The 57,671-nt window shown below is 45.7% G+C and carries 43 protein-coding genes, 1 tRNA gene and 1 pseudogene (2 of these 45 running past the window's edge); 20 read left to right on the plus strand and 25 right to left on the minus strand.

What is annotated here, in order from left to right; all coding sequences use genetic code 11:
• The 3 genes from K4039_RS01610 to K4039_RS01620 all read right to left on the minus strand — a co-directional run.
• A protein-coding gene (locus K4039_RS01610; RefSeq protein WP_265233368.1) for an ATP-binding protein crosses the window boundary here: on the minus strand, positions 1-688 show its beginning. The gene continues 1,538 nt to the left of window position 1, outside the view; only the first 688 of its 2,226 coding nucleotides appear in the window; its start codon is at positions 686-688; its stop codon lies off the left edge, out of view.
• A gap of 42 nt (positions 689-730) precedes the next feature.
• Positions 731-1,054 carry a CBS domain-containing protein gene (locus K4039_RS01615; protein ID WP_265233369.1) on the minus strand — a complete coding sequence of 108 codons (324 nt, stop codon included), beginning with the start codon at positions 1,052-1,054 and terminating at the stop codon, positions 731-733.
• Positions 1,055-1,549: 495 nt separating this feature from the next.
• Positions 1,550-1,717, minus strand: coding sequence for a hypothetical protein (locus tag K4039_RS01620; RefSeq protein WP_265233370.1), 168 nt, complete (start codon positions 1,715-1,717; stop codon positions 1,550-1,552).
• A 1,126-nt stretch (positions 1,718-2,843) separates the two neighbouring features.
• Here K4039_RS01620 and sds point away from each other — a divergent pair.
• The gene (sds, locus tag K4039_RS01625; RefSeq protein WP_265233371.1) at positions 2,844-3,815 is read left to right on the plus strand and encodes a solanesyl diphosphate synthase; all 972 of its coding nucleotides are present in this window, start codon (positions 2,844-2,846) and stop codon (positions 3,813-3,815) included.
• A gap of 201 nt (positions 3,816-4,016) precedes the next feature.
• Here sds and K4039_RS01630 read toward each other — a convergent pair whose 3' ends face one another.
• The gene (locus K4039_RS01630) at positions 4,017-4,481 is read right to left on the minus strand and encodes a hypothetical protein (protein ID WP_265233372.1); all 465 of its coding nucleotides are present in this window, start codon (positions 4,479-4,481) and stop codon (positions 4,017-4,019) included.
• A 151-nt stretch (positions 4,482-4,632) separates the two neighbouring features.
• Between K4039_RS01630 and hetZ the strand changes: the two genes are divergently transcribed.
• The 4 genes from hetZ (at position 4,633) to K4039_RS01650 (ending at position 11,817) form a co-directional block, all read left to right on the plus strand.
• Positions 4,633-5,814: a heterocyst differentiation protein HetZ gene (hetZ, locus tag K4039_RS01635; RefSeq protein ID WP_265233373.1), complete on the plus strand. Its 1,182-nt coding sequence runs from the start codon at positions 4,633-4,635 to the stop codon at positions 5,812-5,814.
• Positions 5,807-6,862: a hypothetical protein gene (locus K4039_RS01640; RefSeq protein WP_265233374.1), complete on the plus strand. Its 1,056-nt coding sequence runs from the start codon at positions 5,807-5,809 to the stop codon at positions 6,860-6,862. Before hetZ ends, K4039_RS01640 begins: the two co-directional genes overlap by 8 nt.
• Positions 6,863-7,211: 349 nt before the next feature.
• Positions 7,212-9,584, plus strand: coding sequence for a DUF3488 and DUF4129 domain-containing transglutaminase family protein (locus K4039_RS01645; protein ID WP_265233375.1), 2,373 nt, complete (start codon positions 7,212-7,214; stop codon positions 9,582-9,584).
• Between the two features lie 865 nt (positions 9,585-10,449).
• Positions 10,450-11,817: a GUN4 domain-containing protein gene (locus K4039_RS01650; RefSeq protein ID WP_265233376.1), complete on the plus strand. Its 1,368-nt coding sequence runs from the start codon at positions 10,450-10,452 to the stop codon at positions 11,815-11,817.
• Between the two features lie 345 nt (positions 11,818-12,162).
• Here K4039_RS01650 and K4039_RS01655 read toward each other — a convergent pair.
• The 6 genes from K4039_RS01655 to K4039_RS01680 all read right to left on the minus strand — a co-directional run bounded on the left by K4039_RS01655 (position 12,163) and on the right by K4039_RS01680 (position 19,559).
• Positions 12,163-12,244 (minus strand) — tRNA-Leu (locus tag K4039_RS01655).
• 130 nt (positions 12,245-12,374) lie between these two features.
• Positions 12,375-13,124 (minus strand): peptidoglycan-binding protein, encoded by a 750-nt coding sequence (locus K4039_RS01660; protein WP_265233377.1) that lies wholly within the window; start codon positions 13,122-13,124, stop codon positions 12,375-12,377.
• A 389-nt stretch (positions 13,125-13,513) separates the two neighbouring features.
• Entirely contained in the window at positions 13,514-15,934 is a 2,421-nt protein-coding gene (locus tag K4039_RS01665) for a sucrose synthase (protein WP_265233378.1), read from the minus strand.
• Positions 15,935-16,067: 133 nt separating this feature from the next.
• Complete coding sequence (locus K4039_RS01670) at positions 16,068-17,591, minus strand: carboxypeptidase M32 (RefSeq protein WP_265233424.1); 1,524 nt, start codon at positions 17,589-17,591, stop codon at positions 16,068-16,070.
• Between the two features lie 79 nt (positions 17,592-17,670).
• Positions 17,671-18,873 carry a tetratricopeptide repeat protein gene (locus tag K4039_RS01675; RefSeq protein WP_265233379.1) on the minus strand — a complete coding sequence of 401 codons (1,203 nt, stop codon included), beginning with the start codon at positions 18,871-18,873 and terminating at the stop codon, positions 17,671-17,673.
• A gap of 335 nt (positions 18,874-19,208) precedes the next feature.
• A complete protein-coding gene (locus K4039_RS01680; RefSeq protein WP_265233380.1) occupies positions 19,209-19,559 on the minus strand; it encodes a type II toxin-antitoxin system Phd/YefM family antitoxin in 351 nt (116 codons plus the stop codon).
• Between the two features lie 292 nt (positions 19,560-19,851).
• Between K4039_RS01680 and K4039_RS01685 the strand changes: the two genes are divergently transcribed.
• Positions 19,852-20,193 (plus strand): hypothetical protein, encoded by a 342-nt coding sequence (locus K4039_RS01685; RefSeq protein ID WP_265233381.1) that lies wholly within the window; start codon positions 19,852-19,854, stop codon positions 20,191-20,193.
• Positions 20,190-20,522: a type II toxin-antitoxin system RelE/ParE family toxin gene (locus K4039_RS01690; RefSeq protein ID WP_265233382.1), complete on the plus strand. Its 333-nt coding sequence runs from the start codon at positions 20,190-20,192 to the stop codon at positions 20,520-20,522. The genes K4039_RS01685 and K4039_RS01690 overlap by 4 nt, the downstream gene beginning before the upstream one ends.
• A gap of 97 nt (positions 20,523-20,619) precedes the next feature.
• Here K4039_RS01690 and K4039_RS01695 read toward each other — a convergent pair whose 3' ends face one another.
• The 7 genes from K4039_RS01695 to K4039_RS01725 all read right to left on the minus strand — a co-directional run bounded on the left by K4039_RS01695 (position 20,620) and on the right by K4039_RS01725 (position 31,399).
• Positions 20,620-21,723: a tetratricopeptide repeat protein gene (locus K4039_RS01695; RefSeq protein ID WP_265233383.1), complete on the minus strand. Its 1,104-nt coding sequence runs from the start codon at positions 21,721-21,723 to the stop codon at positions 20,620-20,622.
• A 185-nt stretch (positions 21,724-21,908) separates the two neighbouring features.
• Positions 21,909-22,511 carry a Uma2 family endonuclease gene (locus tag K4039_RS01700; protein WP_265233384.1) on the minus strand — a complete coding sequence of 201 codons (603 nt, stop codon included), beginning with the start codon at positions 22,509-22,511 and terminating at the stop codon, positions 21,909-21,911.
• Positions 22,512-22,655: 144 nt separating this feature from the next.
• A complete protein-coding gene (locus K4039_RS01705; protein WP_265233385.1) occupies positions 22,656-23,174 on the minus strand; it encodes a Ycf51 family protein in 519 nt (172 codons plus the stop codon).
• A gap of 102 nt (positions 23,175-23,276) precedes the next feature.
• On the minus strand, positions 23,277-24,335 hold the full coding sequence (locus tag K4039_RS01710) for an adenylate/guanylate cyclase domain-containing protein (RefSeq protein ID WP_265233386.1): 1,059 nt from the start codon (positions 24,333-24,335) through the stop codon (positions 23,277-23,279).
• A complete protein-coding gene (locus K4039_RS01715) occupies positions 24,332-24,706 on the minus strand; it encodes a response regulator (RefSeq protein ID WP_265233387.1) in 375 nt (124 codons plus the stop codon). The genes K4039_RS01710 and K4039_RS01715 overlap by 4 nt, the downstream gene beginning before the upstream one ends.
• Positions 24,699-28,349: a response regulator gene (locus K4039_RS01720; protein ID WP_265233388.1), complete on the minus strand. Its 3,651-nt coding sequence runs from the start codon at positions 28,347-28,349 to the stop codon at positions 24,699-24,701. Before K4039_RS01720 ends, K4039_RS01715 begins: the two co-directional genes overlap by 8 nt.
• 536 nt (positions 28,350-28,885) lie before the next feature.
• Positions 28,886-31,399: an MASE1 domain-containing protein gene (locus K4039_RS01725; protein WP_265233389.1), complete on the minus strand. Its 2,514-nt coding sequence runs from the start codon at positions 31,397-31,399 to the stop codon at positions 28,886-28,888.
• Positions 31,400-31,758: 359 nt separating this feature from the next.
• On the opposite strand from K4039_RS01725, the gene K4039_RS01730 reads away from it, so the two are divergent.
• Positions 31,759-31,944 (plus strand): hypothetical protein, encoded by a 186-nt coding sequence (locus K4039_RS01730; protein WP_265233390.1) that lies wholly within the window; start codon positions 31,759-31,761, stop codon positions 31,942-31,944.
• A 370-nt stretch (positions 31,945-32,314) separates the two neighbouring features.
• Here the strand turns inward: K4039_RS01730 and K4039_RS01735 are convergent, their stop codons facing one another.
• Positions 32,315-33,598 carry an ABC transporter substrate-binding protein gene (locus K4039_RS01735; protein WP_265233391.1) on the minus strand — a complete coding sequence of 428 codons (1,284 nt, stop codon included), beginning with the start codon at positions 33,596-33,598 and terminating at the stop codon, positions 32,315-32,317.
• Positions 33,599-34,017: 419 nt separating this feature from the next.
• On the opposite strand from K4039_RS01735, the gene K4039_RS01740 reads away from it, so the two are divergent.
• The 5 genes from K4039_RS01740 to fmt all read left to right on the plus strand — a co-directional run bounded on the left by K4039_RS01740 (position 34,018) and on the right by fmt (position 40,094).
• Complete coding sequence (locus tag K4039_RS01740) at positions 34,018-34,650, plus strand: hypothetical protein (RefSeq protein WP_265233392.1); 633 nt, start codon at positions 34,018-34,020, stop codon at positions 34,648-34,650.
• 246 nt (positions 34,651-34,896) lie between these two features.
• Positions 34,897-35,082 carry a hypothetical protein gene (locus tag K4039_RS01745; protein WP_265233393.1) on the plus strand — a complete coding sequence of 62 codons (186 nt, stop codon included), beginning with the start codon at positions 34,897-34,899 and terminating at the stop codon, positions 35,080-35,082.
• Positions 35,066-35,425, plus strand: a complete 360-nt coding sequence (locus K4039_RS01750) for a type II toxin-antitoxin system PemK/MazF family toxin (RefSeq protein ID WP_265233394.1) — start codon at positions 35,066-35,068, stop codon at positions 35,423-35,425. The genes K4039_RS01745 and K4039_RS01750 overlap by 17 nt, the downstream gene beginning before the upstream one ends.
• Positions 35,426-35,449: 24 nt before the next feature.
• On the plus strand, positions 35,450-38,638 hold the full coding sequence (locus K4039_RS29725) for a tetratricopeptide repeat protein (protein ID WP_321161494.1): 3,189 nt from the start codon (positions 35,450-35,452) through the stop codon (positions 38,636-38,638).
• Positions 38,639-39,083: 445 nt separating this feature from the next.
• Positions 39,084-40,094 (plus strand): methionyl-tRNA formyltransferase, encoded by a 1,011-nt coding sequence (gene fmt / locus K4039_RS01765; protein WP_265233395.1) that lies wholly within the window; start codon positions 39,084-39,086, stop codon positions 40,092-40,094.
• Positions 40,095-40,212: 118 nt separating this feature from the next.
• Here fmt and K4039_RS01770 read toward each other — a convergent pair whose 3' ends face one another.
• From K4039_RS01770 to K4039_RS01785, 4 genes are all read right to left on the minus strand, one after another.
• Entirely contained in the window at positions 40,213-41,466 is a 1,254-nt protein-coding gene (locus K4039_RS01770) for an exonuclease SbcCD subunit D (protein WP_265233396.1), read from the minus strand.
• A gap of 66 nt (positions 41,467-41,532) precedes the next feature.
• Positions 41,533-42,177, minus strand: coding sequence for an SMI1/KNR4 family protein (locus K4039_RS01775; RefSeq protein ID WP_265233397.1), 645 nt, complete (start codon positions 42,175-42,177; stop codon positions 41,533-41,535).
• Positions 42,178-42,377: 200 nt separating this feature from the next.
• Positions 42,378-42,953, minus strand: a complete 576-nt coding sequence (locus tag K4039_RS01780; RefSeq protein WP_265233398.1) for a Uma2 family endonuclease — start codon at positions 42,951-42,953, stop codon at positions 42,378-42,380.
• 86 nt (positions 42,954-43,039) lie between these two features.
• Positions 43,040-44,314 (minus strand): ATP-dependent DNA ligase, encoded by a 1,275-nt coding sequence (locus tag K4039_RS01785; RefSeq protein WP_265233399.1) that lies wholly within the window; start codon positions 44,312-44,314, stop codon positions 43,040-43,042.
• A gap of 329 nt (positions 44,315-44,643) precedes the next feature.
• Here K4039_RS01785 and K4039_RS01790 point away from each other — a divergent pair, with 329 nt between their 5' ends.
• From K4039_RS01790 to K4039_RS01820, 7 genes and pseudogenes are all read left to right on the plus strand, one after another.
• Positions 44,644-44,949 (plus strand): glutaredoxin family protein, encoded by a 306-nt coding sequence (locus K4039_RS01790; RefSeq protein WP_265233425.1) that lies wholly within the window; start codon positions 44,644-44,646, stop codon positions 44,947-44,949.
• A 415-nt stretch (positions 44,950-45,364) separates the two neighbouring features.
• Entirely contained in the window at positions 45,365-46,870 is a 1,506-nt protein-coding gene (locus K4039_RS01795; RefSeq protein WP_265233400.1) for a UDP-N-acetylmuramoyl-L-alanyl-D-glutamate--2,6-diaminopimelate ligase, read from the plus strand.
• Between the two features lie 291 nt (positions 46,871-47,161).
• Complete coding sequence (locus K4039_RS01800; protein ID WP_265233401.1) at positions 47,162-48,169, plus strand: hypothetical protein; 1,008 nt, start codon at positions 47,162-47,164, stop codon at positions 48,167-48,169.
• 221 nt (positions 48,170-48,390) lie between these two features.
• Positions 48,391-48,804: pseudogene (locus tag K4039_RS01805) on the plus strand (protein kinase); the annotation flags it as partial.
• Positions 48,805-48,938: 134 nt separating this feature from the next.
• On the plus strand, positions 48,939-49,160 hold the full coding sequence (locus tag K4039_RS01810) for an ATP-binding protein (RefSeq protein WP_265233426.1): 222 nt from the start codon (positions 48,939-48,941) through the stop codon (positions 49,158-49,160).
• 195 nt (positions 49,161-49,355) lie between these two features.
• Positions 49,356-52,103 carry a hybrid sensor histidine kinase/response regulator gene (locus tag K4039_RS01815; RefSeq protein ID WP_265233403.1) on the plus strand — a complete coding sequence of 916 codons (2,748 nt, stop codon included), beginning with the start codon at positions 49,356-49,358 and terminating at the stop codon, positions 52,101-52,103.
• 18 nt (positions 52,104-52,121) lie between these two features.
• Entirely contained in the window at positions 52,122-53,396 is a 1,275-nt protein-coding gene (locus K4039_RS01820) for a sensor histidine kinase (protein ID WP_265233404.1), read from the plus strand.
• Between the two features lie 382 nt (positions 53,397-53,778).
• Here the strand turns inward: K4039_RS01820 and K4039_RS01825 are convergent, their stop codons facing one another.
• The 3 genes from K4039_RS01825 to K4039_RS01830 form a co-directional block, all read right to left on the minus strand.
• Positions 53,779-54,441, minus strand: a complete 663-nt coding sequence (locus tag K4039_RS01825) for a sensor histidine kinase KdpD (RefSeq protein ID WP_265233405.1) — start codon at positions 54,439-54,441, stop codon at positions 53,779-53,781.
• Positions 54,442-54,492: 51 nt separating this feature from the next.
• Positions 54,493-54,771 (minus strand): DUF262 domain-containing protein, encoded by a 279-nt coding sequence (locus K4039_RS29870; RefSeq protein WP_375339775.1) that lies wholly within the window; start codon positions 54,769-54,771, stop codon positions 54,493-54,495.
• A 122-nt stretch (positions 54,772-54,893) separates the two neighbouring features.
• On the minus strand, positions 54,894-57,671 hold the 3' portion of the coding sequence (locus K4039_RS01830; RefSeq protein WP_265233427.1) for a magnesium chelatase subunit H. Its footprint extends 1,218 nt past the window's final position; 2,778 of the gene's 3,996 nt are visible here — the last part of the coding sequence; the start codon falls outside the window, past its right edge; its stop codon occupies positions 54,894-54,896.

The raw sequence follows: 57,671 nt of genomic DNA on the forward strand, positions 1-57,671 counted from the left end.
TTTCCTTCTTTAACTGACTGTTCGTGTTAATTAATTCTAAAGTTCGCTGTTTAATTTGTTCTTCTAGATTTTCATTTAATAGCCGCAACTGTTCTTCTACTTCGGTTCTCCGCAGCGCTTCTTTTTGCAATTGTTCGTTCACTTTTTTTAACTCCAGGATATTTTCGGCAACTGTTTCCTGCAAAAGCTCGACATTCGCGTGCATTTCGACCGGATCTAAGGCGTGCAGCAGGGTACTTTGGGTGATAATTCCGGCTAAATATCCTCCCTCGTCCACCACCACCAAGCGCCGGATGTGGTGCTGCTGCATGAACTGGTGAGCCTCCCACAATGTGGCTTCTCCTTGCAAAGGTATCAGCGGAAAATTCATCGCGGCGGCGGCGCGAGTGCCAGCAAAATCGAGTCCGGCAGCTTGGAATTTAACAATGTCCCATTCTGTAATTATGCCCACAGGTTTCTGCTTTTTATTGTCGCACTCATTGCAAATGACTATGCAGCTTTTGCGCTGAGTTGTCATCTGTTTTGCGACTTCTAAAACTGAGGTGCTAGTTGAGGCAACTATTACTTCTGCGGTCATAATTTCTTGGGCGCGTCGCATTTGCAGCAAGTCGCCCGCTTCCAGGATTTGACGGATGCTTTCGCCGGTGATGACGCCCAGCAAGTTTCCGCGTGCGTCTGTGAGGGACAAGTGACGGATTTTTGCCGTTAGCGCAGCCCGCCCCTACGGGGGCTACGCCAACGAAGAGGATCGCAATATGTCCAATACCTTGAAGATATTCTCCGCTTGATCGAGGGAAATGGCGATCGGTCTTTGAGTCATTACCTCAGCAATTATCATCCCTGCTAGTGGTATTTCGTTAGCAGTTATTTTCACAACATCGCGCTCCGTAAAAATGCCGATCAGTTGCTGTTCAAACGCGATCAAAACGCAACTGGCGCTCGCCTGAGTCATCGCGGCGATCGCAACTTTCAATGTGTCTGGAGGCAGCACCGGCAGTTTGGGGTCGATCGCCTGTTTTAGCAAGCTTTGGGTATCAGAAACTGTGGTTGACATGGGTAAATCAAGGGGGAGAGATCCAGGCAGAGCCCGCAATTAATACCATTTTAGATTTGATATTTGACAGTGATGGCACGCTGACCGAAATCCAGGTTTGACATCAGTCTAAAGTTGCATTTTTTGTCGCGCATCGGTATGATTTCTAGTGCGATAGGGCTAAATGGCGATCGGAATTGGCGCGGTAAAAGTCGTTGGGTGCATCTCAGTTTTGCTTTAAGAGTGAGAGTTATACGAGTTCGCACGGGCTTCTATAAGCCCGTGCGGGGACGCTCCATAACATAAAAAATGCTTTTGACAAAAATGAGATGCACCCAATTGATTGGGATTATCTCATTTTGGCATTTATAGTGCGAACTCGTATAACTCGCGATCAATAAAAGACTCGCGAGCGCTTGCGAGCTCGCACTGTCAAAAAATGCTTTTTGCATTGATTGAGATGCTCCAAAATTGATTCGATATTGTTGTAAATTCCGATGTCAACTAAAGTGTCGGCTACTGTTTCATGATTTGCCACAGAATTGTTTGATAGCTGCCGAACAAAAGCTCTTTTAATCTGGGGTTTTTCTCGGTTGAAACAGCCGCGGCTGGTATTTTGGCAGCATCGTCAGTAAATTCGAGTAGCCTTTGGGGATATTTGTGGAAAAAATCGGCGATTTCCACCTTGAGTATCTTGAAGATTGCGGGCTGTCGGTCGATCGCACTCCGCGGTAAACTAGAGATCGATCGTCACTCGTACCGCTAAACATCACGATGCCCGCAATTGTAAACAATAACCCTGCCTTTGTGCGCAAGCAGTCAAGGCAGGGTTATTATTGAGTATTCGGAATTCTGAGCGAGTAGTCCATTGCGAGCGAGGCCGGATTCGGCTAACAAGCTGTTAACTACTCACCCAATCGAGTTATTTTAGAGCTACGTTCGGCCAACATCAACACTATATAAATAGTCATTACATAACCGGCGGCCAGAATGGGAATAATTAGAGGAATATCGCGATAAATCATAATTAGAACCAAAAGTCAAGGACGAGGAGGAGGAGGGGGACAAGTTCAAGACCTACTACATTAAGTCAGCACGCAAGACTATGCCTTGGTTCTGAAGGCTACTTTTCCATATCAGGCTTCCCGGAACACTTAGGCGTTCCCGGTTAGTCGATTTTAGATTTTAGATTTTAGATTGACTCGGCAGATGAATCTGGGAGCTTCAACTAATGTCTAAAATTTTGGGATCTCCACGACGATTGTCGCGCCTTCTACCTGTTTTTGGGCGGGGTCAATAATGATTTACTGCTTTACAAATGCTTGAACAGCGTAAAACCATCCACTTTAGCTGCTTTGAGCTACCGTGCACATCTCATGCGCTAGTCTTAATTCCTGAAAGTTTTTAGCCGCGAGGAACTAAAAATCTGTCCCAGAAATTTTCGCTGCGATCGACTAACAAGGCTGGCTCTACGAAATTCTTACAGGCATCTGAAAACTACCTGCCAGCTAGGTTCAAGTACAGCCTGTACTTAATGTATAGAATTGTTTAAATCCTTAATAACTATAATAGCACAGGGTTTCTGGGATTTAGATATTTTTGATCACTGTCCTTAACAATTCGATACAATAGGGACAATCCCTCTGACAGTCGGCTACCCGCCTCTGGCAGTTGGGCCAGTCCTAGCTGGTGGCAGACAACAAATAACTGCCGATCGCCTAGATTCTTCTTCCCTATTGCAGAGAATTACCTTAAAATAAAGATATGATATGTAAAATTTTGTTACTTTACGGCTTGAGTCGGCGTATCCATGATCTCTAGCACTCTCCTATTTTCCTCGGTTGAAGAAGACCTGCGACTGTTGACAGAAAACTTGAAACAGTTAGTGGGTGCCCGTCATCCCATCTTGTACGCGGCTGCGGAATACTTATTCGGCACAAAGGGAAAACGGGTGAGACCCGCAATAGTCTTGTTGATGGCCAAGGCGACAATGCCCGATCGGGAAATCACCGAAAAACACCGCCGCCTCGCGGAAATCACCGAAATGATCCACACAGCCAGTCTAGTCCACGACGACGTGGTGGACGAGTCCGATCTGCGGCGGGGAGTACCGACGGTACACAGTCGGTTTAACAACCGAGTGGCAGTATTGGCGGGAGATTTTCTGTTTGCTCAATCGAGTTGGCACTTGGCCAATCTGGACAACCTGCCAGTAGTCAAACTGCTTTCAGAAGTGATTATGGATTTAGCTGAGGGGGAAATTCAACAGGGATTAAATGGATTTGACACCAGTTTGTCGATCGAAGCGTACTTAGAAAAAAGTTATTACAAAACAGCGTCTTTAATTGCCAACAGTTCTAAAGCAGCGGGCTGTTTGAGCGAGGTTTCAGCGGAAATAGCAGACGATTTGTACAACTACGGTCGCAACATTGGTTTAGCCTTCCAAATAGTAGATGATATATTGGATTTCACTGCTTCAACGGAAACTTTGGGGAAACCCGCAGGATCGGATCTAATCAGCGGTAATCTGACAGCGCCAGCGCTATTTGCCCTAGAAGAAAAGCCTTATTTGGAAGTTCTCATAGAACGGGAGTTCGCCCAAGAAGGAGATTTAGAGCAGGCCCTGGCACTGATAGAAGATTCTCAAGGCATAGAGCGCTCGCGAGAACTAGCCACAAATCACGCCCAAAAAGCCGTCGAATACTTGGCGGCGCTGCCCCATTCAGAGTCCCGTCAAGCCTTGATTGATTTGGCAGATTATGTTTTGAGCAGGCTGTATTAGAGGTTAAAAAGTTGCATGGTAGGGGGAATTGGTAATGGGGAATTGGTAGTGGGGAATTTCCTATTGCCAATTCATAAGAAATTGAGTTATGGCGCTTCTTAAGTGAATTCGGGAGAGCGCGAGCAATGACATATTACCGATTACCAATTACCAATTACCAATTACCGTCCAGTGCCTCATGGCCCTTGAGAAAGGCTATATTTATGCAATATCTGGCGGTGGAGCCGATCGATACTGTTGCAAGTAAAGGTTAATTAAGTCCTGCACTTGCTGGCGAGGGATTTCCGTCCCGACTTCCTGATTGCCGGGATTTTCAAAAAAAACAATGCTGTCGAGACCTTCTAGAGCGATCATCTGAAATAAAATGTGAGTGACAGGCAAAGGCACCGGCCTCACGCGATCGCCCCCAGCCGCCGCAGCGGAGGAAGCATCTTGAAAAGTAGGAAAAGCATAAATCACCTTCTTCTCCCGTCCCGGTTGCTTGAGATTGCTCAAAACCACGATCGCCCAACTTTCGTCTACCGATTGCAGGATCGAGTATTCGAGGTGCTGTAGCTGTTGGGCAATTAAAACCAGCGCCGGGGCGATCGCCTCTAAGATTTGTGGCGTCGAACCGTCAGGCGGAGCTTTGTCGATCAGCGATCGAATCTGTAGATCTAAATCCATTAGTCAGTTAATTTGAGATTTGAGTTTAAGAATTTCACGGTAACAGGTGCAGGTGCAAGTATGTGATACCTAGCACTGCCCACTATAAAATGTAAAATCCCAAATTTAACGTACCAGAGTGTGCTAATTTCAATGTGAGCTGTAAACAATCATGCGGGAAATCTGCCAGAGCGTGGAAACCATATTTCAACTGCTGTTAGACGAACTCAAAAAGTCCACTCGCGCGTCTGAGCAGAATTGCCAAGATGTAGCAGGGCGACTCGCAGCAGAAGTCACCAGGATATGCACAGAAAGTCAGCGGATTCAAGACTCAGGAGACATAGAAGGTGCAGCCGAGAGCCTCGCCCGGCACCGCTTGCAACAATGTCTCCACTATGAAAATTTAGGCTCCGGGCCCGGGCGAGTAGAATTGCACAGTACCCTCAGCGCGATCGTCTATCGCTACATCACCCCTCCCCAGGTGCAGTCTAGCTATCAGGCGCGAGTAGAACTGATCAAAGATTTCTTGCAAGGATTTTATCTGGAAGCTTTAAAGGCATTCCGGCGGGAAACCCAACTGCCACCTACCTACAGTCCCCGCACTCGCTTAGAACTAGCAGAGTACATGGCTTTTGTAGAGCGTTTCGGCAAGCGGCGCATTCCTTTGCCTCGCAACCGGAGCCAGCAACTAATTATTTTGCGGGCCCAAACCTTTTCCCAGCAACAACCCAAAGAAACCTCCGTGGATATGGAACAAGCCGCCGACGGTGGGGCTTCAGATTCCGACCAAACTTGGAACGACACCTCGGTGCACTCGGTGCGGGAAGCAATGGCGGGACAGGGTTCCTCGGCAATTCGCCCCCAAGGCGACGAGTCAGAATCTTTGCGCCAAAATGTGATTGACGAATTAGTCGCTTACTTGAAAGAGCGCAACCAACAAGAATGCGCCGATTATTTCATATTGCGCTTGCAAGACTTGCCGACTAATGAAATAGAGTCGCTTCTAAACATAACTCCGCGCCAAAGGGACTATTTGCAGCAGCGCTTCAAGTACCATTTGCTCAGGTTTGCCATGTCGCACCGCTGGGAACTGGTTCACCAGTGGCTGGAAGCAGACTTAGATCGCAATCTGGGTTTACTGCCTTCTGAGTGGCAAATTTTTGGTGAGCAAATTGGCCCAGAGGGACAGCGTTTGCTAAAGTTGAAACAACAGGGTCTGTCAGAGTCAGCGATCGCGCAAACCCTCGGCAGCACGGTAGCCCAGGTACAGAAACGGTGGTTTAAATTACTCGAACTTGCCTGGGAATTGCGAAATCGTTCAGATTCCGGAGAAGGGGCATCTACTGATGAATAACGAAACGAACAGGGATGCAGAGGCTTTCGATCGCCATTTCTTAGACTGGATATTGCAGGCGCCAATCGCGAATACCTCTAGCGAAGATCATGACAACCTCAATCAGCCCCATCCCTCAGAAGAGTGGGGCGACGAAGAGAATTCTGGGGTGGAATACTGGGAATGGGACGAACCAGACCCGCTGGATTATCAAGTGGGGGCGCACAGCAATGCACCCGCACAACCGCTGACTATTGGAGATATACCGACCGTGCAAGACCGTTTTCAGACCTTGTTAAAACAAAGGCTTAGAGCCGAAATTGAATCCAACCCGCCACTGTTCCCCTGGGAAACAGAAATCAAAAGCTACGAACACGACTACCCAGACGATGTAGCCCCCCAATGGGTTCCCCCCCTACATATCTGGACTCCCCAACTACAAAATATTAGATGGGGTCGCCTGCCAATTCCGATCGCCCAAGGGGTTTTTGCTCAACTGCTAGAACCTTGTCAGGAACTGGTAATGTCGTCGCTGCGGGAAGGTGCGAAGTTAGTTCGCGCTGTAGATAGTTTGTTTCCGGGCCAGTCTCAGGAACTTAACGAATTAGCTGGTTTTGTACTCATGGGTGCGGCCAGAGGAATTACAGCTTCTGAAGTAGAAGATTTACCGAATTACTCCGAGGCAACTACCGATCAACAAATGCTCATGTCGCTGTTGGCCGCCCGACAAATCATTGAGTCTTTAACTTTGAATTGTCCTGTAAATCAGCCCCCGGTTTCGCGGGAGTGGCTGACTGCTTTGGGCTCGCTGACTCTGCAAGCTCAATACCTATCGAACCGCAATACAGAACCACCAAGGCCGTGTTTAAGAGTTGAGTGCGAATTTCCTGGGGGAGGAAGTTTGGAACTCAAGGGAGGAGATGCCGAAGCAACTGCACATCGTCCGAATTCCGGGCATTTAAGTGTAGAGTTGTTTGACCCGCAACCTGACAAGACTTATGCTCTAGAAGTGAGATTCCAAAACTTCGATAGCCGACCTCTGATGTTTGCTATTCGTCCAACTTTGTGAAGACAAAACAGCAAATAGAAAGTTCAGTTGACAGTTGACAGTTGACAGTTGACAGTTGACAGCTACCTCTATTTGGAAGGAAGAGGATTGGAGTAATGAATAGTCTGATTTTAATTTTTGCCTACAAGGAAGAGGCTTTAAACCAATTCTTTCTGGTAAAATTAGAGTAAACAATGTATGTTTTACTCTGCGGTTTGACCTCACACAAAAACAAATGCAATCCCCCGACTTCTGTCGTGGAAAGCCAAAAATTTTAGAAATTAGTTAAAGCCCTCCCAGATTCAAAGCTGCGAGAAAATCTAAAATCTAAAATCCAAAATCTAAAATAGACTGACTTGGATGGGTGCACATGACAACTGATAACCTGCGAAAGATACCTGTTTTAGGTAAGCTGTGGGAGCAGATTGAGGCAATGCCTCCGCCGGTGATTGAGGATTCTTTACTGCTGCGAATCCTGGTTCAGTTGTTGGTAATTGTGGGAATTGTAGCTACTGACGTTGCTGCTGAAGAAAGCCTGAACCTGTGGGCTGTGCCTGTCAGTATTGTGGGAGCAACTTGGAGTTGGTATCGCCGCCGCGATCGCAATATAGCTGCTAAATTCTGCATAGCTATTGCCATGCTGGTGGCGCTGTTCGCTTTTTTTACCCGTTTGGTAGGAGAATTAAACGATACGCGGTTAGTTTTGGCGCAACTGTTAATTAACATTCAAGTCCTGCACAGCTTCGATTTGCCCCGCCGCAAGGATTTGGGCTATTCGATCGTCATCGGGCTGATTCTGTTGAGTGTAGCAGCGACGATCAGCCAAACCCTGACTTTTGGGCCGCTGCTGTTGTTGTTTTTGGCTTTAGCGCTGCCGACTTTGGTGCTAGATTATCGATCGCGCTTGGGACTATCATCGACGAAGCTAGAAAGCATTCGCGATTCGACAGAAGGTAAAGGAAAAAATAACAACTGGTCGTTATTTGCTGCTACTTTATCCCCCAAGTATTTTGGTTGGCTGCTGCTGATAACTGTCGGGTTGGGACTGAGTATTTTTGCGTTTTTGCCGCGCCTTCCGGGCTATCAATTGCGGACTTTTCCGGTGAGTGCTCCCATTCAATATCAGGGGGAGTTTGACTCGCGCAGCATTCTGAATCCGGGGTATGTCAAGGGAGGAAATCAAAAAGGAACTGGCGGAGGAAGGGGGAGAAACCCAGACAAAGGGCCAGGAGATGTGGACTCTACTTTTTATTACGGTTTCAACCAGCGCATCAATCAAAATTTGCGGGGGGAAATGAAACCTCAAGTGGTGATGCGCGTGCGATCGCAGGCGGCGGGTTTTTGGCGGGTGTTAGGCTTTGACAAATACACTGGTCAGGGTTGGGAAATTTCTCGCAACGAACAAGCTTTTAAGGTGAATCGACCTCGCTGGTCTTATCAATTTTATCTGAATCCTTTTCCCAATGCACCTCGCACTCAAGAGGTGATTCAAAGTTATACTATTCTTGCTCAGTTGCCGAATTTGATTCCGGCTTTAAGCAAGCCGAAGGAACTTTATTTTCCGACGACGGAAGTGGCGATTGATGCGGAGGGAGGTTTGCGATCGCCTGTGGAATTGGCGGATGGTTTGACATATACGGTGATTTCTAACGTACCTTTTCGCGATCGCTCTTTGTTGGGGCAAACTGGTACTAATTACCCGAAAAATGTTCGCAAGTTCTATTTGGATTTGCCGCCGAAAATTGCCGCCAAGGTGCGAGAAAAAACTGAAGAAATTTTGTTGGCGAGAACAAGAGTGGCTAAGTCGGACAGGGCGATCGATTCTCCTTACGAAAAAGCTTTGTACTTAGCTCAATATTTGAAGCAAAACCCGAACTACAAACTTGTAAAAGCTTTGCCTTATTTAGAGGAAAGTGAAGATTTAGTCGAGGGTTTTCTGTTTGGCTATCAAAACACGCAAGACGGCAAAAAAGTTACAGGCGGATATCCCGACCATTTTTCGACGGTACTGACTATTATGCTCAGATCGATCGGGATTCCGGCGCGAATGGCTGGCGGTTTCGATACGGGGGAATTCAACCCGTTTACTGGTTTGTATGTTGTGAAAAATACTGACGCTTTTTTGATGACGGAGGTATATTTTCCTAATTACGGCTGGTTCGCTTTTAATCCGATTCCCGGTTATCCGCTGATTCCGGCTTCGGTGGAAGACAACCAGACTTTTAGCGCGATCGAATCGTTTTGGAAGTGGATCGCGGGTTGGCTACCGACGCCTCTCAGAAGCGGGCTCGATTCAGTTATCGGTTTTGTGATTGGCTGGATCAGTTTGATTCTGGGCTGGTTTATGGGACAGTTTGCTAAGGGTTGGGTGGGGTTGTTTACTGGGTTGATTAGTGCGATCGGCTTTGGCTTTATTGGCTGGTTAATTTGGGAAGGTTGGCGCAAATGGCGCTACCGGCGCTGGCTAGGGAAATTGCCGCCGGTGGAGGGAGTTTATCAGCAAATGCTGAAGGATTTGGCAAGTCGGGGATTTGCCAAGCAGAAAGCTCAAACGCCTTTGGAGTATGCTGAGGCAATGCGCGGCAATCATCCAACTGATGAAGCTGAGGTAATTGAGGAAGTTTCGCAGGCTTATGTGCGCTGGAAGTATGGCGGTGAAGCGGGAAATTTGGCTCAGTTGCGGAAATTGGTGGACAATTTGAGGCGATCGCACTTGCAGAAACTCAAAAAGCGCTGGTTTTAAGCGATAAGGGTAGGAAAAAAAGCGTCGATTGCCTACCCTGTTTACAAGTTCGACTAGCTCCTATTTAGGGCTTGCTGAATAGAACTAGAAGCTATGACTGCCAAGGGTTTCAAGATTTTTAAACACAAAAAAGTGCAAGGTTATGACGTTTTTTGGCTCAAAATCCTTGGATTTCGGTGGAAAATTGTGGAGTAAAGTTGGGAACCCATCTCCGAATCTCCCATTTTTCAAGCTGTTTGACCGAAAAGCGAGACGCAAGCCCCTGGCTTTAGACATGGGGAAAAGTCGGTAGCGGTTTCAACCGCCTTCAATACTTCTTTACATACATTAATAGAATACATGAATATTGATGTTATAATTTAGAACATTGAGTAGGAATAACCGTCTACGTGTTGAGACATTCTAGTATCGGAGAAATCCCGGCAACGGGCATATTCGGCTTTGATCCGAAACAGCTAAAGGGCAAATAATGGCAGAATGTTGAGCGTACCGTAACTGTTGGCTAGTGATGGCAGGACGAAAGCGAAAAACAAACGTATACGCAACACTTGAAGAAATTCAAGCTGAGTGAGTAGCGGCGACTTGATAGCCACGAGTGAAAATCCGATTGTGGACTCTTCAAGAATCCCCGTCCCTTTAGGGCTGGGGAGTATCAAACCTAGATTCGATTTGTGGACTTTTTCAGTAAGCCCTAGCTTAGCTGTTGATTTAGCATACTAACTATTGAAAAGCCAAAATCCATACCGTGTTTACTTCCACCACTGATTCAGCAAGCCCTAGTTATATCTACGCTTCAGTGAATATACTGATTACCTTTAATAGCTATCTTGTTATACTTCTAAAATCATTACTTACTTAATGAAAAATGGTTTCAACTCAAGACCTATTTTCCCAAACAACTTGCTACATTAATGGTCACCCAAAAAACGGAGAAGTTTTAGCTGTAGCCACTTATGTACATTGTCGCCGAATATGTTTTAAATTTGAAGGAGAAAACCTAGGAACATGGCTTCCAGAATCAGCATTCGTAGGAGAAGAAATAGCACCATCATCGTCGACAAATACAACATCATCGCCACAACCCAGCGAACAAATTCTTCAGATAAATACTGAAGTCAATGCTAATCCTCAACTACGACAACTGAAGCAAGAATCTAATTCAAATGCTTGGAATAGTCTAGTTAATTGGATTGGTGAATCTATTTGTGAAATTAATTTTACTGCATCTGAATCGTCTGTTAAAAGGCTAAAGCACAGCTACCGAGACAAATCTCCCTATGAAATTGCTCATGTTCTTATTGTTCAAAAATCGTTACAAGCGGCGGGAGTGGATTTAGTTAGAGGAATTCCGAGAGCAGAAGCTGTTATCAGGGGAATAGCTAAGTACGATTTACCAGAAATCAGCAAACTATCGGCAGAAATGGTTTATCAGATTGCCGATATTTATGGATTTAATTTACAAGAACCAGAACGAAAAATTGAAGCTTTAACAGCCTTTGGTGCAGCTTTTTTGGGAGAAAGAGCTATTGAGGCAGGTATAGACTGGCTAAAGTATGGCATGATTCCCAGTAAAATAATAAGTGCTTCTGCTAAAGCCCTCATGATTTATGCAGTAGGAAATGCAGCTTGTAAGTTCTATGAAGCCAAACTTAATCAACATATTAACCCATTAACTTCGCCAACAATTATAAATAAAATTAGGGAACAAAGTCAACACTATTTAGATAACGCTACTTCCGAAGAAGGAATCGTTGCTCTGATTTCTAGCGAAATCAATACGGCTTTGACCATAGACTATACTAGACTCAGTAGTTTACTAAAAGTGGGAGAATGGAAAAAAGCAGACCAAGAAACCTGTGACATCGTAGTAAAGATAGCTAACCGTGATTTTGAGCAAAATTTGAGAATCTTGCCCATTGAGGATTTACGCACTATCAATCAACTTTGGTCACAGAATAGTAATGGACATTTTGGTTTTAAGGCGCAAAAACAAATTTATTTGGATGTGTCAAAAAAAGTAGGCGATTTTGGAGAAAAGATGGGCTGGCGAGGAAAAGCAGGTTTATTTGGTGGCGTTTTTGGTTGGAAATCCTATGATGATTTAAACTTCAACTTAAAATATGCTCCTAAAGGGCATTTGCCAGCTTTTCCCTTAAATATATCTTGGTGGTACCACTCAGGTGAAGCAACGAGAGATTTTGCCCAATCAATTTTAGAGAGAAATGATTGGTAAAGAGTGATAAATAAAGCTGCATATTTCAGGGAATAAGCCTCTACCAATATCCAGCTTTATTGTCTGTGCTTCCTTCTCTACCCGTCATTATTTAAGCAATGCTTAACCTAGGATAATTTCCGTCAAGCTTCAAGATTTAGGGCAACAAAACGAAACCACGATCGATCGCCCTGACGGGGTGACAACAAGAGTCAAAAGTTCGATATAATCAAGGACATAGCCTTCCAACCCCTTTGAAAAAATGGCAGCTTGTCGCAACCTTCAATTCAGGGATGCCGTTAACAAGGCAGCAAAAATTTTGCTCAACCAGGGGTTGGGTTTTTCGTTTGGGAATACCATCTGCGATGCGGATAAGAGGACTTGAACCTCCACTCCTTTCGGAACCAGAACCTAAATCTGGCGCGTCTGCCAATTTCGCCATATCCGCATTTTGACATTCAACTATCCTAACACACAACATAGCGATATGTCAACATCGAGAAACCCGGTCATTTTTGGACACCGGGTTCAATGATGAGTTATTGCCACAGGAATTTTCCCAATTTCTGACTCGTCACTTAGTTTTGCCCGATCGCCTTCCAGGTGATTTCGTCCACCACGCCATCAGTCGTCAAACCCTTAGACTCCTGAAATTTCTTGACAGCCGTAGCAGTGCGAGCGCCAAAAATGCCGTCAATCGGGCCCGGCTCGTAACCCTGTATTTCCAAACGCACCTGTAGCGTCTTCACCTTGGAACCAGCAGCACCTTTAGTCAGAGCAGTTGCAGGATTGCCACGAACAGGAGCGCTGTTCTGAGTTGGAGCATTGCTCTGAATTGAATCGCTGTTCTGAATTGGAGCATCGCTCTGCAATTTTTCAGGAGCCCGCGCCGGATCTGCTGCTAAAGCTGTCCAAGTTTGTTTATCCACGATCCCGTCGGAGTTCAAGCTTTTAGACTTCTGAAAAGAACTGACAGCAGATGTGGTGCGAGAACCATAGGAACCGTCGATCGTCCCGATCGCAAAACCGTGAACTTGCAACCGCTGCTGTATGGCCGCAACTTCTGGGCCGTCTGCTCCTGCTGAGATAGTTTTTTCCTTTCTGACAGGCTTTTGCTCCCCTGCATAAAAAGGCTTGTTAAACATATCTCCTTGGGAATTCGCATCGGGCTGTACCGACGCACCTGGATCGGCGGGAGCTGTAAAGTCTCTGCGATACTGTTGTTCCTGCACAAAGGGTTTGGACTCGAAGGCTGCATTTGCCTTTTTAGTCAGCCCTGGAGCGAGCAGAGCGAGCAAGCTGAAAATCGTAACAGTAGTTACACGCATAAGTTTGATCCTGTTGCTAAAGTTTGACAAGGTTTCCCTGTTTTCATGTTTCTCAATCTCATTGTATTACCCGGATAGCTTTCTAAGAAATATCTTTCCAAGCCTTTAGAAGTTCGGCAATGGGACAGCAGCAGTCAGGAGTTGCTAGTTGGAAGTTACGAATTGGAAGTAGGGGCCGTTTCGGGCGATTCCTCAAAAACCGGGTTTTTGAGGAGATGTTTCGTTACCAAAGCCAATATTGTCGTAGAAACTGGATTTTTTAGCGTAAGTCCTATTGTACAAAACCTGCTCTCCTTCACAAATCTTTACTAGCGGGTCTTGTACAAAGTCGATCGCTCCGAGGCCAAGTTTTTTCTCTCAACCGGCCCCTACAAATCCAAAATCGTCACTTATCGGTTCGCGTGTTCTGCCAATAAAGCCTTCGCTCTCGGCTTGTAAATCAGATAAAACAGCGCTTCTATGTAGCGGAGCATATCTTCGCGGTTTTCCTGAGACGAGTAGTTCCAGAAACCGTAAGTCTTGGCCAGAGTCAGCAGCCTGCTAGTGTGAATTTTCCAGGTATAGGTGCTGTAAACTCGGTCAATTCCTCGCGTTGAAATTTCATACCAATAGTTGGGATTTTGTTCGCATTTAGAGAAGAAATCGAGAATCTTTTGGGCAGTTTCCTGGTGGTTAGTCGGGTTGATATAAAACCCATTTACCCCATCTTGAATGATTTCCAGCGGGCCGCCAAACTGTGTCCCAAAAGTGGGAATGCCGGTAATCATTGCTTCGAGAATTGTCAAACCGAAAGCTTCAAATAAGGCTGGCTGAACAAATATACCTTGGCCATCGGCGATTACCCGGTAGATTTCGCCGGACAGGCTTTTGGAAAGCCGCACTCCCAGCCAGCGAATTTTACCGTGCAGGTTGTATTGCTCGATAATTGTGTAGAGCTTTTTAATTTCTTCTGCTTCTTCGTAATCTTCGGTTTCTTCGACTCTCAGCTTGCCGGCTACCAGAATTAAATTGCATTTTTCTTGCAATTCTTGGCTTTTACCAAACAATTCTGCTAAGCCTGTCATGTTTTTAATGCGATCGAGCCTGGCCATCGAAAATAAAGGGCGCTTTTGCGGGTCGTCGAGCGTTCCGAAGACCTGTTCGGGGTCTTCTAGGGTAAACAGCAGTTCGTTGAGCCGATCGCGATCGCCCTGCACCCGGTCTTCTGTCCGCGTGTAAGGAAAATACACGCTTTCGTTGACTCCCGGCGGCACAACATTAAATTTAGGGCTGAACAATTCAATGCCGTTCACAACGTGGTACAAATCCGGCATAGTAAAACAATTGTACGATTCGTACTGCCCGACACTATCGGGTTTACCCACAATCTCTTGATAGGTGCTGCTGATAATAAAATTAGCCGCATTCATCGCAATTATATCAGCAGTAAATTGCATCGCGAAATGATATTTTTCTTCAGATTCTTGCCAATAAAGATTGCTGAACAAATATTTAGATTTTTCCAGCGCGTGGGCTATATTACACTGAGTAACCTTCAGTTTTCTCGACAGCAAAAATGCTACCAAATTGCCGTCTGAATAATTGCCAATAATTAAATCCGGTTTCCCCTGAAACTCAGCCAGCAGTTCGGTTTCGGCATCGATCGCGTAAGTTTCCAGATAAGGCCAAATCTCGAAACGCGAAATCCAATTTTGAGTTAGTTTGGGATTGAACTCCCGGAAGGGAACCCGCAAAATCCAAGCATTTTCGGTGCCGTGAACTTTTTCTAAACGTTCGTTGCAGCGCGTGCCGTCGCTGTTAGCAATTAGCCTGGTGAGAATAATTACTTTAGGTTTTGCGCCTAAACTATCGAGACCGGCAAGATGAATGTCTTCTTGCAGTTGTTTCTCTAAATTTTTGGCTTGATCTAGGACATAAACTACTTGTCCTCCCGTATCCGGCCGCCCCAAAACTCCTTCTTGGCCGAACCAGCCGTGAGGAGAAACTAGGACGATTTTGAAAATCATCGGGATGCGAGAAATAAATGCTTCTAGGGTTTGCGGATCGGGGGAATCGATTAATTCGTCGAGAATTCCTAGGGTTTCTCCGACGCGGGCTGCGGTATTTCCCCAACCTGCGTCCAAACCCATCATTTGCAGGACAAATCGAAATCTTTCGTAGGGTTCGTCTTCAGAAAGTTCGCTGACAAAGGTGAGGGCTTTTTTGACTTGTTCTGAAAGTTGTTCTTGGGTTTTTATGCGATCGTTAATTAGTAACTGTACGCCGTTGTAGCGGTGAATGCGCAAGAAATCAAATAGAGTTTCCTGCCACTGTTTGGAGTCTTGAAACAGTTTGCTGGACAGGTATCGGTTGAGGAATTGTACTCCTTTGCCGATATTTTTGGGGTCGCGAATGGAGGGGGAATAGTCGTAAAACGGGCCGAAATCTAGTTCGAGGATGTCGCCTTCTTGGGGGTGAAAGTGGTTGACGAAGCGATCGCGCACATCGAGCAATTCTTGCACTGTCATCGCTTCCAGTGTCAAGTCATCTCCCACTCGCACTATTTCCATTGTCGCAATTTTTGGCCGCAGCAGGACGCAAAGGCTGGCCTCTTCGAGAATAATTTCCTGAACGTAATAAATCAGTTTGCTCAAATGAGAAGATTGATGGAACTGTTCGGGCTTTTCGTATTTGGTACAGTAGGCGGCAAAAGCGCTAACTATGTCGTTTCGCAGTAAATATTTATTCCCCAAAGCCCGCAAATCGCTGGCAAACTGCCGCAAGTCGGTTTTTTCGTCGCTGGCAATAACAGCCTGAAAGAGTTCAGACATACATACTCCCTTATTTGAAATTTTTTATTTGACCTGAAAAATAGAGCGATACTATCTGAATATCGCCCTATCTTTTCGAGCGCCTACTTTTTTTAATCTCATTTTAAAGTCTGCAATCTGAAATTGCTATCCGTCAAATGACATAAAATTCTCCGTATTTGTGGCGAATGTAGCGGACAAAGGGATCGATACTTAAAGGTGAACCGGTAACGCGATCGATCAATTCGACAGGAGTGTATTTGCGGCCGTGCTGGTAGATGTTTTGTTTGAGCCAGTCGTGGAGTACGCTGAAATTGCCCTGTTCTATTTGTGCGGGAATTTCGGGATTGTTTTTGACTGCGGTTTCGTAGAATTGAGCGCTCATCAAGTTGCCGAGGGTGTAACCTTGGAACATTCCGCCGATCGTCCCGACGTACCAGTGAACGTCCTGCATCGCACCATCGCTGTCGGTGGCGGGGACAACGCCGAGGTCAGTTTTATAGCGTTCGTTCCAGGCTTCGGGTAGATCACGGACGGCTAGTTTGCCCTCTACCATTGCCAATTCTAGGTCAAAGCGGATGGCGACGTGGAGGTTGTAGGTTACTTCGTCAGCGTCGGTGCGGACGAGCGATCGCGCGACTTTGTTAATTGCCCGGTAAAATGCGTCTGGGGATACGTCGCCCAACTGCTGCGAAAATAGGCTTTGTAGTTGCGGGTAAAAACACTGCCAAAAACCGCGACTCCGCCCGACTAAATTTTCCCAAAGTCGCGACTGGCTTTCGTGCACACCGGAGGAAATGCCACCGGCGAGAAGTGTGCCTTCAAATTCCGATGAATTGCCGAGTTCGTAGAGGGCGTGTCCGGCTTCGTGGATGCTGCTGAAGAGGGCTTGATCTAGGTGATCTTCGTAGACACGGGTGGTGATGCGCACATCGTCTATGGAGAAGTTGGTCATAAATGGGTGCAGGGTGGTGTCCTGCCGTCCCCGTTGGAAGTCGTACCCCATGCGTTGTACTACTGTGCGGGTGAATCCTAGTTGCTGGGCTTCTGGGAAGTTTTGGTGCAAGCAGGAGTCGTCGGCGGGAGGTTGGGAGGTGATGGCTTCGACTATCGGCACTAATTCTTGACGCAGTTGGGCGAAAAGTGGGCGCAGTAGGGATACTTTCATGCCGTAGTCGCTGCGATCGATCAAAGGATCGGCGATATGTTCGTATCCGGGGAAAAAGTCGGCGTACTGTCTGCTTAATTCTAGGGTTTTTTCGAGATAGGGTTCGACGGTTGCGAAGTTGTTTTCTGCTTTGGCTGTGGCCCAAACTTCGTAGCAGTCGGCTTGGTGGCGGCAAAGTGCGGACATGAAGGCTGCGGGGACTCTGGCGGCGCGATCGTAGTCTCTGCGGGCGATGCGGATCAGGCTGGCTGCGGTGGAGTCGTAGGGAAGGGTTTGTTCGTAGAAGCGCAAGTCTTCTAGGAGTTCGCCTATTTTGGGGTCAGTAAATTTTTCGTGGGATATTTGTTTGAGAGTTGCCAATTGACGGCCTCTGGCAGTTGCACCTTTGGCGGGCATATAAGTCGCCTGATCCCAATGCAGCAGCGACGAGGCTGATTCGATGTCAGTAACTTCTCTGAGGTGGGCTGCAAGTTGAGCAAATTTTGCTTGAGTTTTGTCTAGGGTTTGCATGATTGGGGTTGGAGGTACTGTTTTGCCTAAAAAGGTTACAGTGCGGCATTGGTATCCATCAATCATTGCTACCCTGAAATCAAGCTAAAAACCGCACTTCTTCCCGTATTGTACGCAATTTTGAGTCATTTTGGCATAGTTTCCGGTATTTGTCCGGATTTAGTTCGATCGCCCTTGATAAGTTTTCGATAGCTTTCTGGATGCTGGTTGCTACAGCTTCGGGGCTGTTTGTGCGATCGCCCACGGCTTTTTCTAGGGCCCAGACGCAGGCTTTTTGATAGTAAAGATTTGGATCGTCTGGTGTGATGGCTATGATGCGATCGTAGGAAGCGATTGCTTCGGTAAATCGTTGGATTTTTTTGAGGGCGACAGCGCGGTTGTATAAGGCTTCGATGTTGTCTGGCTGCAACTCTAAGGTTTTGTCCCAAGAGGCGATGGCTTCTTCAAACTGTTGTAAGTTGGCCAAGGCCAGGCCGCGGTTGTACCAGGTTTCGCTGTCGTCTGGCTTGAGTTCGATCGCTTTGTCCCAGGATACGATCGCTGCTTCAAATTTTCCCATTTGGGCGATCGCCGTGCCGCGTTTGTTCCAGACTTCGGGGGAATTCGGGCGTAGTTGCAGGGTTTTGTCGTAGGAGGCGACGGCTTCGGGGTAGAGTTTTTCATCGGCTAGGACTAACCCGCGGTTGTACCAGGCTTGATACAAGTCTGGTTTTAGTTCGATCGCTTTGTCGTAGGATGCGATCGCCGCTGTATTTTGGCCGGAGTGTTTCAGGGCGAATGCTTTGTTGTACCAAGCTTCGGAGTAGTCTGCTTGGATGGCGATCGCTTTGTCGTAGGAGTCGATCGCTTCTGATAATTTTCCCAAGTTTACGAGGGTGTTGCCGCGGTTCGTCCAAGCTTCGTGATAGTTTGGCTTGAGTTCGATCGCCTGTTCGTAGGAGGCGATGGCGTCTGAGAGTCTGTTGAGCTTCCGCAAAACGTTGGCGCGATTATACCACGCTTCTGCATTTTTTGGTTTAATTTTTAAAGATTTGTTGTAAGCGGAGATCGCTTCGGGTAGCTGTCCCAATTTTCTGAGGGCTACGCCTTTGTTGTACCAAGCTTCGTGAAATTTCGGTTCAAGTTCGATCGCCTTTGACCAGGATGCGATCGCCGCTGATAGCCGTCCCATTTCTTCTAGGGCGTTACCGCGATCGTACAGCGTTTGAGCTTTTTGGGCGTTGACGGAGCTGATTTTTTCCACGGAATCGAGGGGCTTTTCTTTGCTAACTACATTTTGCAAGGGTTTTCACCTCATTAATTTTATTTAAAATTGTCGCTTTTGCTTTTATATTAAGGTTTCGCTGGAGTTTGAAGGCGAGCGATCGCCGATAATTGATTATTTATGGCAATTCTACAAGAACTCTGCCATCTTTTCAACTTTGCCTGTTATACACGCAAGTATTGAGTTTCAACGTATAGATTAATACTTATTTTTTCCGCTAATTGCGTAGAAGAGCAGAAAGGGCGATCGGCATGAGGTATGACAAACCTCACCCCAAACAGCTAAATTTTCACCTTCACAACGAGGGGGAAGGGCCTAAATGGTTTACCGTCAGCTACGGTATAAATGTATTTTTATGAGTCAAGAATCGAACCAAAATCAGGATCGATCGCTACTGTTTTAATCCATTCTGAGTCGTGGAATGGCTTGCCATCAGCTAAAGTGTAGATATCTTCGGCTGAGTCTCTAAGGGAATCAAAGGCTGGATTTGCGATCGCAACTTTTAGCCATTCATATTCTTCTAATTTTGCTTGCTTAATGAGGGCAGCTTCTAGTGCTTCCAGTCGCTTCAGGTCAGTATAACTAATGATAGCAGCGATCGCCTTTCCTTCTTGTTCTATAACGATTCGTTCTCCTGTATCCTCAATACTGGCGATGAGTTCTGGAAATCTGTCATCAATTACAGTTACATTTAGTTGAGTCATCTTTCTTTTGCCTCATTATTAATTATTCTATCAGATCGCGTCTGCTAGCTATCACTATTCAAGAATCAAGGCTTGAAACTGAGGGTGCGATCGCACGTTGTCAAAATCCGAGTCTGTTTTTGCCATTGCTCGGTATTTGTCAGGATTTAAGGCGATCGCCCGCTGCAAGTTGTGAATCCATAAATCGAGTCGAGCGTGGAGTGCATACTTATTATAAAATGCTTTTATGTCATGAGGAAATTATACCGTATTCGGTAGCAGCGGTTGTGTTGCTCAGCAGGTCAGAAACCTGATGGTGACAATTTATGCAATAAATTTTAGACTGATATCCATACCTATAGCCAGTTGCTACAATGATAGATATCCTAAATCTGTGGTGACGATGAACGTTATTCTTGCCATACCAGAAGATCTGCAAACCTATATTGAAGCTCAAATTCAGGCAGGGGCTTACACCAGTGCGGTAGAGTATTTCCTAGATTTGGTGCAGCAAGATCGCCAGCGAAAACAGGCACAAGCCAAGTTAGAAAATTTGTTGCAAGAGGGTTTAGACTCAGAGGGAGAACCTGTGAATGCTGCATACTGGCAGAAGTTGCGCGCATCGGTTTTCGGTGGCGATTCGCAACAGACATGAGTTATCAGTTAATTGTCAAAAATCGTGCTACTCAAGATATCAGGCAACAAGCAAATTATATTCTGGTAAATGGAAATGCTCGTACTGCCGAGCGATTTCTACAGTTAGCTGAAGCTACTTTTGCCCAATTAGCGACGATACCGGGAATGGGGAAGATCGTGCGATTAGTATATTCTCGCATGGGGGAAATTCGTCAGTGGCGAATTAAAGATTTTCAGGATTATCTAATCTTTTACCAAATTCAGGACGATCGGGTGGAAATTCTTCGGGTTTTGCATGGTGCTCGGGATTTGGAAGACATTTTATCTAACATCGATGAAGAAGTTTAACCTAGTGCAGCCTGATTGCTGATCGATCCAGTAACAGAAGTTCGATCGCCCCAATTCCGCGTTAGGTGCGATCCTCTTCGAGGGCTTAGCTAACGAACTATTCTTTAATTAACGCTTTAAATTTTGGGTGCCATCGCACTTTGTCAAAATCCGAGTCTGTTTTTGCCATTTCTCGGTATTTGTCAGGATTTAGATAGATCGCCCGCTGCAAGTTTTGAATAGATAAGTCAACCTCACCATGTAACGCATAGCAGCAAGCTTTATTATAAAATATGTCGGGGTCATCTGGTTTGATTTCTAAGGCTTTGTCGTAGGAGGCTATCGCCTCTTCCCATCTGCCTAATTTAGCCAGTGCATTGCCCCGATAGTTCCAGGATTCGTGATAATCTGGTTTGATTTCTAAGGCTTTGTTGTAGGAGGCTATCGCCTCTTCAAACAAGCCTAATTGAGCCAGTGCATTGCCCCGATAGTACCAGGCTTCGTGTTTATCTGGTTTGATTTCTAAAGATTTGTCGCAGGAGACGATCGCCTCTTCAAACAAGCCTAATTGAGCCAGTTTAGAACCCCGATTGTACCAGGCTGCGTGGTGGTCTGGTTTGATTTCTAAAGATTTGTCATAGGAAGCTATCGCCTCTTCAACCCTTCCTAATTTAGCCAGTGCATTACCCCGATTGTTCCAGGCTTCGTCTTTATCTGGTTTGATTTCTAAAGCTTTGTCGTAATTGGCTATTGCCTCTTCCCACAAGCCTAATTGAGCCAGTGCATTGCCCCGATTGTACCAGGCTGCGTGGTCATCTGGTTTGATTTCTAAGGCTTTGTCGTAGGATGCGATCGCCTCTTCAAATCTTCCTAAATTATACAGTGTATTGCCCCGACAATACCAGGCTTCGTGATAATCGGGTTTGATTTCTAAGGCTTTGTCGAAGAAGGTGATCGCCTCTTCAAATCTTCCTAAATTATACAGTGTATTGCCCCGATAATACCAGGCTTCGTGATAATCGGGTTTGATTTCTAAGGCTTTGTCGAAGAAGGTGATCGCCTCTGCATATTGTTGAGAATAGCCATAAAGTAAAGCTTGTTCAAAAAACAATTTAGCTTTTTGTTCTGGTGTTTGCCCATCTTCATCAATTAAAGCTTGAATTCTCAGCAATTCCCGTTTTTGTTGGGCATTTAAAGTTTGTTCATCTTCTATATTCATCATTTATTCCTCTTCATCAAACTCTCAATTTTCCAAGTATAACCGTAGGGTGCATCAGGGGAAAATCCTTGAGTAAGTGGTTAAAATCTTCGGCCATGACGCACCTAAGAATCACTATTTTGTCCGGTGCGTCGCTATGAGATTGTCGAAATTTAGTTAAGAATTTTTCATGGCGACACACCCTACCACTAAGCTAATAATACCAAATTCGCCGTCAAAACCAATTCTGGAAAAGTCGGCGAAACAATTTGTTCGTCACCTTGAAACAGAGTGCGCCGATATTTCCCTTCAGCATTTAGCGAAAAAACAAATACCGTCGGAACTTTCGGGTTTCCCAAATACTCTCTTTTCCCAATTGCCAAATAATCAATAATCCAGTATTCAGCAATACCCAAACGTTCGTATTCATCTAGCTTGTCAACATAATCATCTTCCCAATTAGTTGATACTACCTCCACAGCTAACTGAATCGGCGATTCGAGTGCGGTATAGGATTTGCGTTGGGCACGCCACAAAGTGCGATCGATAACACTGACATCAGGAACTCGTCCTTGCTCTGTACCTTCTTTTGTGGTAGTTTGGATCGTGATGCCTCGTTTTACGACATAGTTGAGTTTTTGCCGATCGCACTCTTGATAAAACTGTCTGTCTGCAAATTCAGCAACGTCATCGTGATTTCTGGTAGTTGCCATTTTGACAATCTCTCCGTTCACCAATTCATAGACACCATCTTCCGGGCAAATTTCAATAAATTCGTTAAAACTTACTTTTTGTTTGGTGGTTGCAATCATTTTTTTATTATTCCTCGACTCGACAGTGAGTCTGGTGCGTCGCTATGAGATTGTCTGTCAATATTTATGGCTTGTCAATGGCGACGCACCCTACAACTTTAATTAGGTAGAGAGGAATAAATTCCTCACTACGAACCTTTGTTTTTAGGCTTGGTATTTTTTCAGGGTTGCGACTTTTTCGGGGAAGATGTCGATCGCCATTTTCTCATCATACCTAGTCGCGAGCGAGCGGCGCACCTCGCCCAAAAACAGCGGCTGCGACAAGCCAGGTTCGGGATGTACGATCGTCCGAACTCGGATTGTCATGTAGTCTCTGCCACTTCCAGAGCGCCCTGGAGAGTACAAATCAGCAGCTACTTGCCGCATCGTTGCTTCTAACTCTGATTCAGTGATCGAAGGTGGCACGGTAACTACTGTTTGAGCGCCGCCAGTATCGTAAACTAAAGAATAGCGAACTGCGCCGGGAATTTCTGTGCGGGTAAACAATCCCAAACCGAGACCGAATATACTCGCAGCAATTACCGCCATAAAGCTGCTCACTCCTACCAATCGGAAGCGAAAACCCCATTTGAATATAAATGCTATGATTGTTAAAACAAACAAAGCCGCTGTCAGAATTCCCGCCCATTGAGCGTACATTAAAAGATTAGAATTTACGTTCATTTTTTGACTTTTAACTGTTGACTGTTGACTGTTGACTAATGACTAATGACCAATGACTAATGACTAATGACCAATGACCAATGACTGATGACCAATGACTAATTAGCCTTTTCTGGCGACAAGCAGATAAGTCATCATATCGCCTTTTCCCTTCACCGAAATCACGCCGCGCTCTTCAAAAATGTACTTGTCCTGCAGGCGCTCGTAGGTAGCAACTGTCACCTGAATGCCGCCCGGTACGCCTTGAGATTCCATCCGGGAAGCTGTATTTACTGTGTCGCCCCACAAATCATAAGTAAATTTTTTAGTACCGATGACACCGGCTTCTACCGGGCCTGTGTGAATGCCGATGCGGATGCTCAGCGGCTGTCCTCCCTTGGTGCGCATCTTAGCGATTGCTGCTAGAATGTCGATCGCCATTTCTGCAATCTTTTCGGCGTGGTCGTTAGTCTCTTTAGGCAAACCGCCAACCACCATATAAGCATCGCCGATCGTCTTAATTTTCTCAAGTCCGTAGCGATCGGCCAACTCGTCAAAAGCTGAAAAAATCTCGTTGAGCAATTCCACCAACTCGGCCGGCGACAAATGAGCCGAAAGCTTCGTAAAACCGACCAAATCGGCAAACATTACTGTGACTTCAGCGAAACTGTCGGCGATCGTAATTTCCCCTTGTTTGAGGCGTTGTGCGATCGGGCCTGGTAAAATATTCAGCAGCAAACGCTCTGACTTTTCCTTTTCCAGCGCCAACTCCCGCAAATACGTCTGTTCCTGATCCCGCAGCCGCTTCTTTTCCAGACAAGCGCTAATCCGAGCCTTCAGCAATACCGGATTGAAAGGTTTAGAAAGATAATCCTCCGCCCCCAACTCAATACAGCGGACAATACTATCGATATCGTCCACCGCCGAAATCATAATCACCGGGATGTGGCGCAAATTCTCGTCTGCTTTCAGATTTTCCAGCACCTGATAGCCGTTCATTAACGGCATCATAATATCCAGAAGCACCAAATCAAACGGCTCGCTGCGCATCAGTGCCAGAGCTTGCACACCATCTTCAGCAACAGTCACCGTGTGGCCTTGACGCTGAAGTCGGCGAGCCAGCAAATCGCGGTTCACCTCATTATCGTCAACAACCAGGACGCTGCCTTCGCCAGTTTTCATTGCATGGCCTCTTTCAGAAGCGTTTCGATCTTACTCAAAAGTCGGGGAAATTCCACCGGTTTGGTGTCATAATCGTCGCACCCGGCCGCTAAACACTTTTCACGATCGCCCGCCATTGCGTGAGCTGTCAGCGCAATCACCGGAATCGTTTTAGTTGAAGGATCTGCCTTAATTTTCTGCGTGGCTTGCCACCCGTCAAGCACTGGCAGACTCATATCCATCAGAATTAAATCCGGTACTTTGTCGAGGGCCATCGAAACCCCCTCAGCACCGTCAACTGCAATAAAAACCTCATGTCCCTTGCGGGCCAGACGCCTAGAAAGCATATCTCTATTCATTTCGTTGTCTTCGACCAACAGGATTTTAGCCATTGGTGTTCTCCTTGCCTTTCGAGTCATACCTGCGATCGAGCCTGTCATTCACTATAGAACGAACATCACGTAGTAAAGTATCGCAACTGTAGACTCCCTTGTGTAAAACCCGATCGACATAACCGTTGAGTTGCTGACTTTCTGCGGTAGTCAGGTCTTTAGCGGTAATTACGACGATCGGTATAGGATCTTCAGAATGCGACTTGCGAAGTTCAGCAATCAACTCAAAACCATCCATTTCTGGCAGCATCAAATCCAGCAAGATCAGGTGGGGGCGAGCAACCGCTAGCTGTTCAAGAGCAGTGCGTCCGCAGTCAGCTTCCGTCACAGCCCAGCCTTGTTTTTCTAGTATGCGCCGCAGTATTTTGCGGGTGGCATCATCATCTTCCACAACTAATATCTGACAGGACAAACTGTGAGCCACAACGCCGTCCTTGTCGCGTCGGTACTTATTCAACAAAGCAACCAGTCGTTTGCCGTCCACTGGTTTGGTGAGGTAGTCCGAAGCGCCCAATGCAAAGCCGAGGCTTTTGTTGCCCACAAAGGATAGCAGGATTACGGGAATTTCGGCAAGATCAGGATCTGCCTTCAGGGCGGAAAGCACCGCCCAGCCGTCCATTCCGGGCATGATCACGTCCAGGGTAATCGCGTCTGGCCGCAGTTGCTTAGCGAGCATGAGGGCTTCCTCGCCGCTACCGGCGACTTCTATGTGCAGTCCTTGGCGAGCCAGGGCACGCTTGATCAAATCCTGTGAAATAGGGTCGTCGTCAACTACCAGTACCGTGCCGACAGCAGGTGCATCTGCTACCCTAGTGCTGTCGCGGACTTGGTTGGCGATTTCCGGCTGTTTGATGGCGCTGGGCAAGAGTACAGTGAAAGTGGTGCCTTCGCCCAAGGTGCTGCTTGCCTCAATGTTACCACCCATCATCTGACAGAAGCGCTGGCTGATAGCTAGTCCCAAACCGGTGCCACCATATTGCTTAGTAGTTGAGGCATCAGCTTGGGTGAAAGGTTGAAAAACTCGCTGCAATTGCTCTTGTGTCATGCCGATGCCGCTGTCGGTGACGCGGAAACTTAAAAATTCGGAGTTAGAAATTAAAATTTGGGCAGATTCCTCTTGATTTTTCATTCTTAATTGTTCATTGGTAATTCTTTCAACTCCGATCGCAATTTTCCCGTTTTTGGTAAACTTGGCAGCGTTGCTGAGCAGGTTCAGTAGCACTTGCCGGACTTTGGTCATATCGGCGTGCATGGTGTCGAGGTTTTCTGGACAGTAAACTTCTACCGTGTTGCCGTTTTTTTCGACTAGCGACTTGGCCGTGGCGACAGCGCTTTCAATTAAGTTATAAATGTCGAAGTTTTCTAAGTAAAGATCCATTCGACCTGCTTCAATTTTAGATATATCTAGGATGTCATCGATCATCGACAGCAGGTGTTTGCCGGCGGTGCGGATTTTTTCGAGGTCTGAGACGAAGGTTGGATCGCCAGAGTCTTCGGCTTCTTCTTGAAGCATTTCGCTATAGCCGATAATGGCATTGAGGGGCGTGCGCAATTCGTGACTCATGTTGGCGAGAAATGTGCTTTTTGCCCGGTTGGCTGATTCTGCTACTTCTAGGGCCGATTGCATGGCGGATTCTGCAAGTTTGCGATGGGTGATGTCAATGACTGTGCCTTCATAGTACAAAACCCTGCCACTTTCGTCACAGATGCTGCGGGCGTTTTCGGAAATCCAGATCGTGCTGCCGTCTCGGCGGTATATTTGGGATTCAAATTTTGAAATTTGGTGGTGCGCGGCTAATTGGGCTACAAACTCCGCCCGTCGGTTGGGGTCAACGTAAAGTTGGCGGTTGAGGTTTGCGAGTTCGGCGAGCAGTTGAGCGACTGTTTCGTAGCCGTAAATTCCGGCTAGTGCAGGGTTGGCGCTGAGGTAACATCCGTCTGGGGCGGTCTGGAATATGCCTTCGACTGCGTTTTCAAAGATGCTGCGGTATTTGGTTTCGGCTTGTCTTAAAACTGTTGCTGCGCGGTGGCGTTCTAGGACATTGGCGAGCATTTCTCCTACCATTTTTAGAGGAGTGGATATTTCGGTCGATCGATCGACTGCGGGTTTGCAACTGTCTAATCCGAGAAATCCTACTAAATTTTTACCGCACATTAGCGGAATAATGATTAGCGATCGCGGATTTTCTTGCGGTTTTTTTAATTTAGTTTTTCGGGAATGTGCGATCGCTGTTTGGGATGAGGAATCAGTCAGGAATTCTGCTGAATTTTTGCCTGTCAACCGGGCAATTTCGGCTTGGACTCCGGGCGGAAGTTCGCTGATTTCTCTGATGTGCAGGCATTCGGCGCGATCGAGCTTTTCTGCAATCCAAGGAATTTGTGCGATGTCTATTTCTTTGTCGGTGCTATCTGTTATTAACGCAATGCCGTCGCAGCAACACTCGTAGGTTTTGTGGGCGCGAGTTTTGTCGAAAGATAACAGGTAGATGTAACTGCGATCAAAGCCGCTGAACTGGGTGATTGCTTCGAGAGTGCGATCGATGCCTTTGTCTATTTCCGATCCGAGCTGGCCGATCAAATCGGTTGACAAACTGACAATCAACCCATCGAATTCTACTCGATTCTGCAAAGATTGTGTTACTTTTTGGCGATCGGTAACGTCTCGAAAGCTCCAGACTCTGCCGACTATGTTCGCTCCGACTTTTGATGGCAATGAATTAAATTCGATAAATCTTCCGTCTTTGAATTCTAATATTTCGCTGATTTTAGTATCTGGATCTGCCGACACTTCGATCGCCTTTTGGATAAATGCTTGGGGGTCTTTTAATGGTTCTCTGGCGAAGGAGAATCCTGTGGCGATGTTGTTTTTGATTGAGCTTGTGGGCGATCGGCTCAACTTTCCTGCTGCTTCAGACCAACCCCACATTTCGACAAATCTCTGATTATAATGGCATACATTACCGTTGTTGTCAACCGCGAGAATTCCAGCATCGGTAGATTCTAGAACTGCTGGCAGCATCGAGAGTGATCCTTGGTGTTCTTTCATCTCAAAAAACACCAAAACTGATATTTCGCTCCCATCAATTGCGGGATTGAAAAAATAGGAAACTGGTAAGATTTTGCCATCGCGACAGAGAAACTCGTCGTCCCAATTGCTGCAAGGTTGACGGTGGGCGATCGCCTGTTGTAAAGATAGTGTAGGTGCGATCGCCCCATCTGCACTTTTGCTTCGTTTCTGTTTCCGATCCGTCAAAACTGGGGATTTCTTGCCTTGCTGTTGCTGACTGGCGATGCGCTCTAGCAGCGCCACGCCTGTAAGTTCCGACTCTCGCCACCCCAGCAAGCGCTCAGCCTCTGGATTCACCGAGATCACCAACCCGTTGCCGTCTAGGATACACAATCCCGCCCCTAAAGTGTTGACAGTGGATCGCAGGCGATCGAATTCTGAAGCTGTTGGAGAATCTTGAGGGGATTGGGGCGAGGATGTCAAATCCTGTAGCGCCAGCGGTTGCTGCTGACTTGGAGCGCCATCGTAGCTACAACTTACCTGCTCTAAGAATAGCTGCCACTGCTCGGCAGTGGGAGGGGGGGACTCGCCGGCTAAACCGAGCTGTTCGAGTTGGCGCTGGAGGTGGGGATGCATAATTTCTGGCGCTGGGAAGGCAACTTTTTACAGTATATCTTTTAAATTAATAGTATATATACGCAGGTAGATATTTAGTGAACAGGTAGGCGATCGAACTCTATCACAAATTTTATGGATCAGGCGATCTGGAGCATTTCTATCCAAAATATTTAAAAATGTGCTACTTCTATTTATAACAAAATCCCGGAACAAGAATCAATAAAAATGACAATCTTAGCAATTCATAACATCCTAGCCCTCTTGACGGTTGCTGTATTATCAAATAAATTTAGATTGTTAACAAGCCAATCATCGGAATATCGAATTCACTCAAAAAATGTATCATCAGAGCAAGTTAAATGACGCTAAAAAAAATCATTCTGCACCACAACTCGCTTTTGGGGATAGCTAGATTTAAGTGAAAAAACTGGGTTGATGGATCGAGAGTATTTCGGGTATGATAAAATGATTGGAGTTTTTTAGCTGGTAGCGAAAGAATTAGCAAATTGCGGAAGCTAATAAAATTGGCAGACACCGACTACTCACAAAAATTATTATTGATCAGATTTTTCTAGGAAGAACGAAGTTTCGACCAGCATAGCTGGCAGTCGAATTGTAAAAATAGAACCTTTCTCCAACTCGCTGAATGCGGTAATGTCTCCGCCCATCATTTCGCAGAATTTCTTAGTAATTGTCAGCCCTAAACCAGTGCCACCATACTTCTTAGTAGTTGAGGAATCGGCTTGGGTGAAAGGATCGAAGATTTTGGCTAACTGTTCGGAACTCATGCCAATGCCGTTATCTTTGACTGTAAAAACAATCCGATCTTGAGAGGAAGATAAGGAAGAGGAGCTATTTTCAGATGGGCTAATTCCTCTATAGGCTCCAATTTTTTTGCGTCTCTGGGCAGTCTCGGCGGGGGTTTCGGCACAGCGGGTAATGCTGAAAGTAATCGCGCCCGATGAGGTAAACTTCAAGGCATTGCTGAGGAGGTTGAGCAGGGACTGGCGGAGTTTAGTTAAGTCGTTCTGCATCGAGCCAATATCCTCAGGGCATTGTATTTCTAAGATATTGCTATTTTTGTCTGCCATCGGCGCGATCATGGCGACTACTTCTTCAACCAGATTTAAAATGGTGAAGGTTTCGATGTGCAAGTCGATGCGGCCTGCTTCAATTTTAGAGAAGTCGAGAATATCTTGAATTAGCGCTAGTAAGTGCTGGCCCGCCGTGCTAATTCTTTGGAGGTCGTCGATGAACTCTTCGGCACCAATATCTCGCGCGTCTTCTTGCAGGAGCTCGCTGTAGCCGATGATGGCGTTGAGGGGAGTTCTGAGTTCGTGACTCATATTGGCGAGAAAAATGCTTTTCGATCGATTTGCAGCTTCGGCGGCTTCTTTTCCCCGCCGGAATTCTTCGGAACGCAAGCGTTCGGTGATGTCGCTAGTCATGATTAAAACGCACTGACTGCTGCCGAGGTCGATGAGTTCTAGAGAGAGCAGCCAGTCGCGCAATTCGCCGGCTTTGGTGCGAATTTTGATTTCTTGGTTGCCGATCGAATTTTGTTCCTGCAACATCTGGGCAAGCCGCCGCCCGTCTTCTGAATTGACCCACATTCCTAATTCGTTGGCGGTGCGACCGATAAATTCGTGCTGCCGCCAGCCTAATGAGCGCAAAAAGCTTTCGTTGGCATCGAGGAAGCGTCCGTCTGTGAGGGTGCAGATGCTGATGCCGACTGGGGAGGCGTGAAAAGCCTTGGAAAATCTTTCTTCTGAAGAACGCAGGGCGACTTCGGCCCGCTTTCTGTCTGTGATGTCTTGGACGGTGCTGGTGATGTAGAGGGAGTTGACTGCTGCTTGTTCGCAGACTGTGCGGTTGCTGCCGTCGGGGAGTAGGAGCCTGTAATCGATGGTGTAAGGCTGTTGCTGAAATAAAGCGGCTTCGATCGAGCTTTTGACCAATTCTCTGTCTTCGGGGTGCACGTATTTCAAGAAGGCTTCGAGGCTGGGTTCAAAAGTTCCCGGTTGCTGTCCCAGGATGCGATAAATTTCCTCTGACCACCGCAAATGCTGGCTGTTGCGGTCTAAGTCCCAGTTTCCTAGCTGGGCGATGCGCTGGGCGTTGGCGAGGCTGGCTTCGCTGGCGCGCAGCGAGGCTTCTGCTTGGTTGCGTTCGGCGACGGTGGCGGCCAAGACTAAGCCTGTGACGGCGATGACGGCGATGAAGGCTTGCAGGGATAACAGTGCTTGGGGGATGCTGCTGGCGTGTTTGAAAAAGGGGCCGCTGCTTCTGGCTATGCCCCAGATGGCGAAGCCGCAGAGGATGAAGTTGGAGAGGGCCGTGTAGCGCTGGCCGAATCGAAAGGCAGCCCAAACTACTAGGGGAAATGGTAAGTATTCCAGGGGGTAGCGGGCGTAGGCGGCGCGGGTGCGGGAGCAGAAGACGAGCCAGCCGATTGCTAGCAACAGCAACAGCCAAATCGCTCGTTCAGCTATCTGTTTGGGATTAGTTGGGACTTTGGGCAATTTGCGCCAGGTCAGCAGCAGCGGGGCGACGAGCAAAATTCCCATCGCGTCTCCTACCCACCAAGTCCCCCAAATTGTGCCAAAATTGCTCCACTTAGATAAACCAGTCAGGCACACGATGATGCTGCCGATGGTGGAGTTGATCAGGGTAGATGCGAAGGCTGCTAGTCCGACTATTCCTAAAACGTCTTTGAGCCGATCGAGTCCGGCGCTAAAGTTAATTCGCTGTAGCAGATAAGTTCCCGTCCACGCTTGCAAGGTTCTGGCGCCCGCTGAGATCAATGCCGTGGCGATGTTGGTCGACGGTGCGCTCATGCTGAACAGGAAGCCTCCGATCGCAATTCCCGGCCACAGTTGCCGCCCGAACAGCAGCAGGGCGACTTGGGCAATTCCTGCTGCTGGCCACATGGGGTAGATTTCCGAACTCAGGGTGAGGGTGGAAATTGCGAATTGTGATGCCAAATAGTAGATTAGGGCGATCGCCCCTACTGCGAGGAAGTACCGCCAGGAATGTCCTTTGATGGCGTTAAGGAACTTTTTCTGCATTGTCGTTTGGGGAAAAGGTTAACGGTTGTTGGGGTCTCAGTAGGTGGCACGGGACGGGCACAGGGTAGGGAAAATCCTTCTATTAGGTGATCGTAGGTCATGGGTGGTAGGTAGGGGGAGAATCTGTTGAGATCTAGCCTTTCGAGCTCTCATATTAGGTACGCGAACGGCATAGGGCATAGGGCATAGGGCATAGGGCTATCCTCACTTTTTTTGAGAACCGATATAACTTTTTGTGGAGCGGTTGAGGGTTCGGTTTTTTTGCTGTGCGATCGCATCTGGGTATAAATTTCGGGAGCATCCCTTTTTTGCTAATATATCGGTGATGGCTCAGCATTCGGTGGGTTAATTTTTGGTTTTTGTTAAAGATTTATGACCGAGCCACTGCGGGTGTCTTTTCGTGTCGGGCGATCGCAACTCAATTCATCCTAACATTTTGCACCATTCTCAATAATATAGCAGAAGGAAGAAGGAAGAAGGAAGAAGGAAGAAGGAAGAAGAAAGAAGAAAGAAGGAAGAAGGAAGAAGGAAGAAGGAAGAAGTAATATAATAACTCATGTTTCCGAAATTAAGAACGTCTTCACTGTCTGGGCGGTTGCTATACCAAATAAACCGATAACAGCGAAGCTAAATCTCAGATTTTAGGTAAGTTAGTGGCAAGAAACCCGGTTTCTGACTAGAAGTGCAGGCGGGAATGATTTTCATGAGATTTTCAACCAATTAATCGAGTTTTCAAGTCTTTCCTCGAATACAGTGAAAGCGGAGAATTTACATCAAAAAAACATTCTCTATTTCCCTTTGATTGTTGCAATAGAGTGATTCTCGAATTTCGTGAATAATCGCCATTTCTCTTGCCAATGAACAATGACCAATGACCAATGACCAATGACCACTGACCACTGACAAATCTGTACCTCACTTTGCAATATCTAAAGTTAGTGTCAAACGCTCTTGAGCTTCTTTAAGAGCGTCTTGGGGATTGCGGCCGAGAAGAGTTGCTTCTATGGCGCGGCCAAGGTTTTCTGACACGCGAGAGTAACCTGAGATGATTGGGCGCGATCGGGCTGATTTCATTTGTGCTAAAAATACTCCCAAAACAGGGTTTTTTTCGACAAAACTTAGATAAGCTTTGCTCTCTCTTGATTTTAAGTTAATTGGCAAGTAACCGGTTCCCAACGCCCAGGCTGTTTGGAATTCTTCGCCAAGAACGTATTCTAAGAATTCAAGGGCTGCTTTCTCGTGTTCTGGCGAGGTTTTCATTAAAAATAAGTTTTCACCACCAACAACGGTTGCGGGGCGTTTGAGGGCGGGTATAGGCATCACTGCGTAGTCGATCGCGCTTTGCTGCAATTGTGTTAGAGTCCACGGCCCGGTGATTTGCATTGCAACTTTGCCGGCGATGAAGTTGTCGAGTTCGTAACCGCGTTCGGGTGCTGACAGTATTCCTGAACCTTCTGTTAATAAGTCCTTCCACAATTCCAAGGCCGCGAGAGAACCGGGATTGTCAATTTGGGGTACAGGAGTTTGAGGTGTTTGGCCCAAGAGTTCGCCGCCGGCGCTGAACATGAATGGCAGCCAAGTAAAAACTGTCCATTCTCCTTGGCCTAGGGGGAGCACTATACCGTGTTGATCTGTGCGTCCGTCTCCGTTGGTGTCCTTGGTGAGCGATCGGGCTGCTTGCTTTAATTGCGCCCAATTGTGCGGCACTTCTTTGATTCCTGCTGCGGCAAATAAGCTGGGACGGTAAAATATTCCTGTATTGTTGGTGGCTAGGGGAATTGACCAAGTGTGTCCGCCGAGTTCCATTGACTCGAACAGTGACGGATCGATTTCGGCTTTGATGGGGGATTTGTCGAGCCAGGTTTCTAGGGGTTTAAGTGCTTGCAGTTCTGCTAGTTTACCGGCCATTGTGGGAGTATTCCACAGCAAATCTGGCGGTGCATTTCCGACAATTGATGTGAGGATTTTTGGCAGTTGTTGGTCGGGTTGACCGATGTAAATTTGTTCTACTTGGATGTGGGGATGTGTTTGGTTGAATTTGTCCGTGAGAGTTTTAAATACGTCCCGATTTTGCGGGGGATTGATGCCGTGCCATAGTGTGAGTTTAATTCGATCGCTGTTTTTTGAAGTGTTTTGGCAGCCACTTAATATGAGTAAATTTAAGGCCAGAAAAAGGCAGCAAATTAGTTTAAATTGCATTTTAATTGTTTGGGATATTTTGGATATAATCATTTTTTAGTTGCCTTCAGGGAGGAAGATTTTTTTAACCGCAGATGAACGCGGATGGACGCGGATGGTTAGAGGTTGTTCAACTATTGACAGTTATACCATTTTTCTAAAGATTTGCTATAGATGAATTGCGAATCCCCCCCTTAATAAGGGGGGGTTGGGGGGGTAAAATCTAGCGCTACTTTATGAAATTGGTATTAACAGATGAGGGCGACTTCTAACTGGAAAGCAGAGGATGATCGTAATCAATAGTTTTCTTTTAATTTCTCCCTAACAGGAAGAGGCTTTAAACTAATTCTTTCTGGTGCAATCAAAGTTTGCGTCATTCCTGGATAATTATTTATTTTCCAACTACAATCGGTACATAGTTATTATTTTGGTGACTCGCCATGAATAATGCCCTGCCAGATCCCGGACACAATAACCCGCAATCTCAACTCAATGATTTTCTGCAATCTTTAGACACCGAAAAGCCGCAGACGGTGCAACATTCAGACCTAAACTTAACACCAAATCATTTACCGGACTATTCTAAGCAGCCTAATTTTATCCAGACTAACCAACCAGACATTGTACCAGATTTCTTTCAAGCTGCACAAGCAGACAGTAACCAAAACCATGACTCGCATCAAACATCAAGCCTAGATTCCCATCATCAACAAGTTTGGACAGTCAACTCTTCGTATATAACTGTTCCTGGGGGCGATCGTACCATGAACGGCCCCCACATTGACATCCGGGATAACGGTCACATTTATCTGCATCAGCTAAACGGTCACACCGTTGATGTCGGTGATGTTCGAGGCCATGCCATGTATAATTCATCTGGGTGGGAAGTGGGTTACTTCAAAGACAATGGAGAAGTCTATAAATATAATTATCACTCAGGGGATAATTTTATATGTAAAATAGAGAACGGTCACATTTATAATGTAGACCATCAAGAAATAGGACGCGCTGATACTAATTTGGAAGGTGCAGCCCACCTGTTATTTGTAGTAGGAGGAGGCGCCAAAACTTAATTGATGAATTCTGGGTACGCGGGGGCTGAGAAACCGGGTTTTTTCCCAAATATCTGGTTATCACCCCAGGATTTACCAAAAACCCGGTTTCTGTCGGGTAGACGAGAGGGTGAGAAACCGGGTTTTTTCCCAAATACTTAATTCTCAACCAAAAACTCCCGAAAAACCCGGTTTCTTGGAGACAAAGAGGAAATCAAAAGGATCGATATATAATGGTAACATACCTTTGTCGAGGCATAGTTAACTATGAGCGTTAGTTTAAGTATTGCAGAAATCAAAGAAATTATTGGACAGCTACCAGTTTCAGTATTACAAGACTTACTACAGCAAATCCAAGAACAAATAGAAACTGAGAAATTCATGCAGCTAGCCGAAAGTGGTTTCTCTGAGTGGTACGATCCAGAGGAGGATATTTATGAGTCAAAAACCTAATCCCGGAGAAGTCTGGTTAGTTTCTTTTCCTTTCAGTGATTTAAGTATCAGTAAACTTAGGCCAGCTTTAGTTGTAGCTAGACACCGCCAAGAATTAATTATTTTAGGAATTTTCTCGAAAATCCCCCCTGGTAATTTACTTCCAACTTGGGTATTGATTGCAGATACAGATTCAAATTTTCCGCAGACTGGTTTGTTGAAAACATCTCTAGTTAGGGCAGATAAAATTACTACTGTTAATGAGTCAGTTTTTGACAAAAAGTTGGGCGAGTTACCATCGGATTTGAGCAGATTAGTCAGTTTAGCCTTGAAAGTTTCTCTTAATATTGTTAACGAACTTTAACCATTAACCACTGGAGGAAATTTTATGACGAAAGCATTACCAGGCAAAAAAAGTGTTTTGGTTCAGATTAGAGATGATGCTAATGCGAAACTTTTTCCGACAAAAGATCAAGCAGATATCCAAGCTGAAACCGCTCTCTCTATTGCTAACATCAATGCAGATACTGCGATTTCTATTGCCAAGATTAATTCAGAAAACGCTAATAAACAAATAAAACTACAAGAAAATATTTCTATTCTCCAAGCCTTGCAACATCAAGCCACCCTTGATGTCACAAGGGAACAAGGTGAATCAAACCGAGATTTACAGCAATACCTCGCAGAAATGAATATTGCTTTTCAAGCTAATGAAGGCACACTTAACCGCGAGTTACAAGATAAATTAGCGCAATTAAATTGGGATTTTCAAGCCAATGAAGGCCAACTCAACCGCGAACACAGCGCCCAACTAGAAGTATTGCGCGCCGAATTGCAAAAATTCTGCATCGCCGAACAGCGTCAACTCCAACTAGACTTAAAACAGTTAGATTCACTCCTAGCACGAGAAATTGCTCAGGCAAATCGCGAAACAGCAATTGCCGCCATTGTCAAGCAACAAAACCTACAAAATTCCCCAATTCTCGTCACCGCTGAAAACATTATTGCCAACATCAACCCTGAAGATACACCCATTTTACGAGTTTTCTTATCACCACCAGTCTTGACTCACGATGCTGCTAAACCAAATCAAAACTTTCCGGTATCTGAGGAATTTTTAAGCAATTATCTGCGAAACTTCCTAGACAAGTATATCACCGAGGGCCGGCCAGTGCAATTTATGGGCGGTTATTGGCGGAGTAATGTTTTTCGGGAAGAAGCGGCGGCGGAAAACTTATTTGCAGGTTTGCGGGTAATTCCCACACTCATTTTAGACTCATCCGCCACGCCCGATGACTTTTATTTGCGCTTTGGCTTTTGGCATATTAATTTCAAAAAATATCGTTACCAAACCCCAATTCATCAATTACCTTGGGTTGAGGTATTGTATGATTTTGCTAAAGAACGGGCTGTGAATTGGCAAGGGAAACGACAAGCGTATATTGACTCTGGTAAGCCTGTGGCTGATTTCGATAGCCGTTATGGTGAGGAAACAGTTCAAGGCTATCAGCAAAATTTACGAATTTCGGAAATTGAACGCGGTGCGCTAGAGGAAGGAGAAGATTTAAGCGAAATTCATCGCCCTTATCATTTGCACAAAAATGATTACAATGATTTGGCAGAATTTATCGGAATACTCCATGCTGTATTCGCGGGGTTAATTGTTGATGAATATTGTCTGATGTTTCTGCCTCCCGATGAGCGAAAAACACCTTTATTACCGCAGTTTCTCCCAGAAATGTTGGAAAAAATGCCCGCTGAGGAACAGCAGATTATTATAGAAATTGCCGTGGGTTATTATCAGGGATTGTATGATAATTTGGCTGAAGAAGAGTCGGCATTAATTCCTGATTTGCGTTTAGATTTAGCTGTATCTCTGTTGAGTTTGGCTGACAAACAGTGGGCAGCAGCACAGTTATATTTGTCTGTCCAAGATTGGTTAAAATTGCATGGTTTGCCTATTCCAGAACAAAGTCAGTTATTAAGTGTTTTGGCGGCAGCTTTAACCATTGATGATTTTCCCTATGTAACCCAGCTAAATCAATGCTTGCAAGGTTTGGGAGCGGATTTACAACTAAGCGTCATTGAGTCTTATTGGCAACGGGGTTTACAACGGGCAAAAAATGGGGAATATTCCTTGGCAATTGCTGATTTTAATCAAGTTTTACAGTTAGACGATTCTCGCTTTGAGGCGAATTTTCAGCGCGGTTTGGCTTACGATCAAATTGGTGAGTATCAGCGAGCGATCGCAGATTTTGACCAGGTATTGCGACTTAATCCCAATGACGCTGATGTTTACCACCATCGCGGCTTAGTTTATCAGAAGTTAGGACAGTTAGAACAGGCAGTTAAAGATTTTAATCTGGCCTTGCAACTCAATCCGAGTTTACCGGATGTACTGCACATTCGCGATGTGGCTTTGGGTGTATTAGAGAATAGAAAACAGGAAGCAGAAGTAAAAATTCAACGCCGGGAAGCAGAAGAAAGGGAACGTCAACAGCGGGAAGCCGAAGCCGAACGTTTGCGCCGGGAGGAAAAAGCGAGTAAAGGTAAAGAATTTACTTTTGAAATCATCACGGTGGATAAGCAGGGGAAACCAAGTAGTAAGAAGTCGGGGAAGGCTTATCAAAAAGAGGAAGATTTAGGCAATGGGGTGAAACTGGAAATGGTGCAGATCCCAGCGGGTAGCTTTATGATGGGTTCACCGTTGGAAGAAGGTAATGATAATGAACGCCCGCAACATCAGGTCACTTTGGCCCAACCATTTTATATCGGGAAATATGCCATTACCCAAGAACAATGGCAAGCGGTGATGGGAAATAACCCTTCTGATTTTAAGGGTGCGAAGCGGCCTGTAGAAAAGGTATCGTGGAATGATGCGGTAAGTTTTTGTCAGAAGCTATCGGAGAAAACCGGGAAAAACTATCGTTTGCCGAGTGAGGCGGAATGGGAATATGCTTGTCGGGCAGGTACGACTACAGCTTTTCACTTTGGCCCAACAATTACCCCAGATTTAGTTAATTATGATGGCAATAATCCCTACGGTTCTGCACCCAAAGGACTTTATCGCCAAGAAACAACGCCAGTGGGGAGTTTTCCGCCGAATGCCTTTGGCTTATACGATATGCACGGGAATGTTTGGGAATGGTGTGCTGATCCTTGGCATGGCAATTATAACGGTGCACCATCTGACGGTAGTTCGTGGACAACTGGAGGAAGTTATAACCGAGTGCAGCGTGGAGGTTCGTGGGCCTACAATGCGGTCTTTTGCCGTGCTGCCAACCGCAACTACTACTCTGCGGGCTACTCGGACGGGCTCAGCGGTTTTCGTGTAGTGGAGGCTTTGGCTCTCCAGCCGGAAGCCGAAGCCGAACGTTTGCGCCGGGAAGCAGAAGAAAGGGAACGTCAACAGCGGGAAGCGGAAGCCGAACGTTTGCGCCGGGAAGCAGTAGCAATAGTACCTCAACGTAAAGCAGCCGTAGCGGAACCTTTGGACTGGAAGGAAGAAGATAGCGCAGGGCTGTCTTGCCTGTGTGTAATCTTCTTTGCTTTTTTGCTCTATTTCATTTTCCGGTAGTGCGTTAGCGCTTTAAAAAAAATTCAGAAATGATAGCAAATCCGATTAAATAGACATAATTTCGGTAGGGGCGGGTTCACCGAAATTATGTCTATCCATCGACAAACAATAAAAACCCGCCCCCACCCTACCGAGATGTTAAATAATTGATGGAATATAAGAGTTGTCTGAAGTTATTGGTTGGGTGGGGGCGGGTTTATAGATATTTGGGATGTCAATTAGAGATTGTTGGTGAACCCGCCCCTACAGGTTTTATTGAAGATTTTACCAATAATTTGACCATCTATGTATGGGGCGAATTAACCGAAATATTTGCCACCCATCGACAAACGATCAAAACCCGCCCCCACCTCACTATAAACTGCCGGCTTGTATAGATTTTTGCTAAACACGCCCCTATAATATGTTATGTTTTTTTATGGCAGTTATACTTAACTAAGAATCTATGAAAATTGTTTTTTTTGGCACTCCCGATTTTGCTGTTCCTACTTTGTCCAGTTTGCTGAGTCATCCAGAATTTGAGGTGGTGGGTGTGGTGACTCAGCCGGACAAGCGCCGGGGAAGGGGCAATAAATTGATGCCTTCACCTATTAAAGATGTGGCTTTAAATCACAGTCTCCCAGTTTGCCAGCCGCGCCGAATCAAGAAGGATGCGGAAACTATTGCTATGTTGCGGGAAGCGGAGGCTGATGTTTTTGTGGTGGTGGCTTACGGCCAAATTCTTTCTCAAGAAATTCTGGATATTCCTAGTTTGGCTTGCGTTAATGTTCACGGTTCAATTTTGCCCAAGTATCGCGGGGCGGCACCGATTCAGCGCTGTCTTTTTGAGGGGGAAAAGGAGACTGGGATTACTACTATGCTGATGGATGCTGGGATGGATACTGGGGCGATGTTGTTGAAGACTTTTGCTGGTATTTCGCTGTTGGATAATGCTGATTCTTTGGGGGATAGGTTGGCGGATGTTGGGGCGGATTTGTTGGTGGAAACTTTGATTGGATTGAGGGATGGGAAAATTAAATCTGTACCTCAAGATGATGCTGAGGCGACTTATGCGCCGATGATTAAAACGGCGGATTTTGTGCTAGATTGGTCGCAAAGTGCGATCGCCCTTCATAATCAAGTTAGGGGCTTTTTCCCGGATTGTACTACGACTTTTCGCGGTAATTCCCTGAAAGTGATTGCTACTGTACCTGTGGGGCCGGAATATTGGCTGCAAATGCCGCCGGAGTTGAGGGTTTTGGAACGCGATTGGCCTGTTTTGGCGCAGTTATCGGGCGCAAATGGTGAAGTTGTCAGGGTTGTGAAGGGCTTAGGGGCGATCGTCCAAACAGGCAATGGGTTATTATTATTGCGAGAGGTACAGTTGGCGGGGAAAAAAGTGCAGTCTGGGGTGGATTTTGCCAATGGGACTCGGTTGGCGCTGGGCGAAGTTTTTGGGATGGTTGAAGTTAAGTAAATGAGTGGTATGGAGAAACCGGGTTTCTGCGAATAATTTGGGTTTAGTACGAAAAATATAGGAAGAAACCCGGTTTCTGAAATTGTGTGTTAGGGATAATTTACCTACCGGATATTACCTAAAATCCGACCACAACTTCCTCCAAAACTTCCTCTTTACCACCCAACAAACCCTGCGCCGCTTCTAACATACTCTCAGAAAAATCTTTCAAATCTTCCCGACTTGCTAAATAAGTTTTCAAAGCGTCTAAAGGTTCTATACTATTATTAGCATTCAATTCTGGCAACCTCGGCCGCGCTAGCTGACTGACTAATTCCGGCTGGATTGTGTAGCTGTGGGCTTCGCCTAGAAGTGCGTGCAATTCTGCGTTATCTATTAAGTCTAATTGTTCCGATCGCAATTGGTAGATTAATCTCACCACAGCATCTTGGATTTGCTTCTTCCCAATCGCTTTAACTAAGTCAGCTTGCGGGTTTTCCGATTCAGACACGTTTACCTTGATCGTCAGAAACACTCGCACCGGTAACGCGCAAAATTCCCACTCAGCTTTCCCGCGTTCTAAATTAATTAACACAAAACCTTTGTCTTCTTTCTCTTCGCTAAAATCAACTCGTTCGATGCTTCCCGGATAAATTACGGGCGGATTGTTGGATAAATTCAGATTTTGGTGTTTGTGAACGTGACCGAGTGCTACGTAGTCGAAACAAGGGCGTGTTAGCATGGAAACCGGTATGTTAAAACCTTTACCAACTGCTAAAAAACGTTCCGCGCCGAGACTTGCTTTATCTGCCATTAAATGCGCTAATAGTACGGTGGGGATTTCGGGGTTGAGGCGGCGGATTTCGCCTTCCATTGCGATCGTCAGTTTTTCGGTTAATAATTGGTTAACATCGCCCACAGAAAGGCTTTCAGTCTCTGAACGTGTCATTAAGGTCGATCGCGTCAACCAAGGCAGTGTAACCACCTGTACGGGGCCATTACGGGTCTGTATGAGGTGAGTTTCCAGGCGATCGCCTACAATAAACTTAGGTATTCCCAAAGTCCGGTAAATCCCCAAACTCGCGCCGCCCTGTCCCTGAGAATGTTGGTCGTGATTTCCTACTAGCAAAACCGTCGGAATTTGCGCGTCTACTAAGCGACAGAATTGTCGCGCAAAAGCCTCTTTTACAAACGGTGGCGGCGTTGAATCCGGGAAAGCATCGCCACCGAATATAACTAAATCTACGGGTTCAGAAATTGCTCTGTCCATACATTTACTTAGCGTCGCTGCGAAGTCTTCCAGCCGCGTATTTAAGCCTGTTTCTGGATTGACTCGGCCGTGGGAAAAGCCGCTTCCCATGTGAATGTCTGAAAGGTGTAAGATTTTAATCATTGTTTTCTTTGTGAGTTGTAATTGAGGTTTTTCGTAAGGACTTTAGCCCTCAGTTTACCAAGTATTTTATGGGTTTTTAGGTTCTAATTCGACGCTGTGTCGATTGGGATTGATGCGTTTATCGATCGCAAAAATTGCCTTTTCTTCCTCCAACCCGATTTCGTGAAACTCTTTAAACAAACATTCTAACTCAATTTTTGCAATAACAGTTTCCAGCCACTTATCAAAGGAATCGCATTCAATGCTTCTCAAAGGTTCGTTTTTGCAATCAAAACTGATAATTTGTCCGGGAGTACCGTCAAAACAACCTTTTGTATCCACAACCCGCAGCCACAAATCATCTACTTTCATAAACGGAATCCATGCTTTGTTCCAATATTCTCCGGGCTGCCATTCTTGAAAATTAACTTGACTTTGGGTGTCCCAAAATTTTTTCTCCTTCACAATAGATGCCAAAGATAAAATACTTCTGCCGTGTTCAAAAGGCAACAGCCACTTATTTTCTGAACTCTCATAAGCCGAACCGTTATACCAGCGATAAAAATCATAAAATGTTTCGGGAAGCGATTGTTTGTAACGATTTTTAAATAAGTCAATTTCCGTTTCTATTGCACCGGAATTTAGCAAATTTTGCGCGTCGGGACAGTAGCGTTTTAAGCTTTGGGCGAAGGTACGAACCAGAGGATTTCGTGGCTGAAAAAGTTGTTTCATACATCATAATATCATACCGGGGACTTTTTGGTAAATTTGGGCGATCGGGCAGCGAAAATCTATGCTTTTTAAAGTGAGGACTTAATTTAGGTTCGTAGTGAGGACTTCAGTCCTTCTTGGGATTCTGAAGAAGGACTAAAGTCCTCACTACGAACCTGGTTTTAAATTTTTGTCAAGTACAGATGATGTGCTTTCATACTTTACGAGATCATGCCGGGGACTTTTTGATAAATTTGGGCGATCGGGCAGCGAAAATCTATACTTTTCAACTCTAACTCATCTCCTTGTCTGTAAATTTGAGAAGCCCAATTTCCCTCAGCATTGAGTCGAAAACATTCAATTTGGATTTCCGATTGATTGATGAGCACGTATTCCTGCAAACTCGATGCAGTTTGATAATCGGCAAATTTATCACCTCTATCAAAACTTGCCGTTGACGGCGACAAGACTTCAATAATCAAAGACGGATGACAAATAAAATCGTCGGTTGAATTTATCTCTCTTTCGTCGCAAGTTACCGCTATATCTGGGTAGTAATAGCAATTTGCCTCTTCCAATCGGACTTTTATGTCTAATGCTAAAACGATGCAGTCAGTACCATCAAGATGATTTCCTAGCCGCCTTACTAAGTTACTAGAAATAACGATATGGGGCTTTTTGGCACCAGTCATTGCATAAACGTGTCCGCGTCTGTATTCGTGTTTGATCGGACTTACTCGTTCCCCTTCTAGGTACTCTTCTGGTGAAATGTAGAAATTGTTTTTGCTGATAACCATTGATTTGTCCTCGGCTAATTTTGTGTGATAATATTTGTTTAAATTCGTAGATTTTGGTAGGGACACGGCAATGTGTCCCTACCAAATTAACATAATTCTAGAAATCGCGCGAGCCACAGTTTGCCGCTTTCCGTCAATCCCTGCGATCGCACTTTGATTTTGACTCCGCGAGGGTTAGCCTCGTAGAGTCGGGCAATTTCCTGCATTTCCGCGCCACTAAAGCCCGTTCCCACTGTTCCGATCGGCACTAATTTGCCCGCAATTTCTTGCGCGACTTCGATCGCACTAAACGGCCGCCCCGCAACTTTAGTCGGTGTCAACCCGACAATAAATAAGTCGTATTCCTGACAGTATTTGGTTCTTACTATCGGAAACTTCTTAACATCTTTTCCCCCGACATAACAGCAGTTGTGCAAAATCCAAACTTCGCCTTCTCTATTTTCAGATTCCTGCTGCTGGGTTAGCAAAAGTTTTTCCGCAGTGGTGCGAGATGTCGGTACAATTTCAAATTCTGAACATAAACTTACCAGCACTTCGCCAACTGTAACTCCGGCGGCAATTCGTTCGGATTCCGCCAACCCAGTCAAGTCTTTGCCGTGGGAAAACAAACATTTGAAAATGGCATAAACGGCGGTTGGCTGGGTAGTAGGAAAACCACTTTCAATATTAACAGTAGCAGCTTGCGCGCCCGTGCGGTGTTCGCTGCCGGTACAGCTTTTGTAATACAGTTCGCCGTCTAAAACAAAGGTGCCAATTTGAGCGGCTGTGTCTGTTAATGCGCGATCGATCGCAATTGATGCTTGTTGTCGCAGGTTAGTCGATCGCGATTGATAGTATACTTTATCTGGCGTAGCAACAACCACAACTCGGTTGCCGTCCCGCTTTGGCTGTCCCCAATAATCGGGATTTTCGATGTAATAAGAACGTTCCACCGGCGCGTCAACCGGCTGCATCGTCACAATCCTTCCCGGCTGCAAGTTCGCAGGCAATTCGGGAACAATCGGATTGTTTGCAGTCTCTATTTTGGCAGCAGCCTTTGATTTTGCCGCAGGAGCAGCATTGGTGGTAGACTTGCTTTGAGTGTTGTTAGTCGGCTTTTCTCCAGTTTCCAACTCAAACGCTTTTTTCCAAAATCCCACGGCCATTTCCGGGTATCCTTCCGACTCCGCGCACAGTGCAAAACCAATAACTTTTGCCGTACCGATGCTGCGCCCGTAATCAGCCAAATACTGCACCGCCCCCGCTTCACCCATCAAGTGCAATTCCCGCGTGACGATGCGATTGTTCCAACGTTCTCGAATATCGGCGCTAATTTTTTTAGCTGCTTTGCGTTTTGCTTCGGCGTATTCGGTGCAGTCCATAATGCCTCCTTTTGGTCGGGCTATTTGTACACTATACTTTAAGTTGATTCATTAGTCAATCAGGTTGCGATTTAATTAATAATTGCACCTAAATTAAATAAATTTGTTGGCAATTTATGAAATTTTGTTAATCTAATATTTGGGAAAGATTCTCGCGGCGCGATTTGTCTTGGGAACATCTCATTAATTAGTTCGCTGTAAATGCTAACATAATCGAGATCGCGCAGGGCAGCCAATAAAGCCGTGAGTTGTGTCTGACTCGCGTTGGATGCGCCAACTCGCGCTCGCACGTTCGATAATTTAAGATCGAGTTTAATCTTACTCTAATGATGCGATTGATTTTGTACAGCAAACCCGGATGCCATTTGTGCGAAGGATTGCAAGAAAAACTCGAACAGATTGAAAACCTCAAATTTCAACTCGAAGTCCGAGATATTACCCAACGCGATGACTGGTTTCAAGCTTATCAGTACGAAGTTCCAGTTTTGTTTAAAGTGCAGCCCCAGCCAATAAATTCTGCTGTTGAACCTGCATTCTCCCATGAAGAAATGTTACCCCGTCCTTCTCCCCGTTGCAGTGTCGCCCAATTGGAGCAAATGTTACAGAAATATTTGCAAATCGATCGATCAAAATAATAGGATTTAGGCAAAAACTCAGGTTTTAATCCTGGCATCGGGGTACGCGCCGCGCACCGCCAAGCAGTGCAAAGCCGCATCCAAACTGGGCTAAGGGAGCATCTGTATTTTGCATTATAGTGCGAGCGTCCCCGCTCGTGTATTGTACAAATCGCGAGCGGGGACGCTCGCACTATAATAAAAAAATGCTTTTTACAAAAATGAGATGCTCCCCTGGCTAAAATAATTGCGTAATACCAATTTAATGTGAAGTTGCACATATCTCGATCCCCCTAAATCCCCCTTAAGAAGGGGGACTTTGATCGGAATCTTGTCCCCCCCTTATTAAGGGGGCTAGGGGGGATCGGATTATATGCAGCCTCATAAAAAATTGGTATAAGTCATATTCAAGACATCCAAGTGAGGAGTTTTTCAGATGAAATTGAGAGAATTATTAGCAGCACTTCCCGGCATTTCCTTTGACACCCAACATCGCGCCCTCGATGCGGAAGTCAAGGGTTTATCGACTAATTCCCACGCTTGTGGGGCGGGAGATTTGTTTTTGGGAATGCCGGGAACTCGCGTAGATGGGGGAGATTTTTGGCAAAGTGCGATCGCCAGTGGTGCAATTGCCGCCATAATTTCCACCCAAGCAGCCGAGAAAACACCACCCAAAGACGGGAGTACCTGCGTCATTGCAGCAGCCGATATGTCTCAAGTTTGCGGTCAAATAGCAACCGCATTTTATGGCAATCCAGCTAGCAAATTAAAACTTGTCGGCGTTACCGGAACTAACGGCAAAACTACCACAACTCATTTAATCGAATTTTTGCTCAATCAAATGCAGTTGTCAACCGCGATTTTTGGCACGCTTTACACTCGCTGGCCCGGTTTCCAACAAACTGCACTTTACACCACACCTTTTGCGGTTGACCTGCAAAAACAACTAGCAGAAGCTGTAGCCGCCGGATGCAAACATGGCGTGATGGAAGTCAGTTCCCACGCTTTAGCACAGCAGCGGGTTTTAGGCTGTACTTTTGAAGTTGCTGTGTTTACAAACTTGACTCAAGACCATCTCGATTATCACCGGGATATGGAGGATTATTTTGAGGCGAAATCTCTGTTATTCGGTTCCGATTATCTCAAGAATCGCGCGGTGATTAATATTGATGATGCCTACGGACGGCGGATTGTTGAAAGCTTAAAATCGGAAAAAATTTGGAGTTACAGCACTACCGATAAAACTGCTGATTTGTATGCTTCAAATTTACAATATCAGCCAGACGGAGTTAAGGGAATGCTGCACACTCCCAAGGGCGAAATTGCTTTTGTTTTGCCTTTAGTCGGTCAATTCAATTTATCAAATATGTTGGCTGCTGTCGGTGCTGTTTTGGAATTGGGTTTAGATTTGTCGGCAATTGTGGAGAATTTATCTCAGTTTTCGGGAGTACCGGGACGGATGGAACGGGTGCAAATTAGCCCGGAACAAGATATTAGCGTTATTGTCGATTACGCGCATACTCCTGACAGTTTGGAGAACTTGTTGAAGGCTTCGCGGCCGTTTATTCCGGGTCAAATGATTTGCGTGTTTGGTTGCGGTGGCGATCGCGATCGCACGAAACGCCCGATCATGGGTAAAATCGTGGCAGAATTGGCAGACTTAACTGTTGTTACTTCCGACAATCCGCGTACCGAAAATCCCGATCGCATTTTGGAAGATGTTCTCGCAGGTATCCCCGCCACCGTAAAGCCGGTCGTCATGGGCGATCGCGCCTCAGCCATTCGCACTGCGATTATGGACGCTAAACCCGGAGATGGCGTGCTAATTGCCGGAAAAGGACACGAAGATTATCAGATTTTGGGCACCGAAAAAGTCCATTTTGACGATCGAGAACAAGCCCGAAATGCCCTGAAAGAAAGAATTAACAAGCTTAGCAGTTAGTTATTAGTTATTGGTTATTGGTTCCCAGGAGCGACCTGGGAACCAGTTAAACAACAAATAATAAATAAATAAAAAATCCGTAGTTTTACGAGTAGACAAACTGGTTTCTCTAGGGTTATAATAATGAATATAAAATCTTTCCTAAAAAAGCGATCGCTCTAATCGAAATCACAAAACATCAAATTTTAGCTCGCATTGACCCAGAGAGGTGCATCATTATCGATCGAAAAATTCGTATACATAACGAATAATCGATGATCGTCAAACCATTGCGGAGTAAAGACTAAATCCATGACTACTTATCCCTATTTCGTGCAACCAACATCATTCGATCCATTGTCACCTTCGGTAGACTTATCTGTTTCCTTCGCCCAAAAGTATTTGCAACAGATGAAAAGCAGTGACTCTGCACCTGTTGTTAACGATAACTTTGTCGAACGACGGCGTGCCCAAATCGCAGCAAAAAAAATGTTGGAATCGCTGCGTTCTGTAAGTGCAAAATCCTGGACTAAAACCGAAGATTTGCTGTCGCAAGTATTAGTTCAACACGGAATTGATACCGATTTAATCGATCCGTGGCAGATTTCTGGTGGGATTCATCAAGTCTACAAGTTGGCGATCGAAGCCTATGCTCAGCAACTACCGCCCCATAGTATTGTCACCAAAATCAGCCCAGTGCTCGGACAAGTCCGAAAACAAGTCACAGCAATTGACCCCCGCGTGATTGGCTTTGTAGCCATGCAATATCACTATACAGGAGTGCAGTTGATGGAGTTGCTTCCCGACGGTGAACAGGAAAAGTTTGCTAACTACGTCAAGATTCTCGACGATCATCTGTATATGCCACTGCAACGCGCCTACAGTGCGGCGGGGAAGCATCCAGCGGATTCGGTGGCGCTGCAATCTGTACGGTTGCTGATGCCGGTGATGACCAAGATTTCTGAACGGATAGTCGATCGCGTAAATCAATTATACCCAAGCTATCGCTGTCATTCTGGGCTGCTCAACACTCCAAATATCCGCACATCTAGCATCCGCGATGTCGAGATGTTTCAAGTTTATATGTGGGTTTGTCTGCTCGAAGGGAATCTGCACGCCCTAGAGACAGAATTGTTTCCCCTGTGCGTGATGATTTACCCTAAACTAAATGTGAATTGGGGACTTCTCAGCAAAATGACTCACTTACTGCGTAAGGAGATTGGGGCCTATCTGTCACCTGAGCAAGCTAAGTATTGTGAACCATTCTACGAGATTTTGCGTCGTATGTTTTCCGCAGAAGTTTTTCCTAATACTGATTAATATCGCTTCTGTGAATGTCTCATCAACGGCTGAAATTCCATCTCATAAGTATCTCTGGCAATCTGGCTGCAAAGCTCTGTCCAGAAATATCTTTCGGGTTTATGACTTATTAACAGTCTAGGGCCGACAAAAACGATCTATCCCCTAGATTAATCAAATCAAGGGGTAAATTCTATTGAAAATTAGGGTACAAAATACTTTAACAAAAAAGAGCGATCGCTATGATAGAACTAACTGGTTATCAAATTCTCGCTCAAATCTACTCAGGCACTCGCACCCTAGTTTATCGCGGAACTCGCCTCTGCGATCAAACACCCGTCATCATCAAAGTCTTGCGGAACGAGTATCCCAGCTTCAGCGAACTCTTGCATTTTCGCAATCAATATACCATTTCCAAAAACCTGAATTTCCCCGGAATCATCCAAACCTACAGCTTGGAAACCTACCGCAACGGCTATGCGCTGATTGTTGAAGACTTCGGGGGAATTTCTCTGAAGGAATGGACGGAGAAAGGGGAAACAGTGAAATCTCTGGTGGAGTTTTTCCAAATTGCGATCGACTTAAGCAATACATTAGATATACTTGACCGCCACCGCATCATTCACAAAGACATTAAACCCGCCAACATTTGTTTATGAATATTATCGCCAATGCGATCGATGCTTTGGATACAGCCGTTGGGCGAACCTATGCGGAACTGCAAGCCAATCCTGCGCGAATTATGATTTGTACTGAAATGTCGATCGACCTTTAAACCGTACGAATTAGTATCAAAGATAACGATAAAGGGATGCCAAGCTCAGTAAAATCGCGGATATTCGATCACCTGTTTACTACAAAAGAGGTTGGGAAGGGGACGGGATTGGGATTGGCGATCGCCCGTCAGATTGTAGTCGAAACCCACGCAGGAACTTTAGATGTAGAATCAACCCTAGGGCAGGGTACAGAATTCATCATTCGTATTCCTACTTTAGATAGGACGTACGGTTGAAACCGCGTCTACACAAGCGTAGGCGTTAGCCCCGCCCTGGGTAGTCCTCTCCTAGCGAGGGTGTAAAGAATCTGGAAATAGACGATCGCACTAATTGAGTTGTGACCTAAATTACAGCAGAGTTATCACAAACCGTATAAAAATATACTAGATAGACTATCTTATATGACTTAACTTTTTCAAAGGACTGCCGCTATGTCTTCCACCGAAAAAACAACCAGCGATCGCCATTTCATCCGTCGTTTACCACTACGAGCAGTGCTGGTTGTACCATTCGTCCTGCAAATCTTTGGCGCAGTGGGACTGACTGGCTATCTGTCGCTGCGAAATGGACAACGGGCGGTTAATGACGTAGCAACGCAGTTACGTAACGAAATTACGTTACGTGTTAATCAAAATTTACAAACTTATCTAAAAGCTCCACAGCAGGCAAACCAAATTAACCAAGATGCCATTAATGCTGGATGGCTCAAAACAACTTCCTTAAAAGACTGGCAGCGACACCTCTTCGCTCAAACTCAGGTATTTGATTCAATTGATTCCATTGGAATTCTCAACGAGGAACGAGAATTTATTACGGTATCTCAACACGAAGGCGATCGCCCCACTTTATTTATTTACGATCGATCGACTGATTTTGCATTTTCGACCTATAGCTTGGACGAGCAAGGCGATCGCATCACTTTGTTGAAGCGCACCGAAAATGTTGACTTCCGCCCTGAGCCTTGGTATCGGCAAGCTAAAAGCACAGATAAACCTTACTGGACGAATGTGATTAAACATAAAGATCAGCCAAAGCTGATCTTTCTGAATGTGCATCCTATATATAATCAAACTAAACAATTTCAAGGAATTCTGATCGCTAGACTAACCCTATCGACTGTCGGAGATTTTCTGCAAAAGCTCGATGTTGGTCAACAGGGGAGAATCTTCATCATTGAACGAACTGGTAAATTGCTTGCGACCTCAACTAATGAATCGCTGTTTCGCGATCGGCAAGGTAAACTAGAACGAGTTGCCGCAGCCGATAGCAATGACTTGCTTACAAAAGCTGCCACCCAGTATTTAATTCGTAAATTTGGTAATCTGAGTCAAATCAACTCCTCTCAAATCTTGGACTTCGATCTCAAAGGTGCTAGGCAGTTTGTGCAAGTTTCTCCATTTCAAGAAAAACCAGGGCTTGACTGGCTGACTGTGGTGGCAATCCCTGAATCAGAATTCATGGCACAAATCAATGCCAATACTCGTACTACCATCTTGCTGTGTATTGCCGCCTTACTATTAGCTATAGCTTTAGGAATTTACACTTCTCGCTGGATTTCGCTGCCCATTTTCCGTTTTAGTCAAGCATCAAAAGCAATTGCAGAAGGCAACTTAGAACAAACAGTTCAACTCTCGAATGTAAGAGAGTTAAGAATATTAGCTAAGTCATTTAATCGTATGTCTCAACAGTTGCGTGATTCATTTACAGCCCTTGAAAATACCAATCAAGAACTCGAATATCGAGTAGAAAAGCGCACAACTGAGTTACAAATGGCTAAGGAAGTTGCCGATAACGCCAACCAAGCCAAAAGCGAATTTCTCGCCAACATGAGCCACGAACTCCGCACGCCCCTCAACGGCATCCTCGGCTATGCTCAGATCCTGCAACGCAGCGAATCCCTCACCTCCAAAGAGAGTAACGGCGTTGACATCATCTACCAGTGCGGCTCCCACCTTCTCACCCTGATTAACGATATCCTTGACCTCTCTAAAATCGAAGCCCGCAAACTAGAACTCTATCCCGCCTCATTCTACTTCCCTTCCTTTCTTCAAAGCGTTGTAGAAATCAACTCTATTCGGGCAGAACAAAAAGGAATTAGCTTCGACTTCCTTCCAGATGCCAACTTACCTATCGGAGTCATTGCCGATGAAAAGCGTTTGCGTCAGGTATTGGTTAACTTGTTGGGCAACGCCATTAAATTCACCGAACAGGGTAAAGTGACCTTCAAAGTAGAAAAAATCGATCTAATAGATGAGGAGAAGAAGACACGTATTCGCTTTACTATCGCAGATACCGGCGTAGGCATGACCCCCAAACAAGTCGAAAAAATATTCCAGCCATTTGAACAGGTAGGTGATACCAAAAAGCAATCCGAAGGTACTGGATTAGGACTAGCAATTAGCCATAAAATTGTCTCCTTGATGGATAGTGAAATTCAAGTGCAGAGCATTTCAGGCGAAGGTAGCACCTTTTCCTTTGAGGTGAAATTGCCAGAAGTTAAGGATTGGGCGGAATCTTTGCTGGTGGTGAAACAAGGGGCGATTGTCGGCTATGCAGGGGAACGGCGCAAAATTTTATTGATCGATGACCGCTGGGAAAATCGTTCGGTGTTGCTCAATCTTTTAGAACCGATTGGTTTTAAAATTATTGAAGCTAGTAACGGACTCGAAGGACTGGAACAAGTTTTACAGACAGCGCCGGATTTGATTATTACCGATTTGGCAATGCCCGTAATGGATGGGTTTGAGTTTTTGCAGAAGTTGCGATCGCAACCAGAACTACAACATCACATCGTGCTGGTTTCTTCCGCCAGTGTCTTTGAGCTCGATCGCCACAATAGTATTAAGGCTGGTGGCAATGATTTTTTACCCAAACCCATCGAAGCTGAAACGTTGCTAGAACAAGTGCAAAAATATTTAAAGTTGGATTGGCTATACAAGGATCAGAAAGGCGATCGACTAAATGAGCCTGGTGTCGCTCAAGAAATTAAGCCACCATCTCACGCCATCTTGACCCAACTTTCGGAACTGGCAAAAGTCGGCGATCTAGATGGGGTAATAGAAGTCGCGCAGCAAATCCCAGATGGGGATAATGTCGCTTTTGTCCGAGAACTCATCCAGATGGTTGAGCTGTGCGAGCTCAAACAATTACGGGCATTTATTCAGCAATATCTCGCTTAATGACAAGGAATATAAACTATGGTTGACTCAACCGATCCCTTTATTTTGATTGTGGATGACAATGCAACTAACTTGTCTGTCCTCTCCAAAACCTTAAAATCCGCCAACTACAAAATTCGCATGGCAGTGGATGGCGAAGAAGCCCTAGCTATGGTGGCCTATGCTCATCCAGAACTAATTTTACTCGATGTGCAAATGCCCAAAATGGATGGTTTTGAAGCCTGCCGCCACCTCCAAGCAAACCCCGCCACTAAAGGTATCCCAGTAATTTTCATGACGGCTTTAACAGATACGGAGAATAAAGTCGAAGGCTTGTCCTTGGGGGCGGTAGACTACATCACCAAACCTTTTGAAGCCCAGGAAGTATTAGCAAGAGTGAAAGTTCACTGGCGCTTAAAGCAACTCGCCGACACCTTAGAACAACGAGTGGCAGAACGTACTCATGACTTGCAGAAGGCTCAATTGCAATTGGTGCAACAAGAAAAACTCTCCACTCTGGGACAATTAGTGGCGGGGGTTGCTCACGAAATAAACAATCCCATTGGGTGTGTGGTGGGTAATGTCCATTTTGTGCAAGATAGCATCAATGATTTATTTGGTTTAATTGATTTGTATCGCCGTCAATTTCCCCAACCAGGTGCAGAAATCACTGCGGAACTAGAGAAGATAGAGCTAGAATATTTGAGGGAAGATTTACCGAAGTTAATCAGAGCCATGAAGGATGGGGGCGATCGCATTGTATCTATTAGTAAAAGCCTCCGCACTTTCTCTCGCGCCGACAGCGACCAAAAGCAAAAATTTAACCTCCATGAAGGGATTGATAGCACTATTCTAATTCTGCGCCATCGCCTCAAGGCCAATAATCTGCGTCCAGCCATTGAAGTGATTACTAACTACGGTGATGTGCCAGCGATTAATTGTTTTTCCGGTCAATTAAATCAAGTGTTTATGAATATTATCGCTAACGCGATCGATGCTTTGGATGCAGGGTGCGTTGGACAAACCTTTGCGGAATTAGAAACCGAACCTAGGCGAATTATGATTTTTACTGAAAGGTCGATCGACCTTTCAACCGTAGTAATTCGGATCGAAGATAATGGCCAGGGTATGTCGGACTCAGTAAAATTGCGGATATTCGACTACCTGTTTACTACAAAAGAGGCTGGGAAAGGAACGGGATTGGGATTGGCGATCGCCCGTCAGATTGTGGAAGAAAAACATGGGGGTAAACTGAGTTGTATTTCGGCACTGGGAGAAGGAACTAAGTTTGTGATTGAGCTTTTCATTGAGTGAATATTATTGGTTATTGGTTATTGGTTATTGGTTATTTGTTATTTGTTAACCAATCACAACTAACAACTAACAACTAACCAATGATATCAAATCCGGTAGCATCGGAATTAATATAACCCACATTCAGGACACGGTGGCGCGTCCTACCTATCATTTCGGTGCAACTGGAATTGAGGAATGAAAAATAAATAAGGTGACTAATAGAGCAATAGTTTACCTTGGATTAAGGCTTCTGGGGTTTAATTGTGCAAGTTATTTATTTTTCATTCCTGATATCATTAGTGCGAGCTTCTTACTCGCGACATGGATCGCGAGTGAGAAGCTCGCACTAACCATCCAAATATATAATTCCGATGCCAACCGGAAATGATCTGACTAATGACTATTGCAGCGGCAAAAATATGGTCATTACGTCGCCTTTTTGCGGCCGCTGGCGTATTACTAATTTCCCGCCTGCTGCTCGAAATAAATTCTTAGTCACGCTCAAATTTAAACTCAAACTTCCAGTCTCCGGCTGCACCATCAACAAAGGCCCGATCGATCGATCGATCGATCGCAAAGGAGCATTCGCTGAAGCTGCAAAAGTCGAGGTGCCATTACCTTCAGGTAGGTGCTCCGATTCTAACTGCAACTTTAACTGATCGCCCGCCAAAGTCACTTCTACCTGAATGCGACTCCCCGATGGCAAAGTTCGAGTAAAATTCTCAATCAAATTAGTTAAAACCTGATCCAACATTGTCGGATCGCTGACTACCGCCGGCAATTTTTGGGGCACAATAATTTCTAAAGTGTGGTTGCGCTGAATTGCTTGTTTTTGCCAGCGGGGAATGCTATTTTGCAGCACTTCACCGAGGGACATTGCTGTTAGCTGCATCCCAGAATTTTTAACTTGCGACATTTCCAATTCCACGGCGCGGAAAATTAAACCGAAGCGATCGATCTGAGCGGTACACTCAGCATCAATCATTTCCAAACGCTTCACCACCACCGGTTCGAGTTTGGGACGTTTCAGCAGCAGCCGAGTCAGGGTGCGAATGGTGGCCAAAGGAGTGCGGACTTCGTGGGCGATCGCCTACACGGGTATAAGCTAACTATGTTATTCTACCACAGATATAGTCTGTGTACTTACGCCGCACTGTACTAGTATTGTGCCATTGCGTGTTCCATCATTGATGACTACCAGAGATCCTATAAAATGTTCTGGTTCTAGTTCTGGATTATATTCCTCATAAATTGCGATTGCATCGTCTAATAACACTTGCCATTCAGTTTTCCCCCAACTATATTGGCGTTGAAAGTGGGGCATAACATAATGAATCCCGCCACCTAAACCGAAAACTTTGTAAATGTTGCAACTATCTACTTTCAGTACCATTCAATTCAAATATATCTAAGATTTGTTTTTTTACTTACCTAGCAGCAGGTATCGCCACTAAGTGGAATATTCCAATTATAGTATAGTCGAGAGGCAGGCCCGAAAGCCTGCCCCACACTATTCTACTCTACCCCTTCAATCCGATCTTCCACCTCCTGATACAACTCCCGCAATCTGTCCAAATTACTCTCCGAAGTCTCCCAATAACCCCGGCCATTCACCTCAAGCAAAGTGCTGACAATCTTGCGGAACGAATGAGGATTCAGATTCAGCAAACGCTTCTGCATCTCCTCATCTTGGATAAACGTACCGTTCACATCCTCATACACCCAATTATCCACAGCGCCAGCAGTCGCACTCCATCCAGTCGTGTTCACCAGACGCTTAGAAATCTCCCGCACACCCTCATAACCGTGCGATAACATCCCTTCGTACCACTTCGGATTCAGCAGCTTAGTCCGCGAATCTAAGCGCACAGTTTCTGATAGCGTCCGTACCTGCGCGTTCGCTGTCGTTGTATCAGCAACGAAGGATGTTGGTTTCTTCCCGTCGGCGCGCAAACTGCCGATTAATTTAGTCGGATCTGAGTCGAAATAGTGCGACACATCGGTTAGCGAAATCTCCGCAGAATCTAAGTTCTGGAAGGTGACATCAGCAGTTTTTAACGATGATTCAAAAATCTGCCTGTCTTGTTCCATAGTTCCCGGATTGTCGGAGGAAAAGGCGAAGGATTTGCGGGTTAAGTACATTTCCTGCAACTCGGCTTCGCTTTCCCAGGTGCTGTTTTCTACCGCCAAGTTGACGTTAGATGAATAGGAACCGGAAGCATTGGAAAATACGCGGGTTGCTGCTTGTCGCAGGTTGATTCCCATTTCTTCGGCTTGCTTCAAGGCGTGTTTGCGGACGAAGTTCATTTCTAACGGTTCGTCGGCTTCTGCTGCCATTTTCACTGCCCTGTCTAACAAGTTCATTTGATTGATGAACAAGTCGCGGAATACGCCGGAACAGTTAATTACTACGTCAATCCGAGGACGGCCCAACTCTTCTAAAGATAGCAATTCGAGTTTGTTGACTCGGCCCAATGCGTCGGGAACTGGCTTGACTCCAACCATCCACATTACTTGGGCAAGGGATTCGCCGTAAGTCTTGATGTTGTCGGTTCCCCAGAGCACAACGGCGATGGTTTCGGGATAGTTGCCGCCGTTATCGGTGCGCTGTCTTTCTAATAGCCGATCGACAACAACCTTAGCAGACTTGATTGCCCCTGTTGTGGGGATTGACTGCGGGTCCAAAGCGTGCATATTCTTGCCAGTCGGCAAAACATCCGGGTTGCGAATCGGATCGCCACCGGGGCCCGGTAGAACGTATTCGCCTTCTAGGGCGCGCAACAAAGCGCCTAATTCGTTATCAGCGCAAACTTGTTTCAAGCAGAATTCCAGATACTCAAACAGCGGTTTAATCGGTTCTGGATCGACATTTTTGTAACCCGCGGCGTGCAGCGATTCAATCCAAGGTGTTTTCTTGCCCATGTTGAAGAAATTCAACTTGGAAACCAGGGAAACTCGGCCCTCAGCATCGGTTTGTTCCTTAACCAAAGCGCTAACTGCATCCCGACAGGCTAAGGTGATGCTTTGCAGCAATTCGACATCGACTAAAATGCCTTTGTCGCTGTTGGTGTAAACGTCTTCGATATCGCGTCCCAGACTGTTGGCGATAATTCGCGGTAAGCTTAGCAGGTTGTCTTCTTCGCGGTCTAAATTGGCGATATTTACCAAAGTTGCGATCGCCTCTTCAGCAGTTGGCGGCTTCCCGATAATATGCAAACCACAAGGTAACAACCGCGACTCAATCTCCATCAACTTGCGGTAAACCAAGCCAACTAAATTGTCCCGTTCCTCCGCAGTCATGCCCGCAGCAACGCCTCTTTCCTGTTCGGGAGGTAGGGCGATATCCTTGTCCAAATTGACCAAACGGCATTTTTCAACGATCGCATCCACAATCGGCACACCCCGGCCCGTATCCTTCAAAGTTTGATAAGAAGCAATTAACTCGCTAAGTTCCTGCAAACCTTTGTACAAACCAGCATTTTCAGCCGGAGGAGTCAGATAGCTAATGGTTTCAGCATAACTACGACGCTTAGCAATTGTTGCCTCGCTGGGATTGTTCGCAGCGTAATAATAGAGGTTAGGAATTTTGCCGATCAAACTGTCGGGATAACAATCGATAGACATTCCCATTTGCTTACCAGGCATGAATTCTAGGGAACCATGAGTGCCGAAGTGCAGCACCGCATCCGCACCCCAAATGCGCTCCAAATATGTGTAGTAAGCAGCAAAACCGTGGTGGGGACTTGCAGAACGAGAGAATAACAACCGCATCGGATCGCCTTCGTATCCAAAAGTAGGTTGCACTCCGATAAACACGTTACCGAAATGTTTGCCGAAAATCAGCAAATTTTGTCCGTCGCTGTTCAAATGTCCAGGAGGCGGGCCCCAGTTTTCTTGCAAACGTTCCGAGTAAGGAGTGAATTCTTCGTATTCAGCTACGGACATCCGGTAAGCAACATTCAATTCTGGACTTTGGTATTGGGCTGTTGCGTCATGGATGACTTCTTGCATCAGTTTTTCTGCGGATTCAGGCAGTTCTGGCAAGTCGTAACCGTTGCCTTTTAAGGCTTTCAATACTTCGTAAATTGAGCCGAAAACGTCGAGGTAAGCGGCTGTTCCAACGTTGCCTTTGTCGGGGGGGAAACTGAAAACTGTGATCGCAACTTTCTTGTCTAATTTTGGTTTGCGACGCAGCATTGCCCACTTCATGGCGCGCTGGGAAATCGTCTCAACTCGGTCTTGTAGGGCGATCGCCTTACCAGTTGCGCCATCTCTTCCCGACAAAATAATCGG

Origin of the sequence: Lyngbya sp. CCAP 1446/10, from assembly GCF_026130175.1 — a bacterium.
Lineage (GTDB): Bacteria > Cyanobacteriota > Cyanobacteriia > Cyanobacteriales > Microcoleaceae > Microcoleus.

Excerpts from the sequence above, each read along its gene's own strand:
- K4039_RS01785 (WP_265233399.1), bottom strand. The coding sequence starts at position 44,314 with ATGGACTGCACCGAATACGCCGAAGCAAAACGCAAAGCAGCTAAAAAA.
- K4039_RS01780 (WP_265233398.1), bottom strand. The coding sequence starts at position 42,953 with ATGGTTATCAGCAAAAACAATTTCTACATTTCACCAGAAGAGTACCTA.
- K4039_RS29870 (WP_375339775.1), bottom strand. The coding sequence starts at position 54,771 with ATGGTACTGAAAGTAGATAGTTGCAACATTTACAAAGTTTTCGGTTTA.
- K4039_RS01695 (WP_265233383.1), bottom strand. The coding sequence starts at position 21,723 with ATGATGAATATAGAAGATGAACAAACTTTAAATGCCCAACAAAAACGG.
- K4039_RS01680 (WP_265233380.1), bottom strand. The coding sequence starts at position 19,559 with ATGACTCAACTAAATGTAACTGTAATTGATGACAGATTTCCAGAACTC.
- K4039_RS01640 (WP_265233374.1), top strand. The coding sequence starts at position 5,807 with ATGAATAACGAAACGAACAGGGATGCAGAGGCTTTCGATCGCCATTTC.
- K4039_RS01715 (WP_265233387.1), bottom strand. The coding sequence starts at position 24,706 with ATGGCTAAAATCCTGTTGGTCGAAGACAACGAAATGAATAGAGATATG.
- K4039_RS01690 (WP_265233382.1), top strand. The coding sequence starts at position 20,190 with ATGAGTTATCAGTTAATTGTCAAAAATCGTGCTACTCAAGATATCAGG.
- K4039_RS01720 (WP_265233388.1), bottom strand. The coding sequence starts at position 28,349 with ATGCATCCCCACCTCCAGCGCCAACTCGAACAGCTCGGTTTAGCCGGC.
- K4039_RS01700 (WP_265233384.1), bottom strand. The coding sequence starts at position 22,511 with ATGATTGCAACCACCAAACAAAAAGTAAGTTTTAACGAATTTATTGAA.
- K4039_RS01800 (WP_265233401.1), top strand. The coding sequence starts at position 47,162 with ATGACTACTTATCCCTATTTCGTGCAACCAACATCATTCGATCCATTG.
- K4039_RS01670 (WP_265233424.1), bottom strand. The coding sequence starts at position 17,591 with ATGCAAACCCTAGACAAAACTCAAGCAAAATTTGCTCAACTTGCAGCC.
- sds (WP_265233371.1), top strand. The coding sequence starts at position 2,844 with ATGATCTCTAGCACTCTCCTATTTTCCTCGGTTGAAGAAGACCTGCGA.
- K4039_RS01745 (WP_265233393.1), top strand. The coding sequence starts at position 34,897 with ATGAGCGTTAGTTTAAGTATTGCAGAAATCAAAGAAATTATTGGACAG.
- K4039_RS01685 (WP_265233381.1), top strand. The coding sequence starts at position 19,852 with ATGGTGACAATTTATGCAATAAATTTTAGACTGATATCCATACCTATA.
- K4039_RS01815 (WP_265233403.1), top strand. The coding sequence starts at position 49,356 with ATGTCTTCCACCGAAAAAACAACCAGCGATCGCCATTTCATCCGTCGT.
- K4039_RS01645 (WP_265233375.1), top strand. The coding sequence starts at position 7,212 with ATGACAACTGATAACCTGCGAAAGATACCTGTTTTAGGTAAGCTGTGG.
- K4039_RS01630 (WP_265233372.1), bottom strand. The coding sequence starts at position 4,481 with ATGGATTTAGATCTACAGATTCGATCGCTGATCGACAAAGCTCCGCCT.
- K4039_RS01650 (WP_265233376.1), top strand. The coding sequence starts at position 10,450 with ATGGTTTCAACTCAAGACCTATTTTCCCAAACAACTTGCTACATTAAT.
- K4039_RS01660 (WP_265233377.1), bottom strand. The coding sequence starts at position 13,124 with ATGCGTGTAACTACTGTTACGATTTTCAGCTTGCTCGCTCTGCTCGCT.
- K4039_RS01795 (WP_265233400.1), top strand. The coding sequence starts at position 45,365 with ATGAAATTGAGAGAATTATTAGCAGCACTTCCCGGCATTTCCTTTGAC.
- K4039_RS01725 (WP_265233389.1), bottom strand. The coding sequence starts at position 31,399 with ATGCAGAAAAAGTTCCTTAACGCCATCAAAGGACATTCCTGGCGGTAC.
- K4039_RS01770 (WP_265233396.1), bottom strand. The coding sequence starts at position 41,466 with ATGATTAAAATCTTACACCTTTCAGACATTCACATGGGAAGCGGCTTT.
- K4039_RS01740 (WP_265233392.1), top strand. The coding sequence starts at position 34,018 with ATGAATAATGCCCTGCCAGATCCCGGACACAATAACCCGCAATCTCAA.
- K4039_RS29725 (WP_321161494.1), top strand. The coding sequence starts at position 35,450 with ATGACGAAAGCATTACCAGGCAAAAAAAGTGTTTTGGTTCAGATTAGA.
- K4039_RS01775 (WP_265233397.1), bottom strand. The coding sequence starts at position 42,177 with ATGAAACAACTTTTTCAGCCACGAAATCCTCTGGTTCGTACCTTCGCC.
- K4039_RS01705 (WP_265233385.1), bottom strand. The coding sequence starts at position 23,174 with ATGAACGTAAATTCTAATCTTTTAATGTACGCTCAATGGGCGGGAATT.
- K4039_RS01735 (WP_265233391.1), bottom strand. The coding sequence starts at position 33,598 with ATGCAATTTAAACTAATTTGCTGCCTTTTTCTGGCCTTAAATTTACTC.
- fmt (WP_265233395.1), top strand. The coding sequence starts at position 39,084 with ATGAAAATTGTTTTTTTTGGCACTCCCGATTTTGCTGTTCCTACTTTG.
- K4039_RS01750 (WP_265233394.1), top strand. The coding sequence starts at position 35,066 with ATGAGTCAAAAACCTAATCCCGGAGAAGTCTGGTTAGTTTCTTTTCCT.
- K4039_RS01665 (WP_265233378.1), bottom strand. The coding sequence starts at position 15,934 with ATGTCTGAACTCTTTCAGGCTGTTATTGCCAGCGACGAAAAAACCGAC.
- hetZ (WP_265233373.1), top strand. The coding sequence starts at position 4,633 with ATGCGGGAAATCTGCCAGAGCGTGGAAACCATATTTCAACTGCTGTTA.
- K4039_RS01710 (WP_265233386.1), bottom strand. The coding sequence starts at position 24,335 with ATGAAAACTGGCGAAGGCAGCGTCCTGGTTGTTGACGATAATGAGGTG.
- K4039_RS01790 (WP_265233425.1), top strand. The coding sequence starts at position 44,644 with ATGCGATTGATTTTGTACAGCAAACCCGGATGCCATTTGTGCGAAGGA.
- K4039_RS01820 (WP_265233404.1), top strand. The coding sequence starts at position 52,122 with ATGGTTGACTCAACCGATCCCTTTATTTTGATTGTGGATGACAATGCA.
- K4039_RS01615 (WP_265233369.1), bottom strand. The coding sequence starts at position 1,054 with ATGTCAACCACAGTTTCTGATACCCAAAGCTTGCTAAAACAGGCGATC.